This is a genomic window from Roseburia sp. AM59-24XD (genome assembly GCF_003478445.1).
Lineage (GTDB): Bacteria > Bacillota > Clostridia > Lachnospirales > Lachnospiraceae > Jutongia.
Window position 1 is genome coordinate 57,672 of the sequence record NZ_QUET01000002.1, and the last position, 57,671, is coordinate 115,342.

Here is a 57,671-nt window from a genome sequence, read left to right on the forward strand (position 1 = left end):
CCGGAGCAGCTTTTCCAGATTCTTTGACGACATCCATGATTTTCTACTGTTGTAGTAGAAATTGACAAGTTTCCAATATTTCTCCGGATACAGCAGCATCGCGTACAATACGCGCCGCTCCGTCTCCTCCAGCTTACGCTCACGGTCATATGCATCGATCAGGCTTTTGCCAAACTCCGCCTGCCAGCCGTTTTTCTCCATGACTTTTCGCAGAAAATCATACAGATCACGCACCTGTATCCCGATCTCCGCACGGTCGAAGTTGGTGATTGCCAGATCTTTCCCGACGAAAAGCACATTGTGGTAGCTGTAGCTGCCATGCCGCACTTTTCCCTGCTCTAACGTTTCCTGCCATAGTGCTTCGTAACCGCTTTCCTGCAGGAGCGTCTGTGCGAGACATGCCTGATCATAGAACAGATCATACGAACCAAGCAGGCAGATCTCCATCTCATTTTTCTGCTTCTTGCTGCGGATATAGCTGCGGACACGCTTTAACTCCTTATTATGCCGTTCCATCTCCTGCTGCACGCTCTCCTTCCGGATGTAGCTTTCGCCTTCCTCGTTTCCAAGCTGCATCAATGCATGCAGTCTGCCAAGATAAGACGCACAACGCAGCACACAGCGCTGATCCCTGATATCGCACTCATTTCCGGCATACCACCGGCGCATGACCCAGTTGTTCCGGTAATTATCCTTTGTAAAATATTCTTCCCGGTTATTTTTATATGTATGATCCACCAGCAGACCGCCCTGCTGCCCCAGAAGCTGCTTGATCCTCTCCTCAAATTCAATCCTCGCCTGACTGACGGAGTATTCCTTCAAAAGCCGCAGTCCCTGATCGGTCTCCAGCAAAAAAGCCCCTCTTGTGCGCCGTCTCGTGCGAACCTCACAAGGATACTGTTTTAACACTTCTTCCAGCTTATCTTCCATCGATCTATCCCCCATTCGTAGTTGTCTCTTCTATCATATGAAAGATAAATGAAAGTTATACCACCGGATCGGCAATCCTCCCGCAAAGATATGACTCCGGCTCACCCGCCGATCCGGTTGATCAGCTCAAGCTTCGCACACCGGTAATTTAACTGCGCCCATACTATTTCTTATGTCTCAGGAAAATGAATATAGATTTTTGCCTCAGGATATCTGAAAAAACCGCGAAGCTGTGACCCCCAAATTGACGCAGATCAGTAGGATTTCTGAAAAGTCTTTGCTTTGCAATGTTTCGATGAATACGTGTCTGGACGACTGAGCCTTCGGGAAGACACGTTTATCGAACATCGAAACAGCAAAGCAATTAGACTTTTTGAAATCCGTAAGTGACAAGACAATTTGGGTGTCAGAGCTTCGCGGTTATTCAAAAAACTGTGGCAAAAATCATATTTACACTACGGACATAAGAAATAGTATGGGCGCAGTAATATATTCCATATGCGAAGCCTGAGTGATCAGATCATCGGAAGCGTCAGCCGGATCTGAAAAACATTTCCCTCTAAGGAGGCGGTGATCGTTCCGTTCATGTACCCGGTCAGTTCCTTTGCGATCGCCATCCCAAGCCCGGTTGAATTTCTGCTCCGGGCAGGATCCGCCTTATAAAAGCGTTCAAAAATCCGGTCCACGTCGATCTCCTCCGGCCGCTCCACCTCATTGGCGATCACCGCAGACGCATTCCCCTCCTGCGCAGACAGCGTGACCGACACGCGGCTGCCGCCATGATCCAGAACATTTTTGATGATATTTTGCAGAATGCGGCGGATCGCCTGCTCGTTTCCCTTCACCACCATCTGTCCCTCCGGCAGATCGACCGCCGGACAGATGCCATTTCGTTCCCATTCGTCATAATAGGAAAACATCGTCTCTGCCATAATGGCATTAAAATCACATTTCTCCAGCTTCAGATCATACGTCCGGCTTTCGAGACGTGTAAATGCGAAAAGCTCCTCCAAAATATCACGGAGCGCATGGATCCTTTCCTGAATAATGCGCAGATATCGCACCTGCGTTTCCGGCTCCTGTGTCTGTGTCAGAAGCTGGAAATAGCCATCCAGAGAGGTAAGAGGCGTGCGGATATCATGGGACAGATTCGTATAGGTCTGGGCGATGCGGTTTTCATTGCGGATCCACTGCTGCCGCTTTGTTTTCTGCTGTGCGAACACCTGATTTAAAGTGTCCGTCAGCTTCCCGATTCCTCCAAAGCGGACATCGCAGACGAGATCCCCGTTGCTCTGCTTCTCTTCCAGAAAACGGATCTGCCTCTCCAGCTCGCGGATCTGCCGGATCAACTTAAAAAGCAGCAGCCCCAGAATAACCGCCAAAATTCCAAATCCACATGCCAGACCTGTCACCATCCTGTTCTCACCTTCCTCTCAGGCACCGCAGAGTCCTTTCCCCGTAGGCACTGCGGTCAAAATCTCATATTTTCCATATAGTCATAACTGCTTTGTGCCGTATAAACACTGTTTCTACAGCATTTTCATACGACCGGCCATTTGCTATGCAAGATCTCTTTTCTCGACATTTATAATGCTAAGCACTGTCATCACAGCCAGATAGCATACCGCCAGGATCACCGCATTCCGGATCTGTGTGTCAGCAACACCCGGTACAATCAGATTTATCTTTGTTGTGATCAGATAATTCTCCAGCTGCAGATTCTCGATATGCAGAAAACGCCTGCTTGCCACATTGATCAGCATGCACAAAAGAGACGCCATTCCCATGCTTAAGCAGACACCTGCCGTCATACCGAGTGCGCGGCTGCGGATCACCATCGTAAGCGTCATGCACGCAACCAGAAAAGCATACTGCAGAAGCATCTGAATACCAATGCACGGCAGATATGTCTGTGCGGATCCCCAATGGAGATATCCCTGCGTCGCTACAAGTGCCACTACCTGTGTCGCAAGCATGATCGCATCAAATACCAGCACATAAACCGCCGCAGCCACCCATTTCGCCACAATAAGACGATATCTTCTTTTTACCTGACCGCCGATATTTTTAATATATCCATTTTTCTGATCCGCCGTCACGAAAATAATCAGGAAAATAACATTAAACAACGCAAACATCCCGGAGGACAAATGTGCCATAAAAACCTGCAGGACCTGAAGATTATTCGCATCCATGCCCTCGCTGCTTTCATTAATACCAAACTGAAGCGATGTTGCATCATCACTTTCCTCATCAGCCTGCGATGAGGATGGACCATCAACAAGAGTTACCTCTGATGTTGTATTTTCCTCAATATCCGACACCAGAAAGGATGCCGACACTGCAACCATCAAAATTGTGATCAGAGTGATCACCCAGAATGCCTGCATCCGAAACATTTTATATAATTCCATTCGTATTGTATTACACATAAGCTTTCCATTCCTTTCCCAGCCCACTGACACCGGGCTGCAGCACAAATTTCACGGATCAGTCCGAAGTCAGATTTAAGAAATAGCTCTCTAACTCTTCCTGATTCACCTTCATCTCGCGTGGCAGCACGCCTGCGTTTACAAGCTCCCGGTTGATAAGCATGCTGTCCTCCAGCCGCTCATACACATGCAAATGTGTCGGATCCACTGCCTCGTAATCATGGATATTCATGCTGTCCAGTACCGTCATGGCCTTCTGCGGCTCATCCACAACGAGCTCCAGCCGCTTCTCACACTGCTGCATAAGCTGCTCCTGCGAAAGCTCCTTGATCAGACTTCCCTTGTGAATGATCCCGAAATCGGTACAGAGCTTGGAAAGCTCCTCTAAAATATGACTGGAAATCAGAATCGTAATATCTCTCTCCTGCGCCAGCGCCCGCAGCATATCGCGCACCTCCGCAATTCCCTGCGGATCCAGTCCGTTGATCGGCTCATCCAATACCAAAAGATCCGGATTTCCGACAAGTGCCAGCGCAATGCCAAGCCTCTGCTTCATTCCCAGCGAAAAATGACCTGCCTTTTTCCTGCCGACATCCCCAAGACCAACCATGTCTAAAAGCTCATCCGCATATTTGCGGTCATGAATGCCAAACAGCTGCGCCTTGATCATCAGATTATCTTTCGCCGTCATATTTGGATAAATGCCCGGTGCCTCGATCAGACAGCCGACACGCGAGCGAACCTGTGCAAGCTCCTTTCCGCTGTATCCAAAAATAGAATATTCTCCTGCCGTTGGGTTGGACAGACCACAGATCATTTTCAAAAAGGTCGTTTTGCCGGCTCCGTTCCTGCCGATAAATCCATACACCGCTCCCCTTCGTATATGCATGTCCAGCCGGTTCACTGCCTTATAACGCCCAAACTGCTTTGTTAAACCATGGGTTTCCAATAAGATCTCACTCATATTATGTTACATCCTTTCCTTATGATGAGTACCAGTATAAAGAGCATCCTCTAAAATAACGCTAAGAAAAGGTAAAGAAAAAGTAAATGATGCAATATAGCAATTCGTCGGAGCAAAAAAGCTTTACCTCCAACATCATTAAAATTATTGATTCAGCCGGTATCCGATCCCCCAGACTGTCTGAATATATTCCTTGTCCGTCACTGCCTTGAGCTTCTTGCGGATGTTGCTGATATGCACATCCAGTGTTTTGGTCTCGCCCATGTATTCCTCCTCCCAGGCATAGGTAAAGATCGCCTCCTTACGGAAAACCTGCTTCGGATGGCGGATCAGAAGCTCTAAGATCGCATACTCCTGTCTGGTCAGATGCAAAATTTCCTGTCCGTCCACCCAGATCTGGTGTGTCTTATCATCCAACGTGATCCCGCCACACTCGATCCGGTCCGGCTCCGCCTCCTGCCCGGCATGGCGAAGCTGTATCTGCACGCGCGCGATCACCTCATTAATGTCAAATGGCTTCGTAATATAATCATCGGCTCCGCTTGTCAGCAGATCAAGCTTCTCCTCCATGGCATCCTTTGCCGTCAGAACGATCACCGGTGTGTCCCCCTGTCTGCGGATCAGCTGCAAAACCTCCTCACCGGTCATCCCCGGAAGCATCAGATCAAGCAGCACAAGCATCCATGACTCCTTCTCCAGCCACAGCGCCGCTTCCGTACCGGAAAATGCCTGTCCACATGTGTACCCTTTTTGGGACAGTGCTTCCTTCAGTAGATTGTTGATATTTACATCATCCTCCACGATCAGTATTTTTTTCATTCCATTCTGCCTTTCTCTTAGAACATCTCTTAATTTCTTCTTATCTCATTACTTTCTCACAATATCTCATAATTATCATCTGCGATATTACTTTCTCACAATATCCTGTATCAACCTCAATGCACTTTCGTTCCACCTTAAGATCTTAGCCCCTCTGCTCTTCTTCCGGCAGCCGCTTTACCACGCCCGTACCGATCATTCCGACTACCGCTCCGGCGATCATTCCGCTAAACCACAGCACGCCAAGATAATACGCCACGCCCGTTGATTCCAGCACGACCATCGCAACGAGGATCTGTCCGATATTATGGACAATACCTCCCGCCACGCTGACAACCGGAAGACGGAACCGCCCGCTTCGTTTCAGCAAAAGCATCACAATAGTGCTCAGCATTCCTCCGGCAAAGCTGTACAGCAGCGAAAACATATTTCCAAAGGTAAACGCCACCAGAAGGATGCGGATGCCGTTGATCACAAGCGCATCCATTGTGCTTAACCGGTAGATTGCCACCAGCACTACCAGATTTGTAAGTCCCAGCTTTACGCCCGGAACCATTGCAAGCGGTGGAAGCTGCGCCTCCAGCCAGGACAGCACAAATGCCACCGCGATCAACATTCCCCTTAATGCTGTCTTTTGTGTCCGAGTCATTTCTTCTGCTCCTCAATCCATTGATCCAGGCGGTCCTCCAGCACCACAAACGGCACTGCCCCCGTTCCCAGATAATATTTATGAAACTTCTTCAGAGAAAACTTCTCCCCCAGAGCATTCTCCGCTTTCGTACGCAGCTCATTGATCTCCAGATATCCCAATGTATACTGCATATAGCTCACCGGCTCCGCCACAACAGAATCATAGACAACGGATGCCTGTGAAGTGTCAAAGCCGTAATCCTTCAGAAATGCGGTCAGCTTCTTTCTGCTCCAGTCATAATAATTCACATTGATGTCCGCTTTTGCGTACAGACAGAGCGTGGCGATCAGATTCTCCCCGTTTAGCTGCGCCGTCTCGTCGCTCATTCCGGCAAGCTGATAGCTGTACTTCTCTGCATAGGTTCCCCAGCCCTCCGAATAACCACCGACGCTGACCACTCTCCGAAACAGTGCCGGATCCTGCGACAGAAAATATGCATTCTGATACAGATGTCCCGGATACGCTTCGTGTGCGATCGTCGAAAAGCATTCGGTGAGATCATAATCATCACTCTGATTAAGATATACTACATTTTGCTTGTAATCGTCAATAGGCGAGGTCATATAAAGTGCCGGACTTAAGCTGTCCTCCAGCGATTCATCGACATATTTCACTTGACAGGTCACATCATCCGGCAGCGGTTCAAAATCGTTGCTGATCTGTTCCCGCAGATAATCCACGGTTTCCGCCGGATCGGTACAGGGATATGTAAAATCCTCCGCATCGTAATAGGCATCCGGCGTCTTCGTCATGATGCGCGACATTTTCTTCTCTGCGGATCGAAGTGCCTTATCCACAAGACGATCGATCTCCGAAATGCTTCGGTAGGAGCCTGTCATGGACTCCATCTGATACTCATAATACTGCTTTCCCCCGGTAAGCTTGCACAGTCCCCCCGCATTATTGCCGGTTCCCTTGAGCTGCTCCAGGGCACTGATCAGGCTCTGGTACGCCGGGATCACGCACTCCGACACTGCCGCTTCATTCTGTCTGATATATTCTGCTCGTTCCTCCTCTGAAACACCTTTGACAGATGCGATCCCCTTCGAAAAGGAGTCCAGCAGATAATTCTCCTTTGGTTCCGCAATAAAATCCTTACACTGCTTTATGATCGCCTGACAGGTCACATCACTCATAAACAGCTTCTTCTCAGATTTCATCTTTTCAAAATCAATGATCTGTGCAAAATAATCCGGAATCTGACGGAGAAGTGCAAGATAATCTTCGATATCCTGTCTGTCCCAAAAATGGTACTCTGCGAGGATCAGAGGAAGCTGTGCCTGAATCCCGGTTGTCGGTCCCAGACATTCGGAATATTCCAATACCTCCGAGCTTTTCAACTCTGTCTTAAGCAGACTGCGCAGCGTATCATATTCTAACTTCTGTTCCTCCGTCAGTGCCTCATACGGAAACCTTTCCAGAGAGGACAACCAGTTTTCATCCGTCATAATGCCGTCCCGTAAATCGGACAATGTATATGCTCCAAGGGTCGGCTTTTCCATGCTCACGCCATATTTCTCCGGCTCCTTTAAGGTGTAATTTAAGGTCAGCGTATCCTCTGTGACCATCGCCTTAAACACCTGCAGCATAAATTCATCAAACCGTTTCTGCGTTGTCTCCTTACTCTCGGTTGTCTTTACCTTCGGCCGCTGCATCAGAGAAGTCAGGTTTGTCCGCGAACCCACCTCGTACCAGCAAAAAACGACCGCCCACAGCGCACAGGCGATAAACAGAAATTTAAGCTTTCTGTTCCTTCTCCTTTTCTCCTTCATTGCCACCCTCCAATTCTTTTCATCGACAAAGATGCAGGAGGATTTCCCCCTGCATCATTCTATGCCTGTCTATTTTAATTTATTCCTGCCGGTTTGTCTATCCCTGATACTGTGACATATACAGATTATAGTACAGACCCTTCTGCTTCAAAAGCTCCTCATGACTACCGGACTCAATAATCTTTCCATCGTCCACATACATAATGCGGTCTGCCCCCTGAATCGTAGAAAGACGGTGCGCAATGATGAAGGACGTTCTTCCCTTCAAAAGTTCATCCAGACCCTTCTGCAATGCGATCTCGGTCTCTGTGTCAATGCTTGAGGTTGCCTCGTCAAGGATCAGCACGGACGGATCGTTTAAGAGTGCTCTCGCAAAGGAGATCAGCTGTCTCTGTCCAACCGACAGACGGCTTCCTCTCTCGTTGACCTGTGTATTGTAGCCGTCCTCCATCTGCATGATAAAGTCATGCGCACAGACGGTTTTCGCCGCACGGATCACCTCTTCGTCCGTTGCCGTTTTGTTGCCGTAGCGGATATTGTCCATGATCGTTCCTGAGAAAATAAAGCTATCCTGCATCATCACACCCATCTGGCTGCGCAGCGAATGAAGCTTCACCTTCGAAATGTCCTGTCCGTCAATTCGGACACATCCGCTGTCGGTATTGTAGAATCGGCTCAACAGATTGACGATTGTTGTCTTACCGGCACCGGTCGGTCCCACGATCGCGATCGTCTGTCCCTGATCTACATGAAAGCTGACATCCTTCAGGATCGGAATACCATCCTCATAGCTGAAGGTTACATGCTCAAAGTCAACAACTCCCTTAATCTCCGGCATCTCGATGGCATCCGGCTCGTCTGTGACCTCCACCGGTTCGTCGATTGTCTCGAAGATACGCTCCAGATAGGAGATTGCCGTCAGCACGCTGTTATAAAATCCGGCAATCGTGTTGATCGGCTGCCAGAATCTGGAAATATAGGCGGTAAACATAACAAGCACACCAACCGTAACGCCGGAGGTTCCGCCGCCCATAATGCAGGAAACACCGACCACATACACAAAGGAGGTCGTGATCACGGAGATCAGATCTACCATCGGGCTCATCATAAAGTTATAATAAACAGCTTTGAGCCACGCCTTCTGATAACTCATGCTTAACGAGTTGAAGATCTCAATGTTCTCCTTTTCACGGACAAACGCCTGCGTCACACGAATGCCGTTAATACTCTCCGCAATATATGCATTGAGGTTGGACTGCTTATTGCTCTGAAGCTGCCAGCTCGCCCGCTGCTTTCTCTTCAGCACGACCACATAAATGATCAGCACCGGCAAACCACACAGGCAGATCCAGGTCAGCTTCGGACTGGTCCAGAACATAAAGATCAGAATGAAGATCAGGTTGCACAGATCGGTGATCGTATTTAAGATACCGTTTGACAAAAGATCACTTAGGTTATTTACATAATTTACCACACGCACCTGAATCTTGCCGTGTGGTCTCTCATCATAGTAGGAAAACGGCAGCTCCTGCAGATGTGCAAACAGATCCTCACGGATCTCATAAATGATATCCTGTCCGACCTTCGTCATCTGATCGATCTTGAGCCACATACAGACGATCGAATAGATCACGATCAGAAGTGTGTAGATCACAAGCCGGATGATCCCGTTCATATCCTTCTGTGGAATATAACGGTCCATCTCAAGCTGTACAAACTTAGGGATCAGCATTGTCAGTGCTGAAGAGCTCAGCATCAGCAGCATGATAATAAACATTTTGCCAAAGTACGGCTTCACATATCCGCCCAGTCGTTTCAACTGTTTTATGTCAAAGTGGTCTTCTAAGGCTTCATCCACATCATAACGATTTCTAGCCATCTATTTTCACACTCCTTTCTGAATTATACCGCCATCTCCGGATACTGGTGATGGTAAACGGTCGCATAATATCCGTTCTTTGCCAGAAGCTCCTCATGCGTTCCCTGCTCGATGATCTGTCCGTTATCCAGGACAAGGATCTTGTCGGCATTGCGGATGGAGGAGATGCGATAAGCAATGATAAACGTCGTACAGCTGTGATTGATATTATCAAGCTGCTTCTGAATATAGCTCTCTGTCTCCATATCCACCGCCGAGGTGGTATCGTCAAGCACAAGGATCGCCGGATCCTTCAGAAGTGCTCTCGCCAGAGAAATACGCTGCTTCTGTCCACCGGACAGACCAACGCCGCGCTCACCGACGATGGTATCATAGCCGTCCGGAAGCTCCTTAATAAACAGATTAGCATCTGCCATCTTTGCCACTTCCTTGACGCGTTCAAAGCTGCAGTCCGGCTGACCATATGCGATATTGCCCTCGATGGTGTCCGAAAAAAGAAACACATCCTGCATCGCAATACCGATATTATCACGCAGCTCATACATGTCGTAATCCTTTACATTAATGCCATCGACAAGTACCTCGCCGTCAGTTGCATCAAAGAAACGGCACAGAAGATTGATCACTGTTGACTTTCCGGCACCGGTCGTACCAATGATACCGACCGTCTGTCCTTTATCAACCGTAAAGCTGACATCCTGAAGAATATCTTCATCGTCCGCACGATAAGAAACATCCTTAAACTCCACGGTTCCGTCCAGCTTTCTGTGATGCATCGGATGCGCCGGTTTCTTAACATCCGGCTCTGCCATGTATGTATGGTAAATCTTCTCTACTGATGTAGTAAATCTCTGTACGTCGTTGATCCACCAGCCTGCCATACGAAGAGGCTGTGTCAGCATCCACAGATATCCGTTGATCGTAACGAAATTACCCATCGTGATCTCGCCCCGGATCACCATCCAGCCACCGACAAGCATCAGCACGATCGTCAGCAGATTGGACCAGAACTCAAATAACGGTACATAACGGCGCCAGATCTTTGCCGCACCAAGCTCGGCATCACGGTATCCGTCGTTCTCAACCGCAAACTTCTCCATCTCGTAGTCTTCCTTGGCAAACGCCTTCACGACACGATTGCCACTGATATTTTCCTGTACATAGGTATTGAGGCTGGAGAATGCCTGACGGCAGCGCCCGAACGCCGGATGCACATTTTTCGACTGGTTCATCGTTGTCAGTGCCGTCAGCGGAATTGCCGGAAGCATACACAGCGCCAGCTTCCAGTCGGTCTTGAAGATCATCAGAAGCGCAAATACAAAATAAAGGATATTCTCATATACAATATAGATGACATACGCCACAAAATGACGGATTGCATCCATATCGCCGGTCTGACGGCTCATCAGATCTCCGGTGCGGTTCTTATTATAGAAAGCAAAATCCTCCTGCAACAGCTTGCGATACACCTTGTCGCGCATACTGTACAGGACGCCCTGAGAGCTCACCTCAAAAAGAACCTGCGAAAAGAAACGGCAAAGTCCCTTCACAATGATCGTTCCGAGCAAAAAGGCGATCAGATACGGCAGCATCCCGGTCTTTCCTCCATTGATGACATCATCGACGATCATACCGGAAATATACGGGTTGACCAGAGATGCTATGGCGAGGATCGTCACAAGCACAAGCCCCCAGAACATCTTCCACTTATATTGCCGCAAAAAGCTGTAAAACCATTGTATTGGGGTCATTTTAAGCTACCTCCTTTTTCTTTTCATTATCTTTTTTTGCAGTGAAAATTAGTGTAGCATGGAGGCTCAAGGTATGCTATAATGAATCTTGAAAAAAACTGAAAAAATCTATCATATTATTCATGATCATTTGTAACATTTTTATGAACAGACACCGATAAACATTGCACTTACATATTATAAGGAGTCAAATTCATGGAACCAATAAATAAAAAAAATGTATTTTTTCAATACATTGACCGGCTGAACACTCCCCTGGAAGTATTTATTCTGCAGGAAAGTGATACGAGTACCGGTGTCGGACCCCACTGGCATTATTATCTGGAAATGCTTTATGTCCTCCACGGCGAGCTTAAGGCACAGTGTGATAATGATTTTTATATCCTGCATCCCGGGGATCTGATCCTGTTTTATCCGCAGGCAGTCCATTCGATGCACCGCGCACCGGATTATACGGGAGAGGTTCACTATTTTGTGATCATGATCGATCTGAACTTCTTAAATATTACAAACGAGTACCGCACCCGTTTCTCCAAGCTGTTCCGGATCGCCTACCAGCAGAATCCCGATTATATTCACTTCCGCCGCCACGAACTGCAGGAGCTGCCGATCTTACAGCTTCTCACGCACAGTCTCGAGGAGAAGCGCCGGCACGACTACGGCTATGACGTAATGATCTGTTCGGATATTGCTTCGATCCTGACCTACCTGATGCGCTGTCTCAAGCAGAAGGGCGTCGATACCGACACGATCATTACTGCGCCGGATGACTACGATGCCTCAATCTATTCCATTTCCAAATATATTGAGCAGCACTGCGGAGAGCCGCTTCGTGTACATGAGCTTGCGCAGATGTGCGGTATGAGTTACTCGTATTTTGCGAAGCTTTTCCGGGAAACCTACAATCAGTCCTGCAAGGAATATATTGAATTTACCCGCATTAACAAAGCGGCGGATCTGTTGCTTTTCACAAACCAGGATCTGACGTATATCAGCCAGGAGACCGGCTTTGCCGACTGCAGTCACCTGATCCGCACCTTCAAAAAGTGGAAGGGAATGACACCAAAGCAGTGGAAGAAATCGCTGAAATAGGCATTTTTTCATCCGGAAACAGGCATTTTGCTGCTTAATAGAAATATAAGAAACTTTTTAGTTTCTTTCATGAGGTTTTATGGTACAATCTATGGAAAGGAAATGAAATGAACTACTGGAATAATTTTATTGGTCATCTGCGGACGATCCTTCATCACAAGAAGCTTGTCCGCCACTACTGCTTTAAAGCCGGGCTTTACAAACAGGGTATCATGCATGACTGGTCCAAATATTCCCCAACCGAGTTTATTCAGGGAGTAAAGTATTATCAGGGTGGAAAACGAAGTCCCAATTACGGCGAGAAAATAGCAAAGGGCTATTCCTCCGCCTGGCTTCATCACAAGGGACGGAACCGTCATCATTTTGAATACTGGATCGATATGGCGATCGATCCGCGCGAAGGACTTCAGGGCATGCCGATGCCAACCCGCTATATTATAGAGATGTTCTGCGACCGCATCGCCGCCAGTCAGAATTATAACCGTGACAATTACGATGACTCTTTCCCCCTTGCTTATTATGAAAAAAACAAAGACCACTACCCGCTGCATCCGGATGCGAGAGCATTGCTGGAGAAACTGCTGCATATGCTGGCAGAGGAGGGCGAGGAGACAACTTTCGCCTATATCCGCAGGGAAGTGGATTGGAAGCATTCGCCTAAGCATTAGCTTCCATAGAAAGGATTGTTATGAACAAAATCATCACCACATTTTTACGAAAGTACAAATACATGATCCTTGTATTGTATTTTCCGATTTATATGCTTTGGTTCTCCTGGCTCGAACGACGTGACCTTTCACATTTTACAATAATTCATTGTAAGCTGGATGATATGATCCCGTTCTGCGAGCTGTTTGCCATCCCGTATTTTCTGTGGTTTTTATATGTGGCTGTTTCGTTGCTCTTTCTGTTTTTACAGTCAGAGCACATGTCCGACTTTTATCGGTGCAGCGCGGTGCTGATGCTTGGCATGACAACATGTCTGATCATTTACACGATCTTTCCGAATGCACAGCCGCTTCGCCCGGAAAGCTTTCCGCGAGACAATTTTCTGACAGGGATCGTTGCCGGCTTGTATCAGGCGACACTCCGACGAACGTCTGCCCGAGCATTCACGTGTACAACTCCATTGCGATCCACATGGCACTGTCACAGAGCCACGCACTGCGGGAACACAAGGGCATCCGCACCGGTTCGCTTGTGCTGTGCATCCTGATCTGCCTGTCCACCATGTTCTTAAAGCAGCATTCGATCATTGATGTGGGCTGTGCGATCCTGTTATATATCTTTTATTATATGATCGTGTACCGTTCTGAATTTTTCGCATTAAAGCGTCAGGTTCCGGCACGCACACCGTCCAAAACAAACTGTTAAAGAAAAACCGACATCGCATTCTGCATTTTAATCGATCGGTGCACAGGCATCCATCAGCCATTCTGCCTCGTTGCGGTCAAGATACGGTGAGATCGTATCGTAGACCTTCTCATGATATTCGTTCAAAAGCTGCTTGTCCTGCTGTGTCATCTGCGACGGATCGATCGCATCACGCTCAAACGGTGCCAGAGTCAACGCCTCAAAGCCGAGGAACTGTCCAAATTCATTCTGCTCCTTCTCCACGCAGAGGAGCAGATTCTCCAGACGGATACCAAACTTCCCCTCCAGATAAACTCCCGGTTCATCCGAGGTGATCATGCCCGGCTGCAGCTCAACATTGCCGTCCGGCTGAGCCACGATCCGGTAACGGATCGCATTCGGTCCCTCATGAACGTTTAACAAACAGCCCACTCCGTGTCCGGTTCCATGATTGAAATCGCAGCCCATATCCCACAACGGCTGTCTTGCAAGAATATCGAGCGCTACACCGCTGCAACCCTTTTTGAACTTGGCTGCGGCAAGACGAAGATTACCGCAGAGCACTGCCGTATAATATTTCTTCTCCTCCGGCGTTGCTCCTGTCCAAGAAGGATCGTCCGTGTCACATCTGTAGTTCCCTGCAGATAATGTCCACCGGTGTCTAACAGCAAAAATCCCTCTGTCAGAATTCTGGCATCCGTCTCCTCCGTTGCGCTGTAATGCACGATCGCTCCATGCGGACCATACGCCGCGATCGGGTCAAAGCTTGGTCCCATATAATCGCCGACACTGCCACGGAATGCCTCAAGTTGTGCCGCGGCAAGGCGCTCCGTGAGCGGAATCTTCTGGATGTTCTGTTTCAACCAGTACATAAACCGCACAAGTGCAACACCGTCCTTGATATGTGCGATCTTCTCCCCGGCGATCTCCGCCGGATTCTTCACTGCCTTCATCATCTTTGTCGGGCATACAGCATTGACGATCTTGGAATTTTGTGGCACGGAATTGACAAGCTGGTAATTCGCCACATGCATGTCCATCACCACACGGCTTCCCGCCGGTACAGCGGCAAGATAATCATAGATCTCATCATACTCCCGCAGCAACACACTGTCCCTTGCAAGCTCCTGACGAAGCCTTGTACTGAAAGCACTCTTGTTTGCAAAAAGGATCCTCTCTAACGGCTTGATCACCAGATAACTAAGCACAACCGGGCAACAGTGGATGTCCTCACCGCGGATATTGAGTGCCCATGCGATATCGTCTAATGATGTGATCACGAGCATATCTGCCTTGCGCGTATCCAGCCATTTACAAATGGCATCCAGCTTCTCTCCACGTTCTACACCTGTATACTGCGTACTCAGGCTGTACGCCGGCTTTGCCTCCAGCCACGGACGGTTATACCAGACAGCACCCACCAGATCAAACTCCGTCACAAGGCGTGCTCCCTTGCTCTCCACAATCTTTTTGAGTTGCAGCGCATAAAACGCATCCACCATACGTCCGTCAAAACCAAGACACTGCCCCGGCTGAATATGCTGCGCAATGTATTCAAAGATCTTCGGCACACCCGGCTCACCCATGCGGTACAGCGTGATCCCGCTTCCGGCAAGCTGTGCTTCCGCCTGCAGAAAATATCTGCCGTCCGTCCAGAGCCCCGCCTCTGTTGCGCTCACAAGCAGACTTCCCGCAGATCCGGTAAAGCCGGACATATATTCTCTGCACTTAAAATAATCTGCCACATACTCCGAGCCATGAAAATCATTGGTCGGGATATAATAATAATCAATTCCATCCTGCTGCATCAGATTTCGTAATACAGCGATTTTTTCAGTTACCTTCATCGTTTCTCCACCTTTCTATACGATTAACAAATTCTTAAAGCGCAATGCGCAACAGATGCAAAGCATCCGGATATCAGAATGATTATATTGCTTCTATCCTTTTAGTATATTACTAAGCTCTGCAAACTGCTCCAGTGACAGTGCCTCTCCGCGGATCGTCCCGGAAAGTCCCATCTTTTCCAGTGCTTCCGCTGTCTGCTGCTTTGTGACCGGCAGACCGGCATCGTTTCCAAGTCCGTTCTGCAGTGTCTTGCGCCTCTGATTAAACGAAGCACGGATCACACGGAAGAAGAACTTCTCGTCCACAACATTCACCGGCGGCTGCTCATGACAGGTCAGCCGGATCACCGCAGATCCCACCTTCGGACGCGGCATAAAACAGTTCGGCGGCACATTTGCCGTAATCTCTGCCCTTGAGTAATACTGCACGGCAAGCGACAGGGCACCGTAATCCTTTGTCCCCGGACCTGCCTGCATCCGTTCGGCAACCTCTTTCTGCACCATGACCGTCACACTCGCAAGCGGAACATGGCTCTCAAATAACGCCATAATGATCGGTGTTGTTATATAGTATGGCAGATTTGCCACCACCTTAATCGGTTTGCCGTCATTATATTCCTCGGCAATCTTTCCGATATCAAGCTTTAAAATATCCTCATTGACCACCGTCACATTATCATATTCCTTCAGGGTATCTGCGAGGATCGGCAGAAGATTCTTGTCGATCTCCACCGCCATCACTCTGCCTGCATGCTCGCACAGATACTGCGTCATCGTGCCGATACCCGGTCCGATCTCCAGTACAAAATCATCCTTTGTAATATTGGAGGATTCCACGATGCGCTCCAGCACATGGGTATCGATCAGAAAGTTCTGTCCAAATTTCTTTTGAAAATGGAAATCATATTTTTGTAAAACTTCGATGGTATTCTGCGGATTACCTAATGTTGCCATAACTACCCCCTTATTCTGTACATTCTGCGCGCGTTCTGTTCCGTCACACGGATGACTTCCTCTCTGCTGATCCCTTTGATCTGCGCAATGGCATCCACCACATGTGTCAGCTGTCTCGAATCATTTCGTTTGCCGCGGTTCGGCACCGGCGTCAGATACGGTGAATCCGTCTCAAGCACAAGCTGCTCCAGAGGTGCTTCCTTCACAACCTCCACCAGCTTTCTGCCGTTTTTAAATGTAACAACGCCGCCGATTCCCAAGTAGAAGCCCTTCTTCAGATAAATGCGTGCCAATTCGACCGAATACGAAAAGCAGTGGATCACACCGCCCTGTGACCAGTCGCAGTGCTCCTCCATGATCTCCAGCGTGTCCTGCGCCGCATCACGGCTGTGAATGATCACCGGCATCTTCATTTCCTTTGCTGCCTCAAGCTGTCTGATGAACCACTCCTTCTGTACCTGCCTTGTCGGGTCCTCGTAATAATAGTCGAGTCCGATCTCACCGACCGCCACGATCTTCGGCTCTTTTGTCAGCTCCTTTAACCACTCCACCGTCTCCGGCGTCATATGCTCCACATCCTCCGGATGCACGCCCACAGCACCGTACACGAAATCATATTGTCTGCTGAGTGCCACGGCATCCTTCGTGGACGAAATGCTCGCACCAACCTCCACGATCGTGCCGACACCGGCATCCTTCATGGATGCAAGCAACTCGTCCCGGTCCTGCGCAAAGGCTTCATCCATATAATGTGCATGTGTATCAAAAATCATCACTTTCACCATACCTTTTCCTGATTGTCCATCGGGGAACATAAATACAAATGTTAATTACTCAGGCTTCGCGCACCGATTATTCGATTGCGCCCATAATATTTCTTATGTCCGTAGTGTATATATGATTTTTGCCTTAGTTTTTTGAATAACCGTGAACTGGTGACACCCAAATTGTCTTGTCACTTACGGATTTCGGAAAGTCTAAATGCTTTGCTGTTTCGATGTTTGATAAACGTGTCTTCCCGTATTCGCCTCCGGGTGGAATTCAGGTGTTTCGTAAGGCACTTGCGCTCGCCACTACTTGCATCCTGTTTTGTGGGATGCTATGTAGTGCTGCGTAGCGCATTGTAGCGAGAGCGTGCCGGTCGAAATAACTGATTCCACCCGGAGACTCAGTCGTCCAGACACGCATTCATCGAAACATTGCAAAGCAAAGACTTTCCGGAAATCCTACTGATCTGCGTCAATTTGGGTGTCACAGTTTCACGGTTTCATCAAGTATCCTGAGGCAAAAATCTATATTCATCTCTCTGAGACATAAAAAATATTATGGGCGCAGTTATATGTTCCATGCGCGAAGCCTGAGTGATTAACAGAAATATCCCCGATGTCTGCAATATATCATACCACAGATTATCGGGGACGTCATTGTCAAACTCCGTTCTTATTTAGAAAAACAGGAAAAATACCAATGTATCAATAATAAATACCGGAATCAGGCAGCTTACAGACCATGCCATATATCCAAAGAAGGAAGGCATCTTGATTCCGTTTTCCTCGGCGATGGAACGAACCATGAAGTTCGGTGCATTACCAATGTATGTGTTCGCTCCCATGAATACAGCACCACAGGAGATCGCCATCAGGAAGATCTTCGGGATCGTTCCGTCTAATACCTTTACCATACTTCCACCGGTCAGTGCAGAATGTACTGCCGTTGTGAAGAATACCAGATAGGTCGGTGTATTGTCCAAAAAGCTGGACAGGAAACCGGTCATCCAGAAGAACTGCCAAGGCTCCTTGATACCAAGATCTGCGCCTCTCGCCTTCAGGATCAGAAGTGCCGGGATCATCGTAATGAAGATACCGATGAAAAGTACGGCAACCTCCTGGATCGCATCCCATGTGAAATGATTCTCTTCGCGGACTTCCTTCTTCGTTGTGCGGAGGGAAAGGAAAGCGGCGATCAATATCATTGCCATCTCAAGAATGGATGCATAGCCAAGCTCAACCTCACCATAGAAATGAATGCCCTTCGCAAAGAAAGGTACCTTCTGTGGAAGTACACCACTCAGAATAACGGCTGCCACGATCACGATCATAAAGAAAATGTTGTGTGCACCTGCAAGATGAAGCTTTTTCTTTTCTTTTGATGTCTCCGGCTTCAGACCGTCAGCCAGATCCTTCTTATAGGCATTATTATCGATGATGAAAAACAGTATCAATAAAATTGCGACATTCAAAAGCATAACCGGCAGCAGATTCAGACTCCAGAAGAATCCAACGCCATTATTAAATCCCATCAACAGTGGCGGATCACCGACAGGAGTCAGACATCCACCGATATTGGATACCAGGAAAATGAAGAATATCACGATCTGTGCCTTGCGCTGACGCCACTTGTTGGCACGGATCAGCGGACGGATCATAACCATACTGGCACCCGTTGTACCGATCCATCCTGCAAGTACAGTACCAATCAGCAGTAACAGTACATTTAGCTTCGGTGTGCGACCAGATCTCCCTCGAGTACAATATTACCTGCCACACAGAACAGACCAAATAACAAAACGATAAATCCAAGATAATCACCGATAATGGATTCTAACACCTGCTCCCATGCTGTTCCTGCACCGATAAAGGTTGCAAAAGGAACAATAAATACAAGTGACCAGAAGATAACCACTGCCGGTTTCCATTTCTCCCACCATTCGCCTACAATAAGAGGACAAATTGCAATACACAAAAGCATTCCAACAAATGGGATGCAATATGTAAGTGACAAAGTTTTTCCAACGTTCTCGGCTCCCGACTCCGCAGCAAATGCTACCGAAGAGTTTGCCAGCATAGCACATAATACCAGTGCAACACCCCATACCGCAGATTTCAGTTTTTTCATAATCTACGCCTCCGTTTTCATCATATAATTTTGCGTAAAGAAACACGGCAGAAAACAAACTGCTTCATTTTCCACCGCGCACATTTTAACATATTATCTCTCAAAATATCTACTATTTTTAATAAGAAATCATATTTTCTTTTGTGCAAATAGTCTATAATTAGTTCTTTTTAGAACCTTGTCGATTTAACTTTTCGTTTTCACTCAGACTGACACGAAAAAACCGCTTCATTAGCTGTGCTCCGTCAAACGGGATCAGCGGATATAAATAGTTTCGTCCGTTGATCGTTCGCGTACAGAGTGGTGTCACGATCAGGATGACTGTCCCTGCGAGAAAGCCCCAGCCACCGAAGATTCCGGTCAGGATCAGAAGCTGGATACGCATAAATTTGATTGCATAGCCAAGCTCCATGTTGCTCTGGCTGTAATTGGCAATCGCCACAAACGCCATATAAAGCATGATCTCGGAATTAAACCAGCCGGACTTAACCGTATAATCACCAAAAACGATACCTGCAATGATACTGAGCGGCGTGTTTAACATATTCGGCGTATTGACCGCCGCCATCCTCAGTCCATCGATCGCCACCTCCAGGATCAGAAGCTGCGTCACCGGCGGAATATACATCGGATCCTGTATCTTGATAAACTCGAACGAGTGCGGCACCCAGTCCGGATGCTGCATCAGCAGGATAAAAAACGGTGTCAGGAAAATAGACACAACATTGATGATAAACCGGCTGAAACGCAGATAGGTACCGGTTAACGGCGGAAAATAATAATCATTGGCATCCTCAATAATCTCAAACAGAGATGTCGGAAGGATCATCGCTGCCGATGAATTATCACAGAGTATGACAATGCTGCCCTCGAGCAGACAGGCCGCTGTCGTATCCGGTCTCTCGGTAAACTTAAACTTCGGAAATGGATTGATCCAGCCCTTTTTGAAAATACATTCGCCAAGACTTTCCTGATTCATCGTCAGCGAATCCACATCAATTCCCTTAAGCCGCTTTTGCACCTCCCTGAGTACGCCGGGATTCACTCTGTTTTGCATATAACAGATCGCAACGTCCGTTTTAGAGCTTCGCCCGACATCAACCAGTTCAAAGGACAGATCCGTATCACGGATCCGCCGTCTTATCAATGCCATATTCGGGATCAGCGATTCAATAAAGCCGTCTCTTGATCCACGCAGCACCTTATCCTTGTCCGGCTCGTCCACACTGCGGCTCGGATATTCCCTGAAATCGAGCGCCAGAATAATGTCGTAGCCCTCCACCATCAGGCAGCTCATTCCGGAAAGCACCGACTTCACAAACATTTCCTGATCTGCGACCTTCATCAGATCCAGATACGGAATCTGCTGCTGCAGAAATCCCGCAAAATCCTCCGGCATCTGTTCCTCGGTGATCTTGTAGAAAAACTCCATCACCTTCTCGGAAACCTCACCCTTTAAAAATCCGTCGACCGTATAAAATGCCGCCTGTTTTCCGCCGATCATGAAGCGGCGCCGGATCAGGTCAAAGCTGTCCTCGATCCGAAGAAGCTGCTTTGCTGCCTCATCCCGCTGTTCAAACGTTCCCTGAAATATGTCTGTCATACGAACCCTCATTTCTAAACTACTCGTTATTATTGAAAAATACCGTCTATTCGATTCACTGTTATTTCCGTTACAAACAAATATTTTGCACACAATTTCGTTTCTTTCCAAAATAGTATGTTCATTTTTCCGGAAATTAACACAGTGCTTTTCAGAATACTTGCGGATCCGATTTGAAATACATATAATAGAGAAAAGAACTTCGGAAAAGGAGGCTGCGCCCATGTCCATCTGCGATAACGACATCATTCTTTTTCATCAGGCATGCCGCGAGATCATCAACCGGGAACGCGCGTCCATGGGCATCGGCACACTGTCCGAAAAAACGGTCCATGCCGTTCTGAAGAGATTCTACGAGCCTGACCCGGAGCATCAGGAAATCCCTGTCGAAAATTTCGTTGCCGACATCCTGCGTGACGGCGAGATCATTGAGATCCAGACGCGTGGTTTTAACAAGCTGCGCCGTAAGCTGGACACCTTCTTAAAGTATTATCCGGTCACGATCGTTTATCCGATCATACATACCAAATGGCTCTACTGGATCAATGAAGAAACAGGGGAACTCTCCCCGAAGAGAAAGTCCCCCAAAACAGGAACATTTTACGATGCTGTTCCCGAACTGTATAAAATTAAAATGTATCTGGACAATCCAAATCTGCACCTGTGTCTGGTGCTGATCGACGCCGATGAATACCTCCTGCTCAACGGCTGGAGCCGTGACCGCAAGAAGGGATCCTCCCGTTTTGACCGCATTCCGGTAGAGCTTGTGGACGAATTATATATCGGCGGTCCTGCCGATTATCGTCTCTTTGTCCCTGAGGGACTTCCCGAAAATTACACCTCGAAAGATTTTGCAAAAGCCGCACACATTCCGGTCGGATACGCACAGACACTGCTCGGGATCCTTTACTTTCTACATGTCGTGGAACGCACCGGCAAGAGCGGGCACTCCTACACTTATAGAAATACATTCAAAACCCCTGAGTAATATAATCTCCGGATACGCTGCACGGCAGGTCACTCCACCGGCCATGCATTTTCGCAGTCTTACACATTGGCAGACATGTCTACTGCTTAGCGCACAGTTTCAATTCCATAGCCCGGGCTTTCAGTTGCTGCGCTGCCTGACGTGGATCAGCAGCCTTCATGATCGCAGAAACCACACAGATCCCGGCAATCGGAATCCCCTCCAGAACATCGATGTTATCCTTATTCAACCCACCAATCGCATTGACTGCGATCGGCACTGCCTCACAGATTTCCCGGAGTGTATCCGTAGAAGTCAGTATTGTCTTAACCTTTGTTGTGGTCGGATAGATCGCTCCAACGCCGAGATAATCTGCGCCCTGCTCATACGCCTCCAATGCCTGCGGAACCGTCTTTGTGGTCGCTCCGACAATCTTATCCGGTCCCATCAGCCTTCTCGCATCCGCTACCGGCAGATCGCTCTGTCCCACATGAACACCTTCCGCCCCAACTGCCAGCGCAACATCAACACGGTCATCAATGATCAACGGCACCTGATATTTCAAAGCAATCTCATGAACCCTTGCAGCAAGCTGCAGATATTCTCTGGTCGTTCTTTCCTTTTCGCGCAACTGCAGAAGCGTTGCCCCTCCGGCAAGCGCCTCCTCCACACGATGCAGAAATTCTTCCTCCGAATATGGAGTGCTGTCTGTTATAAAATATAAACTCGAATTAAATTTACTCATCTCATTTCCTCTCTCATATCACACATAAAGATAATCGTTTAGCACCGGCTGCAGACCACTTCCCGTGATGTCCCGATACATCTTGTCAAGACTCCGGTTATCGTCGATTTCAAACTGCTCATCGCCCTGTGTTCCCTCCGACTCCGTTCCGTTGTATTTGCTTTCGTGATCGCCAATTCCGGTGGAAACGCCGGCAGAAACCTTTGTTGCGGCAATCTTGACAATGCCATTGCGGAATGCGGCGCTCTCTCTGGATGAAACAGTGATTCCCACAAACGGCAGAAAAATACGGTATGCACAAATGATCTGACAAAGCTGCTTTTCATGAACATCCAGCGGATTGATCTTATCATTATTGATGATCGGACGAAGTCTTGGACATGATAACGACATTTCCGCATGAGGATATTTTCGCTGCAGGAAATACACATGCAATGCACTCGCCAACGCATCCTTACGGAAATCCGACAGTCCGAGAAGTGCCGAAAAAGCTACGCCTCGCATGCCTCCGCGAAGCGCTCGCTCCTGTGCATCAAAACGATACGGCCAGACGCGTTTGTGCCCTAACAAATGCAGTGTTTCGTACTTATCCGCATCGTAGGTTTCCTGAAATACCGTCACATAATCGGCACCGCATTCATGAAGATAACGGTATTCGTCTGTGTTGACCGGATATATCTCCAGTCCGACCATGCGGAAATATTTCCGTGCCAGCCGGCATGCCTCGCCAATATATTTGACATCACTCTGTCCACGGCTCTCGCCGGTCAGAATCAGAATTTCTTCCATTCCGGAGTCAGCGATCACCTTCATTTCCTTTTCGATCTGCTCCATTGAAAGCTTCATGCGGTGAATATCATTGTAGCAGTTAAATCCGCAGTATACACAGTAGTTTTCGCAGTAATTGGCAATATAAAGCGGCGTAAAAAGATAGACTGTATTGCCAAAATGTTTGCTTGTCTCCCGGCGCGCACGCTGTGCCATCTGCTCCAGAAACGGCTCTGCTGCCGGCGATAAAAGAGCCTTGAAATCCTCGATCGAACATGTCTCATGCTCAAGCGCTGTTTTCACATCCTTCGCCGTGTAACCACTGTAATCAAATGCATTTACCTGCGACATTACCTTGTCACGCACGTCCGACTCGATAACCTCCATTCCCGGAAGGTATTCCATATGATCCTTTCTGGAAGAAGGATCATTTTCCAATTGATGTTTTTTGGCAAGCGCTGACTCTGAAAGACTTTCTGCGTCAATAAAAAATTGATTTTCCATGATCGACCTCCTAATCCCGTAAAAATCCGGTCAACGGATCGGATGCAGATGCACCTCGGGTCAGCACACGTCCAACACCGGCCAGATACGCCCTGCGGCCGGCTTCGATCGCGCTCTTAAATGCAGATGCCATCATTGGAAGATCACCGGCGGTGGCAAGTGCTGTGTTCGCCATGATCGCAGCCGCTCCCATCTCCATTGCTTCGCACGCCTGGGATGGCCGCCCGATACCGGCATCCACAATGATCGGAAGATCGATCTCATCGATCAGGATCTGAATAAATTCTTTGGTTGCCAATCCTTTATTGGAACCGATCGGTGACGCCAGCGGCATGATTGATGCAGCTCCGGCATTGACAAGATCCCGGGCCACATTCAGATCCGGATACATATACGGCATAACAACAAAACCTTCCTTTGCCAGAATCTCTGTTGCCTTGATCGTCTCCTCATTGTCAGGAAGAAGATATTTAGAATCACGCATGATCTCAATCTTAACAAAATCCCCACAGCCAAGTTCTCTTGCAAGACGTGCGATCCTGACTGCCTCCTCCGCATTTCTGGCACCACTTGTGTTCGGAAGAAGCGTTACATTTTCCGGAATATAATCGAGTATATTTTCCTGCTCCTTCGTATTCGCACGGCGAACCGCCAACGTAATGATCTGTGCTCCGGCATCCTTCACTGCAGCTTCGATCAGCTTCATGGAATACTTTCCGGAACCGAGAATAAAACGCGATTCAAATTCATGACCTCCAATGATCAGTTTATCGTTATTCATAATTATCTCCATTTCTCTCCGCCTGCCGGCTTTGAACCGCAGGCTCTCATTATTGTTTCTTTTATTCAATTTCATTTGCTAAAAGCCGCAGGATCGTGTGCGCTTCATGTGCCGCACAGACCATGACCCTGGCGCAGACAAGACCGATACCGTCATTCACATCGCTGACCGTATCCCCGCACAGATAAAACCGGCCGGTGATCCGGCGTGTCTGAATCGTATTGGGACTTCCAAAACCAGCCATTCCGGATCCTGCGACAAGATATTTCTCCGGCATGTTCTCCAACACAAAATTGACGAGCATCGCCTTCGCTTCCGGAACATCAAATGCTTCGCAGACAACATCCGCTTCCTGCAAAAGCTCCTGTGCGTTCTCCTCCGAAATGCGGACGGCATGCGTCTCCAACCGGATAAACGGATTGATCTCCCGCAGATTTTGCGCAAGTGCCTCCGTCTTATTCATACCAAGCTGGGAAGCTTTATACTGCTGCCGGTTCAGATTCGTCACATCTACCCGGTCAAAATCGATCAGGATCAGCTTTCCGATGCCGGCGCGGGCAAGAGCAATGGCAACATTCGAGCCAAGTCCACCCAGACCGCATACCGCAACCACGGCACGACTAAATTTCTCCTGCCGCTCTTTTCCATGACGCGCATTCAGCGCCCCCATCCATTCTTCCTGTGTAAGCATTGATCAGCCCCCTCCCACGAAGCTGACAACCTCTACCGTGTCGCCATCCTCTAATGTCGTCTCATCATACTGTGCCTTAAATACGATCTCGCCGTTGCGCTCTACCGCAACTCTTTTGGGATTATAATCAGTCGATGCCAGATATTCTGTTACCGTCATACCTGCCACATCCCGGTCTTCCCCGTTGATCTTTACCATGTATTCACCTCCAAAAATAAGTACAAAGCAGCCGCCTTTTCTGCCACGATAACTTCCACGAAAACAAAAAGAAAGCCACCGATTTGGCAGCTTTCTGTGCATACTTTGCTATAAATGTATCAAGCATTCCTACGTTGGCATTATCCAAATCAGGTTCCCGGTCGAAGGTCACACCTTCCTCTCAGCCTGTCCTACAAGCTCCCGTATGATATATAATAACTCCGCCATGCGCCAAAAACGCACACGGATATATGAAAGTGCAAGGATCAGTTGCGAGCTGCTCCTGATCCTCACATTTTTATTATACGTCTTTCCATGTCTGTTTGCAACCACAGATTATCATCCCCGGTCCGGCAGGCTTCTCATCCCCACCCGGACACACTCTGATGCCGGTATATGCTCACCATCAGACCGTACATAAACAATGCTTCCACCACACGTCCGTAATCCATATAGCCCAGAGTTTCCAGCAATGGGATCAAGAGCACCTGATGGTTGCCCGGTGTCAGTGTAAACAGCTCCGCCAGCGCATAAAGCATCTGGCAGACATATAAAAGACCAATTCCTGCTCCCATCAGCTTTCCTGCCGGGTTCGTCTGTCTCCACGCCTTTTTCATCAGCCAGATCGTGAACGCGATCAAAGCAGCCAGCATAAGCAGCGCCGGAAGGATTCCCACATAGCCGATCAGACTTCCCAGATCACCCGCTGCCAGATAAGTAAACAGCGGACTGCTTTCGGTCATCTTTCCTCCCTGCATGGTGCCCTGAAGCCCCTGACGCATTCCCTCGCTCATGCCGATCCATTTCGCACCACGGATCGCCCGTATCGGATACATGATATCTTCCCCCAGAGAAGCGCTTCCTCCAACCTCTTTCCACAATGCAACATACGCTTTTCTCCGTTTTTCCGAAAATAAGAGAAACATTCTGTTCCATCCGGCACTCGTATAATAGGTACTCCATTTGCCCTGGCAGACCACATAAAGATAAAAAGCATGGTATGCCAGTTTGGCTGCCACAAAACACCCTGCCGCTGCCAGAGTCGTTTTCTTCTTCGGAAGCGGAATAACGTTCGCCCAGACCGCCATCACAAACATACTAAAAAGGATAACAGCTAACAGCCAGAAGCCAAAGTTGCTCCAGGCATAGACCCCCGTCTGGGTGTATTCCCAGTCAAATACCAGAAGAAGTGGCAGGATCAAGCCCCCCAAAGACAATGCAAGCTGATGCTTTTTCCCCTTCAGCCAGCTTAAGAGAAGTCCGTAAATTGGGACATATAACCAGTAATAATACCCTGTGTTCCAGCGATTGATCTGTGGCAGCACCCGCATAACCGCTGTCTGAACCGACTCCGGCACAATCCCCCCGGACACTCTTTGTACGATCGGCAGTGCTAAAAATACAACTGCGATCCATCCCGCCGCTTTCTGCAGCTTCATGTACGGAAAATGGGACACTACCACCAAAATTCCTACACTGACGATCAGATTCCCCCAAAATAATATCGTCACTGCAGATTTCGGCTCACCGATCAGCTCACTGAGCACTTCATAATAGTCCTTCTGCATGAAATAACTGAACACCGCACAGACTGCCACAATGAAAATGATTCCGGACAACGGGATCCGGATATTCTTCGGACGATGGATCTCATCCAGCTGTTTCCCCACTTCAACCGGATCGCCCATCTGTTCCACCGCATAACTCTCTGCCTCGTCCGGATCCATCCCCTTTGAGATCTGATACTCCGTCTCATCTTCAATATGATCAATATATTCCTGACTGACCACTTTGCGCACCGGCGCATAATGAAGCTGTTTTGTCAGTTCTTTTAAATATTCTTCCTTTTTCATCCCCATCTGTATCCCCCCTTGCCATGTTCTTCCCTCATTCAAGCGTAAGCTCCATCACATGCATGACTGCAGATGCATACTCTGACCACTCCTCCGTTTTCTTTTTCAACTGCTTTCGCCCCTCGGGGGTGATCCGGTAATAAATCCTCTTCTTCCCGGCAGCTTCCCCCTCATAAGAGGTGAGACATCCGCTTTTCTCCAGCGAATGCAGCAGCGGATACAACGTACCCACCTTAAGTTCAAACACATTGTCTGACTTCTGACGCAATTGATCGATCATCTCATATCCATACATATCTTTCTCCTCCAAAAGCCGTAACAAAAGCATCGCGTTGCTCCCTGATAACAAACTTTTCTCCATACAGATTCTCTCCTTTCTGAAATGTTTTCTGTCACGATCGTTACAAATTATAAACCTTTCCAAATAGTAATATCGACTATCGATATATAGATTATATATCGATAGTCGATATTAGTCAAGCATCTTTTTTATTTCCCTTTTATCTGCATTCCGTTATGCGCAAAAATGCATTGCAAGCCCAAAGCACGCCACTGACGGTCACTGCTTTACCTCACGTCTAAGATGTCCTCTGCCCGCAAACAGACACAAGCCATATACCAGAACCGCGGCAAGCAGGATCTGCCACCATGGCCAGATAAACAGGATTCCTCCGGTACCATCAAAGGCTCCTCCGTCCTGATTCATAATCCTTTCGACCATAAGCCAGCTCGCACCGTAACCTGCCAGCGCACCAATGATAATTCCTAGCAGACAACTGATCCCTTTCTCCAGATAGACCATTTTCTGCATCTGTTTCAGGGACATTCCCGCTGCCCGCAGAAGCCAGAACTCTTTCCGGCGCATCGTAATATTTGCGGCAGTAATATTGAATATCTGCAGCAGGCAGACAGCAAGAATAAATCCTCCGACAGCGAGTCCCGTTTTCCGGACAAGCTCCAGAGAGTGGTTTAAAACAACGTTGTCGTCCCCAAACTCCATATCCGCATAGCCGGTATCCCCCACCATCTGTCCAAGCTCATAGGAATTATTCTCCGATTCCTCGTTCCATTTCTTCACATAATCTGCAACATCCTTTTTCGATTTGCGGATGTCCCGGACAAATCCGATCCCCTTGCTGCACTTGCCGTACGGAAGCGTATCCAGCATGCTCATTCCATATGGCATGCCCCATTTCATCATCGTCTGATCCGCCATGATCAGTCCGGCACCGATGCTGGAGCAGCCATCGATCAGAGCCGAATTATAAGGATCCTCCTTCACGATCGCCAGAATCGGAAAACGAATGACCTTGCCCGCATCAATCGCACATTGCTGCATGGCATATTTCATATTAAAAATGCTGTATCCGCCCCCAAACACAGATGTATTCTCGTATTTTTCAACCGGATATCCCCTTGTATCCAGGTAGGCAGCCGCCTTTTTCCAATATGCCTTCGCCTTCTTAGTGTCGCCGCTGTCCGGCTCCTTCCCCACTGTTTTCTCCAGCTTTGTAAGCATTTTATCGAAATCCTTTGTCACTTTACGCTCCGCCTCCGGGCTGATCATTTCGATCGTGTCTCCCACTTTATAGTCCGTGACTCGGGTGTCCTCTGTCGTGGTATTTCCTTCGTCATCCTTCTTGTTATACTGATAATCACACAGGATCACACCGTTTTGCTGAACCATTTTGCGGTAATCCAGTGTTCCATCCACAAGCCGGCTTTTCATCCCCTTCAGATGCTTTTCGTCATATCCGACATCCGAAAAGAAGATAAAAGATCCTTCTTCACGTTCGGGTATATGCGCCGCCACATCATTGTTCATCGTAAACATGGAACCTGCCAGGAAGAGTCCCGATTTTTGGACACCACTGCAGCCTGCAATCGTCTTGTTGATCTCCTCTATTTTCTTTGTTGAACAGTCCCCATAGATCTGAACAACCTCCGAGTATTCCTGATGTGTTCCCTGTGTGCTGTTCTCCACCGTCGCATAAGTGCTCTCTATTCCGGAAAAAACCACCGAGAACAAAAACAGACTGACCGCCACGCCAATGCAAAGATAAATCTGACTGCCCGGATTCCGGGACATATTGCGCACGGCATACTCCCATTCTATGCCAAGAAGACGACCAAGCCCGTGGCTTGTTCTGTGTTTCTTCGGCTTTATTTTCTTTCCACTCCCTTTACGAATACCGTATTCTCCCCCTCGCAGGATTTCCTGAATCGAACTTCCCGCTGCCTGTCTCGCCGGCTCTAACAGTGCAAATAACGTCACACCGATACACAGCAGACAACTGTATACAACCGCAGAAGCATAGAAATGAAATTCCACCGGAACATCCAGCATCAGGCAGTCATTGATCCAGCCCTGACACGCCTTCAAAAGTCCAAAACCAACACCTGTCCCTAAAATGGTACTGACCAGTGTCAGCAAAATTCCTTCCGTTCCAAGCATACAGTACAGCTGTCCCTTCGACATGCCGACACAGCGAAGCACTCCGTATTCCTTCATCCGCTCCAGCACCGGAAGCATCATGGTATTGCGGATCACAAGCATGGCAAAGGAAGCAAACAAGGCTCCGATCAGGGCGATCAGGGCATTCCCCGCTGCCTGATTCATGGAATCAATATCATCACCCTGCCCCAGGTGTGCCGCGATCTCTGCATCAATATAAACCCGATACCCGGTCGCTTCTTCCACCTTTTCCTTACAGCTCTTCAGATCACTCCGGTCTGCTGCCGCAAAGTAAAGCTCCATCGAAACTGTTTTATTCTTCCCCTGATATCCCCACTCATCACCGTCTGCACTGTCACTGTCCACATATATCTTGTCCAGGTATGTCTTGCGGACCTCCGGCAGTGCCTCGAGCTTTTTCTGCATTGACTTGTACTGCTCCGGCGTCCATTCTTCATCACCGTCAATGCTGTCTTTGTTCAGCGGCATCTCCGTGATCCAGAGCTCACAGCCATGATTATGCTTCATGGCAGTTTCATAACCGTAATTCATGATCGTCATACCCACTGTGATACTGCAAAAGCACAGGATGACAGCAATCGTGATCGCCATGATCGAATACAGTGTCTGCAGCCGGTGCTTATTGCGGTAACGTAAGGAAAGCGTGACATAATACCCCAGCCTATTCATGCGCATCCCTCCCATCCATTGCGGAAACATCAGCGGACAGCGCATGCTTCACCTTCGCATCAGAGATCACTACGCCATCCGATAATGTGATGACACGGTCTGCCATCGAAGCGATCGCCGGATCATGTGTGACAACGATCAATGTCAGGCAAAACTCCTCCACGGACCTTTTTAATAATGACATCACTTCCAGCCCGTTCTGGTGATCCAGATTACCGGTCGGCTCATCCGCCAGCAGCAGACTCGGACGGTTGGCAAGCGCTCTTCCGATCGCCACTCTCTGCTTCTGTCCTCCGGAAAGCTCCTCCGGCAGATGATACCGTCTGTCTGTAAGACCGAGAATTTTCAAGAGCTGTTCCAGATACTGCGGATCCATCCGCTTACCATCCAGTCTCACCGGCATCTGTATATTCTCCTCCACATTGAGCACCGGCACCAGATTGTACTCCTGAAATACAAAGCCGATCTTCCTGCGCCGGAACACGGAGCGCTTTGCTTCCCGCTGTCCCAGAACGCTCTCCTCCTCCTCCAGAAAAACGCTTCCCTCCTGCGGCTCATCCATCGTGCCAAGCAGATGAAGCAGCGTGGATTTGCCGGAGCCGCTGGCTCCTGTGATCGCAACAAATTCCCCCTTCTCGACCGAAAAGCTCACATGATCCAGTGCGGTCAGTGTATTATCCTTTTTCCCGTAGATCCTTGTCAGATCCTTAACCTCCAAAAATGCCATACAATCCCCCTCCTCGAATACAATGCAAAAGCCTTGCATTCTGATTTTTCGTGCGCACAATATTTCTTACTCTCCCATCATAACATGACATTCTTACAATCCGGTGAATGTCTGTCTTACAATTTTGTCATTTTTCTCAGAAATGTGAGCTTCTTGAAAAACTAGAATTTTTAAAGGAACTACCTCCAAAAAAACTCTATTATTTTTTTTGCAAATATTATAGAATAGAAATGTACCAAAAAAATATATATTATAGTTTAGTTTATAGTACATTCTTGCAGAGTGCAATTGCATACTTTTTTAGTTTATAGTACATTCTTGCAGAGTGCAATTGCATACTTTTTTATGTAAAATACAATTTATCATCAATTACCAGCATTATGAAATGAAAAGGAATGAATCGGAATGGAAACAATACAGATCAAAGCACCTCAAAACCCGGATGATGACTCGTTTACCTGGACTCGCTGCATCGAGACACCAAGCCCAACCGCCAAGAGTACATTTTTTTATGTGCAGGAGGCCGGCATGCTCAAAATGTCCGCAGAACAAGTCTCTGAACGTCAGAACATGCACTCCTATCTTATTGTATGTGTCCTGTCCGGAGAGGGTTATTTTACGTTTCGCGGGAAGCGTACCCATGCCTCTGCCGGTGCCTGTTTCTTCATTGACTGCATGGAACCCTACTCGCACGAAAGCTCCAGAGACTTCCCATGGCAGCTTATATGGGTGCATTTTAACGGAGCTACCTCAAAGCAATATTATCAATATTTCACAAAGAATTTTCCGAATTTATTCTATCCGGTCAGCATTGACAGGGTCGGAGATTTTCTTCGCAAGATCATATTAAACACGCAGCTTAAGACCTCTTACTACGAGGCTTCCAACTCCGGACTGATCGCATCGCTCCTCACCGAGATGATCACGATTCCGAAGACTTCACGGCGCAAGCGTGCTTCCCGCACCTCCATGGATGAGAAGCTGGACGAGATCCTGCATTATCTGCAGACCCACTTCACTGAGAACATCACGCTGGAAGATCTATCGGAGATGTTCTACATATCGAAGTATTATTTGAGCCGCGAGTTCAAGAAAAAGTACGGCGAGGGCATCAACTCCTGCATTAACCTGTTCCGGATCAACCGGGGCAAGGAGCTGCTCCGCTTCACAGACAAGTCCATTCATGAGATCAGCGAAATGTGCGGGATCCCGGATACCAATTACTTTATCAAGCTGTTCAAATCGGCGGAGAATATGACACCGTCCGAATACAGACAGAAATGGAAAGGATAATATTATACCGGGGGCTGTCAATCATTCCCGGGTATAGAAACGAGCTTGTGAAATAAATCCCAATTAAAAACACCCGAACCGGCAACTTATCGGTTCAGGTGTTTTTTTAACTTTTTTTCAAAACGCTGCTTTACTGATACTGCACTGCGATCACCGTATCTGCTTTATCCGGTTTCTTTTCCGGCATCTTAATGATCACTTTCTTACCGGTCGCATTATATTTTAATTTCTTTCCATTCTGTAATAAATATACTTTTTTGACCTTTTTTCCTGCATATTTCTTTGTCACAAGCTTCTGATCCTTCGGCCATTTCATCACATGTGCATAGATCACATTATCCTTTCGGGTGTATCTTCCCCAGGACGGCTTCTTTGCAAATGGCGTTCCGGAGGTTCCGTAAATACTGTCACCATATCGATTCATCCAGTTACCAATGCCCTTCAGGATCTTCCTGCTGCCGGCGGTCATGGTTCCATCTCCCTTAGGACCTATATTGAGCAGATAATTGCCGTCCTTGGATGCCACCTCGACCAGATCCTGAATCATATAGCGCACATTGTAATAGGATTTTTCACAGTCCTTTTTGTATCCCCAGGCGTTGTTCATCGTCTGGCAGGTTTCCCACGGTCTGGACAGTGCCTTTTCCGGAATGCTCTGCTCCGGACATTCAAAATCTCCAAGTCCAAAGCTTCTGCACACGCGTTCATTCACGATAATGTCCGATTTAAGGGACTTCATATACTGATACAGATCCTGTCCGTCCTGCTTTGTCCACCATTTCTTCAGGGTCGGATTGTCCTTCTTATAGGTCCAGTCTCCATCAAACCACATGATTTCCGGATCATAGGTATCAACCAGCTCCTTTAGCTGTGCTTTCATATCAGCAATATATGCGGTACGCGCCTCCCAGGATGCCATCTTCGTAAAATCTCCCTCCACCGTCTGGGAAGAATGATTCCAGTCAATGATCGAATAATACAGGCCAAAATGGATCCCCGCCTGCTGACACGCATTTTTCAGTTCCATAATGATATCCCTGTTTGTTTTTCCAAACGGCGTATACTGCTGCAGGCTGTATATTTTCTGTCCGGTCGTATCGGTAAAGCTTGCAACCTTTGTATCCCACATCGCAAGACCTTCATGATGCTTCGCCGTAAATACCAGATACTTCATCCCCGCCTTTTTGGCATAGGATACGATCTCCTGCGCATCAAACTTCTCCGGATCAAACTTTGCAGAAATCGTCTTCTGATATGTTTCCTTGGAAATTCCTTCCGTCTGCATCGCCCATTCGCCGTGTCCGAAATAGGAGTACGATCCGAAATGGATAAACATTCCAAACTTGTCATCCGCCCACCACTTCATATTGTCCGGCACATTATAAGCATGAGCCATCGTGCCGCTCCCTGCCAGTCCTGTCAGGAGACAGAAAAGCAACAATAAGCTGAGCAATTTTCTTTTCCAATTAAATCCTGTTTTCATCGTATATTTCCTTCCTTTCATACCCTGCAACCGGGTGCAAACGATGTTTTGATTCCGATATTTTCCGCAGACTGCTTCATTACCATCTGCCTTTACTCTTTTACTATTGCATCATACCATATCAACCGGGCGCAATGTAACGTATTCTCTTGCGCAAAATCCGGCTGCCGAGAATTTCTCTCAGATTTCCGTTCTCCGCAATGATGCATTTCGATTTTTTCCCACACACGAAAAAAATCGTCAGTGTATCCACAAACCAGGATACACCGACGATTTTATTATTTTCAATAATCTGATTTAATTCTTATATTTAAAAATTACGTCGAGACCGTTATCCGGATGATATGACCAGCTGACATCATAATACTCGTAAGATTCCGTCTGTCTTCCCATTAAAGCATTGGTTTCACACATTTCATCATATAGGGAATCCGGAAGTCCAAGTGTTTTAATAATCACTAAAACATCACTTACCGCATCGTAGTCATATTCATTCTGGGCATCAGCAATAATAGAGGCTTTATCCGAAGAAAGAGAAGTGCCGGACCTTATCCCCTTTCTTATCTTGCGTTATCCATCGCCTTTTGATATTCCTCCTGCTTGCGCTGAAAATCCTCCAGTTCTTTCTGCTGACGTTCCAAATTATCAATTGTCGCCTGATATCCATCAACAGCATTTTGATACATTTCCTGCTCCTCTTCCAATTCCTGCGTTTTTTCATCCTCTTGTGTGCTGCTTCCGCATCCGGCGAAACAGCCAATGCACAACACAAGAAGCATTCCAAATATCATTTTCTTAAATGTCTTTTTCATTTCCAACCTCCTCTCTGCGGGGAGCCACTGTCGGATTCGGAAGCTTTGTTGCATATTCCGAAGAGCTTACCTCCTGATCAGAAGATGTCTCCGTCGCCACTCCAGCCGCCCGGACAATATCCTCTGTAAAATAATCCGCAAGCAACTTGATCAGATTTGTCACAAAATAACAGATCAGCGCCAGACCGATCACAAAAAGCAACAAACTGAAGCTATCCCTCACAATTTCACTCAAGTCACATACATTATGTGATACCTGCGCAGATGCATTTTGAATGCCGGTATAAGCATCACCCCCATATGTTTCATAAGAAGCTCCACTTCCCGTACCCATCCCTTTAATTTCAGATGAATATTGCATTGCAACCGCACCGCTGACGATTCCCGCCGCATTTCCCAGCACCTGAAGTGCCGTAAACACTTTCTTTTTCACTATAATTACCTCCCTTTGTGTATTTGATGGTCTCATTATATACTACGGTTGTCCAATAATGTCTTATTTTTTAATCATTCGTCGATTCCCGGAAATCAACGCAAAAAAATGGCTAACCCAAAGCTAAGCCTCGGATCAGCCACCATAAAACTTTCCATTCTACAACGTCAGGAACCAATCCACGATCAGACGGATCGGCATATTTATTGTCTTCTTTGTTGTCGGTAAGGACAAAAACAATGCCCGATATTGAAAAACCGTTTAATTTTTTTCTTTAAGACATTCCACAGTATTCTTTTGGATCCTCTTTAAAAATACATATCCCACCAGGCATGCGGCAAACTCTGTGATGGGAAATGCCCACCAGATCAATGAAATACCTGCCTGACCATTTCTGACACAAATCGAGAATATTCCCGCCAGCGGTAAAATGATCACAAGCTGTCTGAGCAGAGAGATAACAAGTGATTCAATACCGCCGTCCAATGCCTGATAAATTCCCTGATATGCGACATTGATCCCTGCAAAAATAAAGCTGATCGAAATAATTCTCATTGCACTGATAAAGTGTTCCCTTGACTGCCCTGCGTTAAACAGTGCTGCAAATGCATCCGGGAATATTTCAGTAACCAAAATTCCAAACAACATCAATGCGATCGTGTAGATGAGACCATACCTGATTCCGGCTTTTATTCTCTTTTTATTTCTCATTCCGTATGCAAAAGCAATAATCGGGGTAATGGCATCCCTGAGTCCAAAGGCAAGGAATAACACAAACTGCTGCACCTTATAAAACAATCCGTATGCCGTCTGCGCCGAAGGGTTGAATTTCAATATCAGATTCATCACATACACCATAATAGACATTAACGCCTGCGCAATGATCGCCGGGAGACCGATTGCATAAATTTGCTTTATGATTCCGACATTTGGTTTCATATATTTCAAATCATGTTCAAATTCTTTGTTTAATTTCATATGAAAAATAAAGAGTAATACCGCGGACGCAACCTGACCGATTACCGTCGCATATGCAGCACCATTCACTCCCATTTCCGGGACAGGTCCAATTCCATAGATCATAATTGGATCAAGAATAATATTTACGACCGCTCCTACAACCTGACCAATGGTTGAATACAGAGAACGTCCGGTTGCCTGTAACAGTTTTTCAAACAACGAAAAGAAAATGATACCAAAAGAAATCACACAGCAGATTCTAAGATAACTTGTTCCCATAGAAATCACTTCCGGATCCACTGTCTGTGATGAGATATATGTTTTCACACCAAAAGTTCCAAATAATAAGCATACCGCATAAATGATCACTCCCAGAGACAAACTGTTTCCGGCAACTTTTGCAGCCTTTTTGCTGTCTCCCTGTCCAAGTGTTCTTGCGAGAAGTGCATTGGTTCCCACGCCGGTTCCAATGCCAACTGCTACCATAAGCATCTGCACCGGGAACACCAGAGTAAGTGCATTCAATGCAGCTTCGCTCCCCACCTTCATATTTCCGACAAAAGCACTGTCCACAATATTGTACACTGCCTGCAGTGCCATCGACAAGATCATCGGTATGCCCATCTGCACCATCAGTTTATTCACCGGCATTTCCTTCATTTTGTTGCTTTCTTTCATTTTGATCCAATCCTCCTGTTTGTTCCACAAAAAAAAACGTGTACTTATCGATAAGCTGGACTTACGCAGATAAGCGGCACGCCTGTTAATGGTATTATAAAAAAAACGAGCAGCAAAACCGGATTTACGCTCGTTTGCTACTCGTTCAATAAATTATTATATTTCTTATTTTTGAAAAAGTCAACCGTTTTTTAATTGGGGCTACAATAATGTGCCCACGAAAATAGCAATTGTTAACAGCCAGTTTCGTTCAGATGCCATTTCCCTCTTTACAAGATCAAACTCCACACTTTTTTCAAAATATTAGCCATCACTATGCTTCCAAAATCTCTGTTCTTTTTTCTATCAGTTGAATCAAATTCTCCTGTAAATGCTCTGGCAGTCTGGATTGCCGACACAACTTAATTAATTTTACTTTCTGAGACACCAGCCTTTTTATCATTTTTTCAGCCGCTATCTTCGGCAGTCCACATGTTTGTGCAAATATCAAAAAATCCTTTCGGCGTACATTCATTTTTTTGCCATTCATAGGAAGCGCCAGCTGTTCTTTGTCCTCTGGCATAATTATATTAACCGGCAAAAGATCATACGCAGGAGACAATACATATTCTCCATTTCCTTCATCTGTTTCAATCAGAGAAAAATTTTTCAAATGCATATCTGAATTTCCAACCACAAACGAAAACAATATCCTCAAATAAAATTCCGTCATGTCCAACCCCTTCCGGCTGGAATATTTCTTAATTATTTTAGCACACCTTTCGTAGGAACCACGGTATTTATCCTGTGTTAATCGAAGATCTAACTGACAAAAATCTTCCATTGCATACATTTTAATTGTGTCCTTTTCAAACTTTCGATCTACACGCTTTGTAATATACGCAAATTGTCCATTCTGTTCCATCAAAGCATGAGGTACCGTAAATATTCCGACAGCATCCGCCATGCTCATTACAAGCTGTTCCGCTTCCGGCAATGCTTCAAATTCTGTAACTTGCGGCTTCAATATATAGCCGGTAGGATAATTCACCAAAGTAAGTCTGGAATGTCCCGATTCCGAAAAAAGATGTAACGAAAGCTTTTTCTGAACCCCTGGCACTGTATATCCCTTCATCGTACTTTCCAAAGCCAATTGATTTAATGAGTTTTCATCAATTTCCAATTTAGGAAGCTCTGTTGTTGTAAAAAAACGCTCAATGCATCTTTTATGCCAGCCTTGATATCCTTTATCCTGAAGAGATTTTCCACAACATAAACAATTCATATCTTCTCCTCCTGTATGCTGACATTACCGATCGCATCCTTGCACGCAACAAGCAGTAAACCAAACCGATCATTTCGATCGATTTTCCAATTTCGTCTAACCACATCTAACAACCATCCCTCAGGAATCAATCCGTCAAAAAACGAAAAAAGGGTTTTGGAATAATAAGTCTGCTGGGTCAATGGTAATGTCAAAGAAACCACAGATGCTCCATCTGTCTGCATATATTTTTCATCATAAGAAAAAGAGTACCCTTCATCCGTTTCACAAAGCGTTCCGGCAAAAATATTCCTCACATAAACATAGGCTGTTCGCATTGTATTCATTCGTCATTCTCCCTTCTTCCCGGCACCGCTTCCATATCAAACATAGCCAATGCTGTATTTACCTTATCCATACGTACGGTTTCTTTCCCCTGTTCCAAATCCCGTACAAAACGAAGTCCTAATCCTGAACGAACCGAAAATTCCTCCTGCGTTAATCCCGCCTCTTTTCGTTTTCTTTTCACAAACTCTGCTATCTTATTCATACTTATAAATGTTCCTTTCTCAGACTGCAAACCTTGGATACAACAACAAAGCTGCAATATTTTACATACTATCCCCCATTTCCATGATTAATATTCTTATATTTTATACCTTATCGGGTATAAAGTCAAGATACAGCGGCATAATTATACCCGAAAAGGTATAATCGTACCATGTTCAATAGATATTATACCTTATCGGGTATAAATCAAAACAATTTCTTTGTTTTTACCCTATCACCATTTACAATCCTCCATTTTACAGCCCTTTCTGAAACACTCCATCTTTATTCGTCAACCTTTCCGTTCTACAGGTTGACAATTCATTTTTTCCTGTGCTACAGTAGAAATCAGAATAACATGAGAAAGGAATATCAATTACTTATGACTACAACATATGATAAAGAAACGGATCCCGTTCTTTCCAGAGAGGATGCCATTGCAATTTTAAACACACCCGATGATCAGCTTCAGGATCTGGTTGACCGTGCCGCTGCGTTACGTTATAAATACAAAGGCAACCGTGTCAGCATCCACATTCTGACCAATGCACGAAGCGGAAACTGCTCTCAGGATTGCGCTTACTGCGCCCAGTCCTGCCGTTCCACCGCAGATATTGAAAAATACAAATGGGTCGATGAAGATAAGTTATATCACAACAATGACTTCGTCAATGAGCATCACCTGTCAAGACATTGCATCGGATTAAGCGGTATGAAATTTACCGATCAGGAGATTGAAGAGCTCGCACGCCGCATCCGCAAGATGAAGGAACACGGAACACACCTCTGCTGCTCCATCGGATTTCTGACTGAAAAGCAGGCGAAAATGCTGAAGGATGCCGGTCTGGACCGCATCAACCACAATCTGAACAGCAGCCGCTCTTTTTATCATAATATTTGCTCCACGCATACCTTCGAGCAGCGTGTCGACAACATTCATATGCTGCAGCGGCTTGGCTTTGAGATCTGCAGCGGTGGCATTGTCGGTATGGGAGAAAGTAAAGAAGATATTGCTGATATGCTTTTGGAATTGCGGGAGATCCAGCCGGAGGCACTTCCGATCAACTTCCTGCTGCCGATCAAGGGAACTCCCCTCGGCGACGCTGACACCTCCGGTCTGACCACGGAATATTGCCTGAAGGTTCTCTGTCTTGCCCGACTTATGGTGCCGCAATCCGATATCCGCTGTGCTGCCGGACGCGAGGTATACTTTAAAGGACAGGAGAAGAAGCTTTTAAGTGTTGTCGATTCCATTTTTGCTTCCGGCTATCTGACAGAGGGCGGACAGAGCATTCAGGGTACCCTCCGGACCATTACAGACGCCGGATTTACCTATGAAATCGAATCTGCTTAATATTGTTAAGACTGCGGGGAAGAATAATACTCTTCCCCTGTATCCAGGCATATCGCGGCAAGTCTGCCACCCGGATAATGTGCACCGCAGTCAATGACGATATGATTGTTCTTCTTATAGATAACCCCCGGATTCGGATTATCCTTGATCTGCTGTGTCGGTGTGTGCCCCGTCACCACAATAACATCATCAAAATATCTGACATTATAATCCGCTCTCATCCACATCAGCTCTTCCAGAGAATAATCTTCTATCTCCTTCTCCGGAGAATAATTTCCAAGACCCGCATGAACAAGCAGATAATCCCTGCCGCCTGCGGACACTTCTTCGTACACCAAAAAATCACTCATGAACTCAATGATTTCCTGCTGTTCTTCTGCATCCAGTTCTCTAAACTCTTCAAACGTTGACAGCCCTCCGTTGTATTGCCACATCCAAAGATCCTTCCTATCTTCTTCATCGAGTCCAAAAACAGATTGTGCATCTGCTGTCATAAGCAATTTCAGACATCGCAATGCCATCAGCTCATGGTTGCCGACCATACAAATTACATTTGGCATTTCCTTTAGCTTCTGAAGCGTTTTGATCGGATGCGGGCCTCTGTCGACCACATCTCCTAAAATATAAAGGGTATCCGAATCCTTTAGCGGAATCTTTTCAAGCAGTTCCATAAACATATCATATTGTCCATGAATATCTGAAATTACATATGTCGCCATTTAAATCTCCTCATTCAATGATGCAAAGGGTAAAAGCAGATAGCAATGTACGTTTCCATACAAATCATTAGTATCCCCATTATAGCGGGATTTTTGCGCCGGCACAAGCATTTTCCTATAATGTCAAAAAGAGAAATGAAAGTCTCTTTTCGATTCTTCCATTTCCCTTTTATTCTATAAGGATATCGTGATTTATTCCCCCTGATAATAACGTATCCTTCTCAGATAATTGATTACTTTTATTTACTTACCTTTTTCACGGTTACGGTTCCTAACACTTCCTTCGTCATGCAGTTACGAACCAGGAAGGTCAGTGTATCGGAAAGCTCGGCTGTTCTGTACTGATCATGTTCTGTCAGCGCACCGCCTTTGCCCATGGAATCGTCTCCATAACCACCCTCACTGTCCATTTCATTGCCCTTCTCATCGAGAAGATAAAAATTAACGTCAGAGTCATCTGTTTTGATCCATTTATTCCAGTTCTGTGCATTCGGATCGGTTGTATGATACTTGATCGTACAATTCATATTGAGTGCACTCTTCTCAAACTCAACCTCGTCAAGAACCAGCTTTGTTCCCTTTATAGTCTGTATCTTCTCCGGCTCGTAGCGAACTATTTCTGATTTTCCGGACTGGTCATTTAAGGTAAATGCAATGGAACTTTTAAGTTCCTGATCCTCCTGTCCCGGTACATAAACAATCGTATCACAAGTGTAATCTAACTTCTGTGTCTTGGCGTTGTTTTCAAAGGTGATCGTATAAACAAGCGTACCATCCGCCTCTGTCTGATAATCCATAGATTGTGTGGCTACATCTGCACCAACCCAGGCACTGACCTCAACACAGGTCTTATTCTTGCGCTTTGCATACTGCGCGATCGTTTCCTTGCCGGTATCCTCTCCGGCAATTTTAAGCTCCGTTGCCCAGAATTTATCTCTTTCTGACCAGCACTCAGAAGGTACCAGCAAATACTTATCGCTGGCAGGCTTTGCAACCGCCTCTACATAAACCTGATTCTTGTCACAAAGAGCCTCTCTCACAGAAAAGTCCGCATATGCCGACTGCTTTACATTACTGCCTGCCTCCTGCTTTACATTGATCTCCCTGAGATTTTTCGCCTGATCTTTAATCTCCTTTGTTTCCCCCGAAAAAAGAGATAAGATACTGGTGTGATTGATTGCTGCATACGCTGCTCCCACGCCCTGTGTTACTACCAAACATGACAATACTGCCGCCACGGCAATCCTTTTATAATTCCAGAATTTTCTCATATCATTCGTCTCCTTCATCTGCATTCTTCGAAGGGTTTTCTGATTAAGAATTTTATCCGGTTTAACCTCCTGTTGATAAACATCTTTTAACAACTGATCCATTTCATATTTCATAACCTCTTCCCTCCAAATATGATCTGATATTTTGTCTTGCTTTGGCCAGGCGGCTCAGCACTGTTCCCCTTGGTATGTGTAGTATTCCTGCAATCTCCCCGGTGGAATAGTCCTGCGTATAATGAAGAAGAACGACCACTCTCTGTTTGTCCGGTAACTGCTTAACGGCTGTCATCACATCACGCCCCACTTCCTGCTCCAAAATATTGCCAAGCGGATCGTTCTGCGCTGTGATCACCCATTCTGCGCTCTCATAACTAACCTCCGGTACCAATTCTCTTCGCCGCTTGTCCTTTTTCCTCCGGTTCTTCCATAGATTCACAGAAATACCCATCAGGAAGCTCCTGATATTGCCACCGCGATCCAGTCTGTGGCCGATCTGAATCGCTTTCACAAAAGTATCCTGATAAAGATCATCCGCCTCTTCACGACTCCTGGTCAGATGAAAGCAAAAGCGGTAAACGTCATCCCCATATTCCTGTATGATCTGTTCCATTTCCTGTGATGACATCCGCTTTCACCTCCCGTCCGATTTGTCCGTGTTTTGATCTTCACTTATATATTGTCGTGGAAATTCTGTTGATTCATTTGAAACGATACATTTTTTAATTTTCTTTCTGCTGCATATAAAAATCCCCTGCAGACCGCTGTCTACAAGGGATTGTCTCTACTGGGCTAACCAGATTCGAACTGGTGAATGCAGGAGTCAAAGTCCTGTGCCTTACCGCTTGGCGATAGCCCACTACTATATTGTGCTTCCCGTCATAATAAGTAAGAAAAGCACCATTGTCGCTGTATCGTAAGTCAAAAGTTTCCTATACAGTAACAAAAATCCCTGCTATAGTACTATAACAAGGATTCTAAGGTGGATACTGGGATTCGAACCCAGGGCCTCCAGAGCCACAATCTGGCGCGCTAACCAGCTGCGCTATACCCACCATAAATATAATGTGGCGAGTTCTCCGTTGATACGAAAAACTGCTGACTTTATAAAATCAGAGTTACGAAAAACTCTGATCAACGTGCCAGAAGGGATTCGAACCCCCGACAAACGGCTTAGAAGGCCGTTGCTCTATCCAACTGAGCTACTAGCACAAAGAGCGGTGATGGGAATCGAACCCACGTATCCAGCTTGGAAGGCTGGTGTTCTACCATTGAACTACACCCGCATAAATTGGAAAGCTCAAAATCAACTTCCCTATATAAAATTTATAATTGCGTCACAATCGGGGTGACAGGATTCGAACCTGCGACCCCCTGATCCCAAATCAGGTACACTAGCCAAACTGTGCCACACCCCGAAAAGTTTTAAGTCATTTCCGTGACGCAAGTAAGAGTATATTATAGTTCGACAGAATTGTCAACACTTTTTTTCAAATTTTTTAAATTTTTTCTTTATTTCTTTCGAGAAAGCCGCGAAAACCCTTTTCTACCTGCTTTCTCGGCAGCATCACACGATGACCGCACCCGAGACATTCCATCTTAATATCCATTCCGACACGCACCAGCTTCCAGCGGTTCTCTCCGCAGGGATGCTGCTTCTTCATTTTAATCACGTCGCCTACCTGAAGTTCCATCTCCATCTCCTGCCTTTCCAGTCTGCATTTTACTCATCATACCATTTCCTTGGCTTCGTTGCAATTACTTGTATTCTTTTTCTTAGCATAACGCCAAAGTATACACAACCGTAACAAGTCCACTGATCACGCATGGTGCTGCCCGGATTCTACCAGAATATAATTCAGAATCACGCCCAATGCTCCGCTCAGACCGATAGAAGCCCGGATGTTCTATGACCTGTGTCGCAGCCTGTTTGACAGACGGTTAATTGCCTTTCCTATTTCTTTTTATTTCCAATTTATTTTAAATAGATACTTGCATAAAATCGCAAAAAGATGTATATTATACTACACAACATAGTTATCAATACTACATATATTTATTTTCGTTACCACATATCATGAAATATCCGCTGTATGATACTCCTGTACAATGCTCGTCAGGCAAATACAATCGTCAGAAGCCGACTTGTTGTACCGGTATAAACCAGCCTGGAAAGGAGAGATTTCTATGACAACCATGACAAATTCACAAACATACTCCGGGAAACCGGTAATTTCACATTCCACGGCAGTTACGCACACCGCTTTCCGTTTGAAGGATCCGGCAAGTGCGATCACGCATTTTATCGGAATGATCGCTGCAATCTCTGCGGCTCCTTTCTTATTAGAAAAGGCGGTTTTCACCGGAAATGCCAAAGCAGTGATCGCCAGCTCGCTTTTTATTTTGAGCATGATCCTTTTGTACGGTGCCAGCACCTTTTACCATGCGATCATCACAAATGACAAGGCAACTCTTCTGCTCAAGAAGCTGGATCACATCATGATTTATTTTCTCATTGCCGGAAGCTATACTCCGGTCTGCATGCTTGTGCTTCCTGCACGCACCGGCACTCCTCTGTGTGCTGTCGTCTGGTGTCTTGCATTTGCCGGACTGTTTCTGACGATCTGCTGGGTAGATTCCCCGAAATGGCTCAATTCCACCATCTACATTGCCATGGGCTGGCTCTGCATCTTCGCGATCCGCAGCATTTATCATTTCATGAGTCCGCAGGCATTTACCTGGCTTTTTGCCGGTGGTGTCATCTACACGATCGGCGGCGTGATCTACGCCCTGAAGCTCCCGGTATTCAATAAGCTTCATCCGGGCTTCGGCGGACATGAGATCTTCCATCTGTTCGTGATGGGCGGAAGTCTGTGCCACTTCATTATGGTTTACGGCTATCTGCTTTCATGAGCCATAAGATTGTGGTTTACGGCTATCTGCTTTCGTAGACTGCAAAATTACGGTTTACGGCTATCTGCTTTCATAAGCCGCAAAATTATATTTTCTTAGAACTGCAAAATCGCCGGCTCCGGTAAATACCGAAACTGGCGATTTTAATTTTGCTTTTGTATTAAAATGATTATTTCATCTCCACAATCTGAATATCCTGCGTCCAGTCATAATATGGTGTGATGTTCTGATCGACCGTTTCCAGATTCACTCTGGCTGTGCTAAACACCGTCAGATTGCGCTCCTGATATACCGGAACAACCACTGCCCAATCCAAAATCTTATTATAGCTCTGCGCATATAGATCAATGCTTTTCTTCAGCGGAACAGTATCCATCCCTTCCTCAATATACTCATCCAGATCACTGTCCTTAATATGCAAATAATTGCGGCTTCCTGCCGTTTTATTCTTCTTTTGACGACTGTGATACATGCGGTACATGTCTCCGGAAACAGATGTCTCCTCCTTTCCGCACCATATCTGCGCTTTCCCCTGCTTCAGATGCTTTGTCAGCCTTGCAAGACTGCAGTGTTCCTTTAATACCAGCTTAATGCCGATCTGTTTGAACAGCTTCTGTGCATTTCTTGCAATCGTGAGCATGCCTTGTTCCTGCGTGTCATCCGGAATATAGATCGTATATTTCTTTCCTGTGTTCTCCGGAAATGCAGTAATCTTTCCGCTTTTCGTCTTAAACCCGGCTTTCCTGAGATAGCCGAGTGCCGCTTTGCAAGCTGCAGCTTCCCGCTCTTCCACGCTCATATTACTGTTGTAGATGCCATTGCCATCCACATCCTCACTGTATGCCTGTTTATATTCCTCATCCTCCGGCTGCGGCACGGACCAGGAGATCTGAGAGGCAGGATAATCAATCTGCGCTGCTCCCTTCTGACTCAACTCGATCATATTGCTTCTGTTACAGCTAAACAAAATAGAAAAGGCTTTTCTCATATTCTTGGAACGGGTGCTGTCCGGCTTGTTATCCACACAAACCTGATCCGCATTCATACCAATATAATGATAATAATCGCCGTCCAACAACTTGCCTCCATAAATACGCCCTGTCAGCTTCCCGCTGGAGTTTGCGTCAGTGATCAGATCCATCGCCTGATTCGTTGCCTGCATGGTCACGACGTCAAAATCCCCGTTCTCCAATGCTTCCAGCTTACGCACATCGGACATGTTCCCAATCTCCTTAAGCTGGATAAATGCAGTCTGCGGACATCCACGGTAATATTTCTCGTTGGCTTCGTAATACACGATTCCCTTCTCGTACTTGATAAACCGATAAGCACCGGCTCCAAACGGTGCATTTTTCTTCTTGGTCAGACCGGACAGATCACCCTTCTTAAACCCAAAACTGCCTGCCAGAACATTAAAAATGTGTCTGTCTCCATAGAAATTCAGGGAGCATATCGGGATATTCAACGCCTGATATGCGTCTCTGTCGTAGCCCCTGACCGTCACCTTTACTTTGTAATCGGTCATCTTCTCAATACCGGAAATATCAAGTGCAGAAGCCGACTTGCGATACTTCTGTAAACCGAGGATCGGCAGGCTTCCAAAGGTCTCCTCTCCCTGATAGCTGCTGTCCGCAAAAGCGTACATAGAAAAGATGACATCATCAATTGTAACCGGTGTTTCATCGCTGAAGGTCAGATCCTTTCGCAGCTTTATAATATAAGAGGTTGTATCCTTCTCTCGATCCCGCTTCACCTTAAGATTAGCAGGTCCCTCATAACTGAAGGTCTCGCCATTGAAGCGACGTTTCTCTCCCTTGATCGCATGCTTTACAACAGCACCCTCCCGGTCAAATGTCAGCAGACGAAGCTGTGTCATATCAACGGCTGTCCTGTCGTCATCTGTCTCCGCGGTAAATGGATTAAATTTCTTATCAAGCTTATTGCAGGCAACCACAAGAGGAACATCCGACTTGTCCTTTCCCTTGCCTCCCGCTTCCACCTTTGGCACCGGCGTTGCCTTCTCCGAAGTTGCATCCTCCGTCGCTGCCGGCTTGTCCTTTTGATCCTTTTTATTCCCGGAGCATCCAACACCACTAACCGATACGCATAAAATCAGAGCCAGTGCCAGTCCCTTTCTCCAAATATGTCTCATAATTACCTCCAATTACTGTTATCATGTCTTCTCCAATGACCGGCTTCCCCTTTTGTGCCAGCCACATACTCTTGTTTAGAATACCACACAACTTATTTTTGAGCAACCCAAAAGGGCTGCCCGGCAGGTTTCCCTGTCAGACAGCCCCATATACAATGAGAAAGAGAGGATCATTGTACGATTAGGTCCTGCCGGGTATCGCTACCCGAGGCAAAGAGGGCATCAGCCCTTTACGCTTCCCAATGCAACACCCTGTACAATATGTTTTGAAAGTATCAGATATACGATGATAACCGGGAATATAGAAAACGCGATCATCATGTAAACCTGACCCATATCAAACTTCAAAAAGTCTGCACTACGCAAGTTCGCGATCAAAACCGGAAGTGTCTTTTTCTTGTCATCCGTCAAGATCAATGACGGAATGAAGTAGTTATTCCAGCTTGTTACAAATGCGAAGATTGCCTGTACTGCAATTGCCGGCTTCATAATAGGAAGGATCATCTGATTGAAGGTACGGAACTCTCCGGCACCATCAATACGGGATGCCTCAATGATCTCAATCGGCAGTGAAGATTCCATATACTGCTTCATGTAGAAATAAGTTACCGGTGAAGCCACAGCCGGTACGATCAATGGAATAAAGCTGTTCATCAACCCCATCTTTGTCACTAACTGCAGGAAACCAAGAGCGGTAACCTGAGTAGGGATCATCATGATCATCAGGATGAAGGTATGCATAAACTTCTTTAACTTAAAGGTATACACATGAAGTGCATACGCTGTCATTGTCGAAAAATATGTAGTCAATAAGGCACTGAATGCAGCGATAACCACACTGTTGATCAAACCGTTCCAAACCGGCTGGGAACCATGAATAATCGTGTTATCAAAGTTCTTCAGGAAGTTTGTTCCCGGCAGAGCATGGAATCCTAACTGAATCTCACTATGTGTTCTGGTCGCATTTACAAAAAGTACATAGAACCAAAATAAACAAAGGATCGTAATAAGAATCAGAAAGATGTATGCGATCGCACGACGCGCATGAATGCCAAATCCCTCTTTTGTAATCTCATCACTTGGTGTTCTTGAATTCGCCATCGTTACGCCTCCTTTTTCTGTGCAAATGCCTTAAACACGATCAAGCTCAGGATACCCGTGATAATAAACATTACAACGGACAACGCACCACCCATACCGTAGTTCTTACTGAACAGGTGTTTATTCAAGTACATGATCAGTGTCATTGTGGTCTGTGTTGGCTGACCGGTTCCGTTTGTCAAGATCTGCGGAACATCGAACATCTGCAAACCACCAATCAAGGAAGTAACTAAAACGTAAACCATAATCGGTCTTAACAGTGGCATGGTAATCTGCCAGAATACCTGGGTAGATGTTGCTCCATCCACCTCGCAGCCTCAAACAGTGATGGATCGATACCCATCATACCTGCCATCAACAGGATTGTTGTATTACCAAACCACATCAGGAAGTTCATTAATGCAACAAGTCCTCTTGCGCTCCATTTGTGTGACAAGAAGCTGTATGCTTCGCTGATCACACCGACATGTGTAAGCATTGCATTTACCGGACCGGTATCTGCAAACAATGCGAAGAACAGCATTGAGAATGCGGATGCCATGATCAGGTTTGGCAGATAGATAACTGTCTTAAAGAAGCGGGAGCATTTCAGGTTCAGTCGCATATCGGAGAACCATGCACCCAGAATCAATGATACGATGATCTGTGGAACAAATCCGAGTACCCACATGATCAGGGTATTTCTTAAATACAACCAGAAGTATCCTCCAGCAAATAATTCCTTGTAGTTATCCAATCCCACGAAGTTCGGTCCGACCTGAATCAGTCCGGAACGGTAGTTCTCATAAAAACTGTTATAGATGGTACTGATCAAAGGAATCAACTGGAAAATAACATAAACAACAACGAATGGAATTAAGAAAATATATCCCCATTTATTGTGTTTTTCAACTTTTCCTCGTCTCTTTGGAGATGTGCTCATTTCTTTTTCTCCCCTTTTTTAGGTATAAAATGTGCCTGCCTACATCCGTAAGCAGGCACATCCAGATTCATGTTACACTATGTACGCCTGTGTGATTAGTGTGTCAACTCAGGGTACTTAGTCTCAACTGCCTGATAGAACTGCTCCAGAGCTGAATCGTAGTCAGCATTGCCATCGAAGTAATCCTTCATAGCGTTCTGGAACTCCTCGTTACATCCCTGATCATAAGATGACAGGTTGCTGAGGTCGATGCTCTCAATACCATCACAGAAGATTGGAAGTGGATTCTGTCCGCCAAGGATAGAATTCTTGAAGCTCTTATCCTTAGAAAGCTTATCCATTGCAGCCTTGTTGTTAGCGAAATCATTATCCTTCTTAACGATATCAGTCATGATAGACTCATCTGTTGTCATCTTCTCAATGATGTCCTTAACAAGTGATGAATTATCTGTGCCATTAGCACCACAGATCCATGTACCACCCCAATAGAAGCTCTGAGGTCCCTTGCAGAGAGCCCAGCCGCCGTCCTTACCAACGGAACCGTCCTTAGCAGCGTTCATAGAGAAGTTGAAGAACCAAGCTGGTCCGAAGTAAGCGAATACGTTACCGTTCTTCATGAAGCCCTTGCTCCAGTCAGAAGACCACAGCTCATATGTAGATGTCTCTTTGTTATCAACCATTTCCTTAGACATGTCAACCCATGTCTTGATGTTCTCATCGATGTTGATCTTGCCATCCTCTACCCACTTAGATGTTACGTTGTTAGAGAATACACGGTATGCATCGTTTACAGATGCTGTTGCAAGATATCCTTTGTCTTTCAGCTTAGCTGCTGCATCCTTGAATGCATCCCAGTCAGAGAAGATCTCCTGAATCTTATCAGGATCGTCTGTACCGAATACCTTCTTAGCGATGTCACGACGGTAGATCATACCAGCCGGGCAAGCCTGCCATGAAGATCCCTTAAGAGCTCCCTTAGAATCTCTTACGATATCCTGTGTGTACTTGTACTGATTTGAAAGTGAATCCTCAGAAACACCAAGATCATTAACAACGTCTACAGTGTAATCAGAGTTAACATACTTCAGTGCGTAATCAGCCTCAACGAGGAACATATCAACCTTGTCATCTGCCTTAGCATCTGCCTGGTTCAGAAGTGCCTGATCCAGTGCCTGCTGATAAGCGTTGTCATCGTTAGCTACCTGAGTCCATTTAACCTTAACATCGCCGATCTGACCTGTCCACTTACCAGTCTTCTTGTATCCCGGATAGTGAGCAATGACACGATCTCTGAACTCCTCGTTCCAAACACGGATGTTAAGAACCTTACCACCGTCAGAAACTTCAGCCTTAGAAGCCTTCTCAGATGTTGCTCCGCTTGTTGCACCACTTGTTGCTTTGTCCTTTGTTGTGTCATCTGATGATCCGCCACAACCTGTTAACATTGTTGCAGCCATTGCTGTACACAGAAGTACACTCAATACTTTCTTTCTCATAAAAAGCCTCCTCTAAATTAAATTGTTTGCTTTATATTTATGCTGCACCCACAGCAGAAATATCATGGTATCACCATTTTGAAATGTAACCATCTTTACGAAAATGATTACGTTGTTTAGGAACGTTCCTTCAACTTTTTTCCGTAAGACCAATATAACACATGTTGGCAAATTATACAAGTATTTTTTTGATTTTTTTATTTTGTTTGTCATATTTGACTACATTTTGTGATGGAAGTATGTCCAACACCACATTATATGGACATTTTTTGTAAAAAAGAATAGGAAAAGACGAAAAAATATTTTTTTCTCGTCTTTTCCTACAAAATCCCGACGTCACTTTGCCGCTGTTGTTTATTTTCGGCATGAAATCAGTAAAATATCATAAAATCCCGGTTTTAGTAAACATTTTCGTACAGCAAATCCACGATACGTTTCTATATTATATATGTAAAAACGCGAACGGATCCTCCGGGCTGCTGTTTAAAAACATCATAAACAGGTACGCGGCACGCAGAGACACCAGCTCCTCCCTGAGAATCCGCCTTATCTCGTCTTTGTCTGCCAGAAAGACCTCGATATCCTCAGTCGCCTCCTGCGCTCCCGGGTTCAGAACACCATCCGCATATCCAAACACCGTCACATCGCACTCGTCAGACATTCCCTGGCTCTGTACAAACGGACGCATCAGAGCATCGCTTCCCTCCCGGTAAAGCGTAAAGTCCAGTCCGGTCTCTTCCTTCATCTCACGGACAGCCGCCTCCGCAGGATCCTCTCCCGCATCCACAAGCCCCGCCGGAACTTCATATATATAGCCGTTGACCGGGTAGCGGAACTGACGGATCACCACCAGCTTGCCCGGATCCGGACGGTATACCGGATAAATAACGACACCGTCCGCCCGAAGCGTTCCGGTCTCATACATCAGATCTCCGGACTCCCGCCTGGTGGCAATATAATACGGAAAATGAACCCCGTCCCTGCGGACCGCATCGATCTCGTACATATTGAGAAATTTATTGTCTGTCTGGCGTTTCAGCCTTCCGCATGTGCTTTTCCCATGGTGATCTTACTTTCCTTTCTCTTAAGCTTTCTTGAACCACGCCATAGCGATTACATGCAATACAGATTGATCACACCGAATGTGATCAGCTTATTGCCGGTGTTGTAAGCAAAGCCGCAGTCAATATTAAAGGAGACTGCCTCTCCGTTGGCATCCTGATCCTTGATCATATACTGATAGATTGTAGAGGTGGAACCGGATGAGATATTCTTTGTGGTATCCGCAGCATATACCGCAAAGCTGAATGCATCGACACAGCTGTCTGCCACAAATTCCGTTGCCATATAATAATCACCGTAATCCTGTTTGAAACGATCCTTCCAGGTTGTTCCGTCAGAGCTGCTCTGCTGGGTTTTACCTGTGGATGCCATTTCCAGCGCATGGCGCTGTGCACTGCCGGAGGTACTGTCCGTCATTGCCTCCTTGCCTTTGAAAACACGGAAGACGTTGACAAAATCACGCATTTCAAACTGCATGGCTGTCATGACCGCGTCATCATAGCTGCAGTTCTTCGGTATGATCAGGTTATCGAGCTTGGAGTTGAGCGTCTTGTCGAAGATCTGAACGCCGTAAACACCGCCCTTTCCCTGATGGTCGACAAATGCATTGACGTAAGCACTGCCTTTATCATACTGATAGCCGGCTTCGTAATCGAAACGGGACATATCGCTGAAGCCGCGTCCCTTCAGAACATCAGCACTGTCCTGCGAAGAAACAAGATCTGCATAGCAGAAATATGCGGAGATCGTAGTCATTCCCACAACCTTATCGGACCGGAACTGTATTTCCACATAGTTGGTATAATCGCCGGACGGGTTATAAATATAGGTGCTGTTTCCCTGCGGGGACTTTCCTGTCTTATCCGGTGCTGCGCCCATTACCTTTTCAACCTCTGCACTCGTCATTCCGAGTGTAATGTTGAATTTGCCAATAGCAAGCGTATTCTCGGCTGCCGTTGTCGGCTTTACATGGTTCGATGTGGTGGTTGCGTTCTGTCCCGGCTTTGCACTCGGGGAAACGGACGGCTTGCTGCTTGGCTTTGCGGACGCTCCCGGTGCCTGTGTGCTGCCCGGTCTGGCAGTTTCATAAATACTTTCCTGATACTCACCACGCGCTTTGACCGTCACCTTGCAGACATATCTCTTCTTACCGCACTTTGCCGTGATCTTTGCCGTTCCCTTTTTCTTACCTTTTACGACACCCTTTTTCGTCACGGAAGCCACTTTCTTCTTAGAGGACTTCCAGGTTACTTTCTTCTTTTTTGTGTTTTTGAGCTTCAGCTTTACCTTCTGCCCGACCTTAATAGTCACCTTTTTCTTATTAAGTTTAATTTTGCCTTTGGCGCTGGCACCTCCCGGAACCATCGTTCCTGTAATGAGCAGCGAGATTGCTGCCAACACTGCAACGCCCTGTTTCCATTTTATTTTTCTCATAATCTGTTCCTTTCTTACCCCGTTCAAAGCAGCACGACTTCTACTTTTCGCGATACTGTCTTGAAGCCTAATATGCATAAAAATCAAATGCCGAAAATGTCAGCTTGCTTCCGCTTGCCGTATTGGCGAATCCACACTCGATGCAGAAATCAACCGCTTCATCCTCATATTCTTCCATCAATATATACTTATAGAAATTGGTGGTAGAATCCCGCTCCGCAATCGCATAGGTGACTGCAGAAAACGCATCCGGACTGCCGTATGAAACATACTCGGTCTTCAGGAAGAGCTTCTCTCCATCGTTGTAATTCTGATCAAACCGCGTCTTCCAACTTACGGAACCTTCGTCCATCACATCACTGTTCTTGCTTGCCATATATTCGCTGTGAGCCTGTGCCACACCATTGTCTGTGATCTGCATCAGCCCTGCACCGTGGTATGCACGATATGCATTCAGATACAGTGCCGTAAGACGCGCCTGATACTTGTTAATGTCATCGGAATATTTGCAGTTTTTCGGATAAAGAAGCGTGTCCATCGATCCCAGACTCTTATCAAAGATCTGTACACCGTATACTGCACCACCTCTCTGGGCATCCGTCATGACATTGATATATTCCTGATCGCTTGTCTTTGAATATATCGTGTACTTGTAGGTTTCTACCGCTGTAAAACCGTTCGCTTTCAGTGTAGCAATGCTGTTGCCGGCTGCAGCGATGTCTCCGTAGTTAAAATTCTTCGAGATCGTGGATAACTCGACGAGCTTTCCATCCTTGACCTGAAGTTCCACGAGACAGGAGTAATCATTGCCCGGATTGTATATATACGAAGCGTATCCCTGTGGTGAAATGCCTTCATCCACACATTTGCTCCCCAGAATATTCTGCGCATCCTGAAATGACATTCCGATCGAAAGAGAGTACTTACCAATCGTTAATGTATTGCCGGAAGGAGCTGCCGTTGGGGCTGTCGTTGGTTCCTTTGTCGGGTTGACCGGTGCCTTTGTCGGATTTACCGGTGCCTCACTTGCCGGTGCTTTTGTCGGGTTACTTGTCGGATTTACCGGTGTCTTCGTTGGTTCGCCCGTCGGCTTTGCAGTCGGCACTGTTGTTCCCGGCATTTCTGTTTCATCCGGTTCTACAAAGCTATCCCGCTTCTCCTTCACGATCACCGTACAGGTATAGCTCTTTTTATTAGACTTTGCCGTGATCTTCGCAGTTCCTGCACTCTTTCCACGGACAATTCCCTTTGCCGATACGGATGCCACCTTCTTTTTGGAGGATTTCCAGATGACTTTTTTCTTTGCGTTCTTAAGCTTAAGTGTCACCTTTCCTCCGACCTTGATCGTTACTTTCTTCTTATTCAGCCTGATCTTCGCTTTCGCTCCGGCACTGCCCGGAACGGTAATTCCTGTCAATACCAATGCTGCTGCCGTTAAAACGGCAATGCCCTGTTTCCATTTACGTTTTCTCATCCTTTTCCCCTTTCTGTATACGTTTTAATCCTGCTCTTTGCGAATGATATCGGCAAATTTTCCTCCGGTCACCTTCAGAAGATCCTCCGGCTTCAGAATAATCTGTTCTCCCAGTCTGCCACCGCTGACGATCATTTCCGGCAGATCTGCCGCACTCTCATCAATCACAGTAGGAAACTGCTTCTTCATGCCGATCGGTGTACAGCCGCCGCGGATGTAACCGGTCACCTTGTTGATATCTTTAACCGGCAGCATTTCCACGCTTTTCTCGCCTACGGCTTTTGCCGCTTTCTTCATATCAACTTCTTTATCCACGGGAAGAGCAAACACATAATACTGCCTGCTCTTCCCGATCATTACTAATGTTTTAAAGGACATGTCATAGCTCTGTCCAAGCTGGTCCGCAATTGTGACTCCGTCAATAAACTCCCCGCATTCGTAGGTATTTAACTGATACGGAATCTTCTGGCGGTCCAGTATGCGCATTGCGTTTGTTTTTACTTCTTTTCCCATAGATGCCTCCTGATATCTGTCATTCTGTGATCACGGCGTCAGCCGCTCATTTAAAATTGACTGGGGAATTGCTCCCCCAGTCAAATAATAATCCTATAATCCGTAAAAATCAAATGCTGTAAATGTCAGCTTGCTTCCACTTGTCGTGTTGGCAAAACCACAGGAGATATACAACTCATAATCATCCGGAATATAGAAGGTGTCTCCATTTTTATTTGTCACTTCTTCCATCAATATATACTGATAGAACTTCGTTGTGGATCCCTGTTCGGAGACCGCATAGGTGACTGCCGAAAATGCATCCGGCTGCCATAGGATACATACTCTGATTTGCACAATGGATCACCATATGCGTCATTAAAACGATCCTTCCAGCTTTCAGAGCCCTCATCCATCACATCGCTGTTGACCTTTGCCATATACTCGCTGTGTGACTGAGCAGTCGCATTATCTCCTAAATTCAGAAGACTTTCGATTCCATGATAAGCACGGTATGCATTCAGATACAGTGCGGAAAGTCGTGCCTGATATTTATTAACTGCATCAGAATAGGTACAATTCTTTGGATACAAAAGTGAATCCATCGAACCAAGTCCCTTATCAAAGATCTGAACACCGTATGCCTTCTTATCTCTCTGTTTATCTGTCATTACATTGACATATGCATCATCTGTTGTCTGGCTGTAGATCGTGTACTGATAAGTACTCATCGACCGGAAACCATTCGATGTCAATGTACTAAAACTGTCGCCGGATGTCAGGATATCTCCGTAACTAAAATTCTTGGAGATCGTGGACATTTCAACCACCTTACCATCACGGATCTGTACTTCAATCAGGCAGGAATAATCTCCGCCCGGATTGTAAACATAGGACTGGTTGCCCTGTGGAGATAAGCCCTCATCAACTGTTCCAACTACCATCACTTCATTGACCTGTGCAAGTGTCATTCCAAGATACAGAGAATACTTACCAACCTTGAGAATTGGTGATTTTACAGGTGCCGGTGTGACAGTCGGTGTGACCATCGGAGTCACGGTTGGTGCAACAGTTGGAGTTATTCCACCTGCCATGTCGTAATATTTTTTGCGTACGAGCATGCAGGTATCCGATACTGCTGACACATTATGCATGTAATAAAAATTCCCCCAAAAACCGGAATGGTCATCATTGAGAAGATAAAAATTACAACTTCCCAGATTATAATATCCTACCCCTAAGGTGATACCGGCATCCCGGATCACGCCCTTCGGATAACTGACAACCGCACCAACAGCACCTACTTCCTCACGCTGCGCCACGCCCAAAAGCTCCTCAAGCCAGGACTCCTGCGTGCAGATACAGTCACTGTCCAGAAACAACAGATATTCCCCCTTTGCCTTTGCTGCCGTCTCATTCCATGTCATTTCTGCCCGGCGTATCAAAATCTCATAATTGGAATATGTGGTCTTTTCTCGTATGCTCTGTTCACACTTCGCACTATCGGCATTCGCATGATCCTCCGACAGAATAATCGAAACAAGCGGGCTCCCCTGAACCTGATATTTCACGCGGTAAATGACCGGATAAATCTCTGAACTTTCCACCGATCCGCTGATCCCCATGCGCTCTAAATGAGACTTCACCGCTTTCTTTCCTGCATCAATACAGTATGTCTTTGCCGAAATATCGGAAGCGACCGACAGTGCATGATTCCTCCAGAAATAAAGCACCTTCGGAATATGAACGATCTTATTCGCCTTTTCTGTCAGCCTCAGTACGAGATCAAAGTCCTGACTTCCGTCATATTCCGTCCGAAACAGTCCGTCAATCTCGTCCATCAGTTTCATGGCAAAGCATGTGATATGACAGATATAATTGTTGGATCTTAAATCATCCGGCGCAAAATCCGTTTTGAAATGATAGCTGTCCGGTTTATGGAAATCCTTGGAAAAGACTGCCTCATCCGTATAAATGAAATCTGTCCCCTGCTCGTCCACCGCCTTTTTCAATTCGTACAGTGCACATTCATGCAGCAGATCATCATGATCAAACAGCACGACATAATCGCCGGACGCCATCGCCAGACATGCATTGGTATTCTCGGAGATACCGCCGTTTTTCTCCAGCTGTTGATACCGGATACGCTTATCGTTCTGCTGATATTCCTTTACGATCGCTCCAACCTCTGTGTGCTCCTGATCGCTTCCATCCGCCAGGCAAAGCTCCCAGTCTCCATATGTCTGATTCTGTACAGACTCGATCATTTCCCGCAAAAACTTCTCCGGTGTGTTATATAACGGCACCAGAATACTGAGCAGGTTGCTGTTTCGTATTGCTGTTCCTTCTGCCTCTGACGCTCCTGTGGAGTGATCTGCAGGCATTTGTAATAGTTCTTCTGGGCAATCTTGTCACGGATTCTTCCATGCACCCATTTCATCTGTGCCTTTATTCCATGTTTGCGGATTCCCA

At 46.4% G+C, this 57,671-nt stretch carries 50 protein-coding genes, 5 tRNA genes, 2 pseudogenes and 1 riboswitch (1 of these 58 only partly in view); of the genes and pseudogenes, 7 read left to right on the forward strand and 50 right to left on the reverse strand.

Annotated features, from left to right (window positions below; genetic code table 11):
• From DXA20_RS01120 to DXA20_RS01160, 9 genes are all read right to left on the reverse strand, one after another.
• Positions 1 to 930, reverse strand: partial view of a CotS family spore coat protein gene (locus tag DXA20_RS01120; protein ID WP_158577087.1) — the 5' portion only. The gene continues 72 nt to the left of window position 1, outside the view; only the first 930 of its 1,002 coding nucleotides appear in the window; its start codon is at positions 928 to 930; its stop codon lies beyond the left edge, outside the window.
• Positions 931 to 1,445: 515 nt separating this feature from the next.
• Positions 1,446 to 2,345 carry a sensor histidine kinase gene (locus DXA20_RS01125; RefSeq protein ID WP_118558995.1) on the reverse strand — a complete coding sequence of 300 codons (900 nt, stop codon included), beginning with the start codon at positions 2,343 to 2,345 and terminating at the stop codon, positions 1,446 to 1,448.
• A 144-nt stretch (positions 2,346 to 2,489) separates the two neighbouring features.
• Positions 2,490 to 3,362 carry a hypothetical protein gene (locus DXA20_RS01130; RefSeq protein ID WP_147403663.1) on the reverse strand — a complete coding sequence of 291 codons (873 nt, stop codon included), beginning with the start codon at positions 3,360 to 3,362 and terminating at the stop codon, positions 2,490 to 2,492.
• Positions 3,363 to 3,420: 58 nt separating this feature from the next.
• Positions 3,421 to 4,326: an ABC transporter ATP-binding protein gene (locus DXA20_RS01135; RefSeq protein WP_118558997.1), complete on the reverse strand. Its 906-nt coding sequence runs from the start codon at positions 4,324 to 4,326 to the stop codon at positions 3,421 to 3,423.
• A 144-nt stretch (positions 4,327 to 4,470) separates the two neighbouring features.
• Complete coding sequence (locus tag DXA20_RS01140; RefSeq protein ID WP_022304860.1) at positions 4,471 to 5,145, reverse strand: response regulator transcription factor; 675 nt, start codon at positions 5,143 to 5,145, stop codon at positions 4,471 to 4,473.
• Positions 5,146 to 5,290: 145 nt separating this feature from the next.
• On the reverse strand, positions 5,291 to 5,794 hold the full coding sequence (locus DXA20_RS01145) for a Gx transporter family protein (RefSeq protein WP_022304861.1): 504 nt from the start codon (positions 5,792 to 5,794) through the stop codon (positions 5,291 to 5,293).
• Positions 5,791 to 7,608 (reverse strand): DUF885 domain-containing protein, encoded by a 1,818-nt coding sequence (locus DXA20_RS01150; RefSeq protein WP_022304862.1) that lies wholly within the window; start codon positions 7,606 to 7,608, stop codon positions 5,791 to 5,793. Before DXA20_RS01150 ends, DXA20_RS01145 begins: the two co-directional genes overlap by 4 nt.
• A 97-nt stretch (positions 7,609 to 7,705) precedes the next feature.
• Complete coding sequence (locus DXA20_RS01155) at positions 7,706 to 9,487, reverse strand: ABC transporter ATP-binding protein (protein WP_022304863.1); 1,782 nt, start codon at positions 9,485 to 9,487, stop codon at positions 7,706 to 7,708.
• Between the two features lie 23 nt (positions 9,488 to 9,510).
• Complete coding sequence (locus DXA20_RS01160; protein ID WP_118558998.1) at positions 9,511 to 11,238, reverse strand: ABC transporter ATP-binding protein; 1,728 nt, start codon at positions 11,236 to 11,238, stop codon at positions 9,511 to 9,513.
• 195 nt (positions 11,239 to 11,433) lie between these two features.
• Here DXA20_RS01160 and DXA20_RS01165 point away from each other — a divergent pair, with 195 nt between their 5' ends.
• From DXA20_RS01165 to DXA20_RS16545, 3 genes are all read left to right on the forward strand, one after another.
• Positions 11,434 to 12,330 carry a helix-turn-helix domain-containing protein gene (locus tag DXA20_RS01165; protein WP_022304865.1) on the forward strand — a complete coding sequence of 299 codons (897 nt, stop codon included), beginning with the start codon at positions 11,434 to 11,436 and terminating at the stop codon, positions 12,328 to 12,330.
• Positions 12,331 to 12,437: 107 nt separating this feature from the next.
• On the forward strand, positions 12,438 to 12,998 hold the full coding sequence (locus tag DXA20_RS01170) for a DUF5662 family protein (RefSeq protein ID WP_118558999.1): 561 nt from the start codon (positions 12,438 to 12,440) through the stop codon (positions 12,996 to 12,998).
• Positions 12,999 to 13,308: 310 nt separating this feature from the next.
• The gene (locus DXA20_RS16545; protein ID WP_243100481.1) at positions 13,309 to 13,704 is read left to right on the forward strand and encodes a phosphatase PAP2 family protein; all 396 of its coding nucleotides are present in this window, start codon (positions 13,309 to 13,311) and stop codon (positions 13,702 to 13,704) included.
• A gap of 27 nt (positions 13,705 to 13,731) precedes the next feature.
• Here the strand turns inward: DXA20_RS16545 and DXA20_RS18570 are convergent, their stop codons facing one another.
• The 6 genes and pseudogenes from DXA20_RS18570 to DXA20_RS01200 all read right to left on the reverse strand — a co-directional run bounded on the left by DXA20_RS18570 (position 13,732) and on the right by DXA20_RS01200 (position 20,982).
• Positions 13,732 to 14,247 (reverse strand): M24 family metallopeptidase C-terminal domain-containing protein, encoded by a 516-nt coding sequence (locus DXA20_RS18570; protein ID WP_243100482.1) that lies wholly within the window; start codon positions 14,245 to 14,247, stop codon positions 13,732 to 13,734.
• Positions 14,187 to 15,530 carry an aminopeptidase P family N-terminal domain-containing protein gene (locus tag DXA20_RS01180; protein ID WP_243100483.1) on the reverse strand — a complete coding sequence of 448 codons (1,344 nt, stop codon included), beginning with the start codon at positions 15,528 to 15,530 and terminating at the stop codon, positions 14,187 to 14,189. Before DXA20_RS01180 ends, DXA20_RS18570 begins: the two co-directional genes overlap by 61 nt.
• Before the next feature lie 93 nt (positions 15,531 to 15,623).
• Positions 15,624 to 16,484, reverse strand: a complete 861-nt coding sequence (gene rsmA, locus DXA20_RS01185) for a 16S rRNA (adenine(1518)-N(6)/adenine(1519)-N(6))-dimethyltransferase RsmA (protein WP_022304869.1) — start codon at positions 16,482 to 16,484, stop codon at positions 15,624 to 15,626.
• 2 nt (positions 16,485 to 16,486) lie between these two features.
• A complete protein-coding gene (locus DXA20_RS01190; protein WP_330420553.1) occupies positions 16,487 to 17,269 on the reverse strand; it encodes a TatD family hydrolase in 783 nt (260 codons plus the stop codon).
• A gap of 659 nt (positions 17,270 to 17,928) precedes the next feature.
• Positions 17,929 to 19,379, reverse strand: a pseudogene (locus DXA20_RS01195) (sodium:proton antiporter).
• Between the two features lie 160 nt (positions 19,380 to 19,539).
• Entirely contained in the window at positions 19,540 to 20,982 is a 1,443-nt protein-coding gene (locus DXA20_RS01200; RefSeq protein ID WP_022307130.1) for a spore germination protein, read from the reverse strand.
• Positions 20,983 to 21,205: 223 nt separating this feature from the next.
• On the opposite strand from DXA20_RS01200, the gene DXA20_RS01205 reads away from it, so the two are divergent.
• Complete coding sequence (locus tag DXA20_RS01205; RefSeq protein ID WP_118559000.1) at positions 21,206 to 21,970, forward strand: hypothetical protein; 765 nt, start codon at positions 21,206 to 21,208, stop codon at positions 21,968 to 21,970.
• A 79-nt stretch (positions 21,971 to 22,049) separates the two neighbouring features.
• Here DXA20_RS01205 and thiE read toward each other — a convergent pair whose 3' ends face one another.
• The 9 genes from thiE to DXA20_RS01250 all read right to left on the reverse strand — a co-directional run bounded on the left by thiE (position 22,050) and on the right by DXA20_RS01250 (position 31,361).
• The gene (gene thiE, locus DXA20_RS01210; RefSeq protein WP_118559001.1) at positions 22,050 to 22,694 is read right to left on the reverse strand and encodes a thiamine phosphate synthase; all 645 of its coding nucleotides are present in this window, start codon (positions 22,692 to 22,694) and stop codon (positions 22,050 to 22,052) included.
• Positions 22,695 to 22,712: 18 nt separating this feature from the next.
• Complete coding sequence (gene thiH / locus DXA20_RS01215; protein WP_022307133.1) at positions 22,713 to 23,966, reverse strand: 2-iminoacetate synthase ThiH; 1,254 nt, start codon at positions 23,964 to 23,966, stop codon at positions 22,713 to 22,715.
• A 10-nt stretch (positions 23,967 to 23,976) separates the two neighbouring features.
• Entirely contained in the window at positions 23,977 to 24,747 is a 771-nt protein-coding gene (locus DXA20_RS01220; protein ID WP_118559035.1) for a thiazole synthase, read from the reverse strand.
• A 61-nt stretch (positions 24,748 to 24,808) separates the two neighbouring features.
• Complete coding sequence (gene thiF, locus DXA20_RS01225) at positions 24,809 to 25,438, reverse strand: thiamine biosynthesis protein ThiF (protein WP_022307134.1); 630 nt, start codon at positions 25,436 to 25,438, stop codon at positions 24,809 to 24,811.
• A gap of 3 nt (positions 25,439 to 25,441) precedes the next feature.
• On the reverse strand, positions 25,442 to 25,636 hold the full coding sequence (thiS, locus tag DXA20_RS01230; RefSeq protein WP_118559002.1) for a sulfur carrier protein ThiS: 195 nt from the start codon (positions 25,634 to 25,636) through the stop codon (positions 25,442 to 25,444).
• A gap of 110 nt (positions 25,637 to 25,746) precedes the next feature.
• Positions 25,747 to 25,851: riboswitch (TPP riboswitch) on the reverse strand.
• A gap of 147 nt (positions 25,852 to 25,998) precedes the next feature.
• Positions 25,999 to 27,495, reverse strand: a complete 1,497-nt coding sequence (locus DXA20_RS01235; protein WP_022307136.1) for a permease prefix domain 1-containing protein — start codon at positions 27,493 to 27,495, stop codon at positions 25,999 to 26,001.
• Positions 27,496 to 27,523: 28 nt separating this feature from the next.
• Positions 27,524 to 27,856, reverse strand: a complete 333-nt coding sequence (locus DXA20_RS01240; RefSeq protein ID WP_118559036.1) for a PadR family transcriptional regulator — start codon at positions 27,854 to 27,856, stop codon at positions 27,524 to 27,526.
• 192 nt (positions 27,857 to 28,048) lie between these two features.
• A complete protein-coding gene (locus DXA20_RS01245; RefSeq protein ID WP_158577088.1) occupies positions 28,049 to 30,634 on the reverse strand; it encodes an ABC transporter permease in 2,586 nt (861 codons plus the stop codon).
• The gene (locus DXA20_RS01250) at positions 30,627 to 31,361 is read right to left on the reverse strand and encodes an ABC transporter ATP-binding protein (RefSeq protein WP_118559004.1); all 735 of its coding nucleotides are present in this window, start codon (positions 31,359 to 31,361) and stop codon (positions 30,627 to 30,629) included. Before DXA20_RS01250 ends, DXA20_RS01245 begins: the two co-directional genes overlap by 8 nt.
• Positions 31,362 to 31,766: 405 nt before the next feature.
• Between DXA20_RS01250 and DXA20_RS01255 the strand changes: the two genes are divergently transcribed.
• Positions 31,767 to 32,654, forward strand: a complete 888-nt coding sequence (locus tag DXA20_RS01255) for a helix-turn-helix transcriptional regulator (protein WP_022307139.1) — start codon at positions 31,767 to 31,769, stop codon at positions 32,652 to 32,654.
• A 130-nt stretch (positions 32,655 to 32,784) separates the two neighbouring features.
• On the opposite strand, the gene DXA20_RS01260 is transcribed toward DXA20_RS01255, so the two are convergent.
• From DXA20_RS01260 to DXA20_RS01290, 7 genes are all read right to left on the reverse strand, one after another.
• On the reverse strand, positions 32,785 to 34,137 hold the full coding sequence (locus DXA20_RS01260; RefSeq protein WP_022307140.1) for an alpha-L-fucosidase: 1,353 nt from the start codon (positions 34,135 to 34,137) through the stop codon (positions 32,785 to 32,787).
• A 560-nt stretch (positions 34,138 to 34,697) separates the two neighbouring features.
• Positions 34,698 to 34,949: a hypothetical protein gene (locus DXA20_RS01265; protein WP_022307141.1), complete on the reverse strand. Its 252-nt coding sequence runs from the start codon at positions 34,947 to 34,949 to the stop codon at positions 34,698 to 34,700.
• Entirely contained in the window at positions 34,933 to 35,382 is a 450-nt protein-coding gene (locus DXA20_RS01270) for a hypothetical protein (protein WP_118559006.1), read from the reverse strand. The genes DXA20_RS01265 and DXA20_RS01270 overlap by 17 nt, the downstream gene beginning before the upstream one ends.
• Before the next feature lie 261 nt (positions 35,383 to 35,643).
• Positions 35,644 to 37,020, reverse strand: a complete 1,377-nt coding sequence (locus DXA20_RS01275; RefSeq protein WP_118559007.1) for an MATE family efflux transporter — start codon at positions 37,018 to 37,020, stop codon at positions 35,644 to 35,646.
• Positions 37,021 to 37,333: 313 nt separating this feature from the next.
• Entirely contained in the window at positions 37,334 to 38,284 is a 951-nt protein-coding gene (locus DXA20_RS01280; protein ID WP_118559008.1) for a type II toxin-antitoxin system HipA family toxin, read from the reverse strand.
• Positions 38,281 to 38,610, reverse strand: a complete 330-nt coding sequence (locus DXA20_RS01285; protein WP_118559009.1) for a HipA N-terminal domain-containing protein — start codon at positions 38,608 to 38,610, stop codon at positions 38,281 to 38,283. Before DXA20_RS01285 ends, DXA20_RS01280 begins: the two co-directional genes overlap by 4 nt.
• The gene (locus tag DXA20_RS01290; RefSeq protein ID WP_022307147.1) at positions 38,607 to 38,813 is read right to left on the reverse strand and encodes a helix-turn-helix domain-containing protein; all 207 of its coding nucleotides are present in this window, start codon (positions 38,811 to 38,813) and stop codon (positions 38,607 to 38,609) included. The genes DXA20_RS01285 and DXA20_RS01290 overlap by 4 nt, the downstream gene beginning before the upstream one ends.
• 381 nt (positions 38,814 to 39,194) lie before the next feature.
• Between DXA20_RS01290 and bioB the strand changes: the two genes are divergently transcribed.
• Positions 39,195 to 40,166, forward strand: a complete 972-nt coding sequence (gene bioB, locus DXA20_RS01295) for a biotin synthase BioB (RefSeq protein WP_118559010.1) — start codon at positions 39,195 to 39,197, stop codon at positions 40,164 to 40,166.
• 5 nt (positions 40,167 to 40,171) lie between these two features.
• On the opposite strand, the gene DXA20_RS01300 is transcribed toward bioB, so the two are convergent.
• From DXA20_RS01300 to DXA20_RS01340, 9 genes are all read right to left on the reverse strand, one after another.
• On the reverse strand, positions 40,172 to 40,885 hold the full coding sequence (locus DXA20_RS01300) for a metallophosphoesterase family protein (RefSeq protein ID WP_118559011.1): 714 nt from the start codon (positions 40,883 to 40,885) through the stop codon (positions 40,172 to 40,174).
• A 239-nt stretch (positions 40,886 to 41,124) separates the two neighbouring features.
• On the reverse strand, positions 41,125 to 42,270 hold the full coding sequence (locus DXA20_RS01305; protein WP_118559012.1) for a DUF4179 domain-containing protein: 1,146 nt from the start codon (positions 42,268 to 42,270) through the stop codon (positions 41,125 to 41,127).
• Complete coding sequence (locus tag DXA20_RS01310) at positions 42,260 to 42,781, reverse strand: RNA polymerase sigma factor (protein ID WP_118559013.1); 522 nt, start codon at positions 42,779 to 42,781, stop codon at positions 42,260 to 42,262. The genes DXA20_RS01305 and DXA20_RS01310 overlap by 11 nt, the downstream gene beginning before the upstream one ends.
• 159 nt (positions 42,782 to 42,940) lie before the next feature.
• Positions 42,941 to 43,012, reverse strand: a tRNA-Gln gene (locus DXA20_RS01315).
• Between the two features lie 122 nt (positions 43,013 to 43,134).
• A tRNA-His gene (locus tag DXA20_RS01320) sits at positions 43,135 to 43,208 on the reverse strand.
• A gap of 83 nt (positions 43,209 to 43,291) precedes the next feature.
• Positions 43,292 to 43,365: transfer RNA gene (locus DXA20_RS01325), tRNA-Arg, on the reverse strand.
• Between the two features lie 4 nt (positions 43,366 to 43,369).
• A tRNA-Gly gene (locus tag DXA20_RS01330) sits at positions 43,370 to 43,439 on the reverse strand.
• Positions 43,440 to 43,496: 57 nt separating this feature from the next.
• Positions 43,497 to 43,571 (reverse strand) — tRNA-Pro (locus DXA20_RS01335).
• An 81-nt stretch (positions 43,572 to 43,652) separates the two neighbouring features.
• Positions 43,653 to 43,853, reverse strand: coding sequence for a DUF951 domain-containing protein (locus tag DXA20_RS01340; RefSeq protein WP_330420555.1), 201 nt, complete (start codon positions 43,851 to 43,853; stop codon positions 43,653 to 43,655).
• A gap of 487 nt (positions 43,854 to 44,340) precedes the next feature.
• Here DXA20_RS01340 and trhA point away from each other — a divergent pair, with 487 nt between their 5' ends.
• Positions 44,341 to 45,066 (forward strand): PAQR family membrane homeostasis protein TrhA, encoded by a 726-nt coding sequence (trhA, locus tag DXA20_RS01345; protein WP_022305081.1) that lies wholly within the window; start codon positions 44,341 to 44,343, stop codon positions 45,064 to 45,066.
• A 169-nt stretch (positions 45,067 to 45,235) separates the two neighbouring features.
• On the opposite strand, the gene DXA20_RS01350 is transcribed toward trhA, so the two are convergent.
• The 10 genes and pseudogenes from DXA20_RS01350 to DXA20_RS01395 form a co-directional block, all read right to left on the reverse strand.
• Positions 45,236 to 47,218: an ABC transporter substrate-binding protein gene (locus tag DXA20_RS01350; protein WP_118559014.1), complete on the reverse strand. Its 1,983-nt coding sequence runs from the start codon at positions 47,216 to 47,218 to the stop codon at positions 45,236 to 45,238.
• Positions 47,219 to 47,440: 222 nt separating this feature from the next.
• Positions 47,441 to 48,319: a carbohydrate ABC transporter permease gene (locus tag DXA20_RS01355; RefSeq protein WP_022305083.1), complete on the reverse strand. Its 879-nt coding sequence runs from the start codon at positions 48,317 to 48,319 to the stop codon at positions 47,441 to 47,443.
• A 2-nt stretch (positions 48,320 to 48,321) separates the two neighbouring features.
• Positions 48,322 to 49,241: pseudogene (locus tag DXA20_RS01360) on the reverse strand (carbohydrate ABC transporter permease).
• Between the two features lie 95 nt (positions 49,242 to 49,336).
• Positions 49,337 to 50,737 carry an ABC transporter substrate-binding protein gene (locus DXA20_RS01365; RefSeq protein WP_022305085.1) on the reverse strand — a complete coding sequence of 467 codons (1,401 nt, stop codon included), beginning with the start codon at positions 50,735 to 50,737 and terminating at the stop codon, positions 49,337 to 49,339.
• A 442-nt stretch (positions 50,738 to 51,179) separates the two neighbouring features.
• The gene (locus DXA20_RS01375; RefSeq protein ID WP_118559016.1) at positions 51,180 to 51,743 is read right to left on the reverse strand and encodes an NUDIX hydrolase; all 564 of its coding nucleotides are present in this window, start codon (positions 51,741 to 51,743) and stop codon (positions 51,180 to 51,182) included.
• 107 nt (positions 51,744 to 51,850) lie between these two features.
• Positions 51,851 to 53,233: an Ig-like domain-containing protein gene (locus tag DXA20_RS01380; protein ID WP_118559017.1), complete on the reverse strand. Its 1,383-nt coding sequence runs from the start codon at positions 53,231 to 53,233 to the stop codon at positions 51,851 to 51,853.
• Positions 53,234 to 53,300: 67 nt separating this feature from the next.
• On the reverse strand, positions 53,301 to 54,707 hold the full coding sequence (locus DXA20_RS01385) for an Ig-like domain-containing protein (protein WP_118559018.1): 1,407 nt from the start codon (positions 54,705 to 54,707) through the stop codon (positions 53,301 to 53,303).
• Between the two features lie 24 nt (positions 54,708 to 54,731).
• Entirely contained in the window at positions 54,732 to 55,220 is a 489-nt protein-coding gene (gene ybaK, locus DXA20_RS01390) for a Cys-tRNA(Pro) deacylase (RefSeq protein WP_022305089.1), read from the reverse strand.
• A 93-nt stretch (positions 55,221 to 55,313) separates the two neighbouring features.
• The gene (locus tag DXA20_RS16055) at positions 55,314 to 55,451 is read right to left on the reverse strand and encodes a hypothetical protein (protein WP_158577089.1); all 138 of its coding nucleotides are present in this window, start codon (positions 55,449 to 55,451) and stop codon (positions 55,314 to 55,316) included.
• A complete protein-coding gene (locus tag DXA20_RS01395) occupies positions 55,451 to 57,583 on the reverse strand; it encodes a glycosyltransferase (protein ID WP_118559019.1) in 2,133 nt (710 codons plus the stop codon). The genes DXA20_RS16055 and DXA20_RS01395 overlap by 1 nt, the downstream gene beginning before the upstream one ends.
• Between the last annotated feature and the right edge of the window lie 88 nt (positions 57,584 to 57,671).

Bases quoted from the DNA above. Each gene is read 5' to 3' on its own strand.
- DXA20_RS01365 (WP_022305085.1), bottom strand. From the start codon at position 50,737: ATGAGAAAGAAAGTATTGAGTGTACTTCTGTGTACAGCAATGGCTGCA.
- bioB (WP_118559010.1), top strand. From the start codon at position 39,195: ATGACTACAACATATGATAAAGAAACGGATCCCGTTCTTTCCAGAGAG.
- DXA20_RS01165 (WP_022304865.1), top strand. From the start codon at position 11,434: ATGGAACCAATAAATAAAAAAAATGTATTTTTTCAATACATTGACCGG.
- thiF (WP_022307134.1), bottom strand. From the start codon at position 25,438: ATGCTTACACAGGAAGAATGGATGGGGGCGCTGAATGCGCGTCATGGA.
- DXA20_RS01300 (WP_118559011.1), bottom strand. From the start codon at position 40,885: ATGGCGACATATGTAATTTCAGATATTCATGGACAATATGATATGTTT.
- DXA20_RS01340 (WP_330420555.1), bottom strand. From the start codon at position 43,853: ATGGAGATGGAACTTCAGGTAGGCGACGTGATTAAAATGAAGAAGCAG.
- DXA20_RS01245 (WP_158577088.1), bottom strand. From the start codon at position 30,634: ATGAATAGGCTGGGGTATTATGTCACGCTTTCCTTACGTTACCGCAAT.
- DXA20_RS01125 (WP_118558995.1), bottom strand. From the start codon at position 2,345: ATGGTGACAGGTCTGGCATGTGGATTTGGAATTTTGGCGGTTATTCTG.
- DXA20_RS01375 (WP_118559016.1), bottom strand. From the start codon at position 51,743: ATGTACGAGATCGATGCGGTCCGCAGGGACGGGGTTCATTTTCCGTAT.
- DXA20_RS01385 (WP_118559018.1), bottom strand. From the start codon at position 54,707: ATGAGAAAACGTAAATGGAAACAGGGCATTGCCGTTTTAACGGCAGCA.
- DXA20_RS01220 (WP_118559035.1), bottom strand. From the start codon at position 24,747: ATGAATAACGATAAACTGATCATTGGAGGTCATGAATTTGAATCGCGT.
- DXA20_RS01205 (WP_118559000.1), top strand. From the start codon at position 21,206: ATGTCCATCTGCGATAACGACATCATTCTTTTTCATCAGGCATGCCGC.
- DXA20_RS01180 (WP_243100483.1), bottom strand. From the start codon at position 15,530: ATGAAGGTAACTGAAAAAATCGCTGTATTACGAAATCTGATGCAGCAG.
- DXA20_RS01275 (WP_118559007.1), bottom strand. From the start codon at position 37,020: ATGAAAGAAAGCAACAAAATGAAGGAAATGCCGGTGAATAAACTGATG.
- DXA20_RS01170 (WP_118558999.1), top strand. From the start codon at position 12,438: ATGAACTACTGGAATAATTTTATTGGTCATCTGCGGACGATCCTTCAT.
- DXA20_RS01130 (WP_147403663.1), bottom strand. From the start codon at position 3,362: ATGTGTAATACAATACGAATGGAATTATATAAAATGTTTCGGATGCAG.
- DXA20_RS01190 (WP_330420553.1), bottom strand. From the start codon at position 17,269: ATGGTGAAAGTGATGATTTTTGATACACATGCACATTATATGGATGAA.
- DXA20_RS01290 (WP_022307147.1), bottom strand. From the start codon at position 38,813: ATGAATAAGATAGCAGAGTTTGTGAAAAGAAAACGAAAAGAGGCGGGA.
- DXA20_RS01155 (WP_022304863.1), bottom strand. From the start codon at position 9,487: ATGGCTAGAAATCGTTATGATGTGGATGAAGCCTTAGAAGACCACTTT.
- DXA20_RS01280 (WP_118559008.1), bottom strand. From the start codon at position 38,284: ATGAATTGTTTATGTTGTGGAAAATCTCTTCAGGATAAAGGATATCAA.
- DXA20_RS01285 (WP_118559009.1), bottom strand. From the start codon at position 38,610: ATGAATACAATGCGAACAGCCTATGTTTATGTGAGGAATATTTTTGCC.
- DXA20_RS01395 (WP_118559019.1), bottom strand. From the start codon at position 57,583: ATGCCTGCAGATCACTCCACAGGAGCGTCAGAGGCAGAAGGAACAGCA.
- DXA20_RS01140 (WP_022304860.1), bottom strand. From the start codon at position 5,145: ATGAAAAAAATACTGATCGTGGAGGATGATGTAAATATCAACAATCTA.
- DXA20_RS01265 (WP_022307141.1), bottom strand. From the start codon at position 34,949: ATGAAAAAGACATTTAAGAAAATGATATTTGGAATGCTTCTTGTGTTG.
- rsmA (WP_022304869.1), bottom strand. From the start codon at position 16,484: ATGGCAACATTAGGTAATCCGCAGAATACCATCGAAGTTTTACAAAAA.
- DXA20_RS01255 (WP_022307139.1), top strand. From the start codon at position 31,767: ATGGAAACAATACAGATCAAAGCACCTCAAAACCCGGATGATGACTCG.
- thiH (WP_022307133.1), bottom strand. From the start codon at position 23,966: ATGGAAAATCAATTTTTTATTGACGCAGAAAGTCTTTCAGAGTCAGCG.
- DXA20_RS01145 (WP_022304861.1), bottom strand. From the start codon at position 5,794: ATGACTCGGACACAAAAGACAGCATTAAGGGGAATGTTGATCGCGGTG.
- ybaK (WP_022305089.1), bottom strand. From the start codon at position 55,220: ATGGGAAAAGAAGTAAAAACAAACGCAATGCGCATACTGGACCGCCAG.
- DXA20_RS01250 (WP_118559004.1), bottom strand. From the start codon at position 31,361: ATGGCATTTTTGGAGGTTAAGGATCTGACAAGGATCTACGGGAAAAAG.
- thiS (WP_118559002.1), bottom strand. From the start codon at position 25,636: ATGGTAAAGATCAACGGGGAAGACCGGGATGTGGCAGGTATGACGGTA.
- DXA20_RS16545 (WP_243100481.1), top strand. From the start codon at position 13,309: ATGTCTGATCATTTACACGATCTTTCCGAATGCACAGCCGCTTCGCCC.
- DXA20_RS01235 (WP_022307136.1), bottom strand. From the start codon at position 27,495: ATGGGGATGAAAAAGGAAGAATATTTAAAAGAACTGACAAAACAGCTT.
- DXA20_RS01260 (WP_022307140.1), bottom strand. From the start codon at position 34,137: ATGAAAACAGGATTTAATTGGAAAAGAAAATTGCTCAGCTTATTGTTG.
- DXA20_RS01305 (WP_118559012.1), bottom strand. From the start codon at position 42,270: ATGAAATATGAAATGGATCAGTTGTTAAAAGATGTTTATCAACAGGAG.
- DXA20_RS01380 (WP_118559017.1), bottom strand. From the start codon at position 53,233: ATGAGAAAAATAAAATGGAAACAGGGCGTTGCAGTGTTGGCAGCAATC.
- DXA20_RS01350 (WP_118559014.1), bottom strand. From the start codon at position 47,218: ATGAGACATATTTGGAGAAAGGGACTGGCACTGGCTCTGATTTTATGC.
- DXA20_RS16055 (WP_158577089.1), bottom strand. From the start codon at position 55,451: ATGGAAGAAGTGACAAATAAAAATGGAGACACCTTCTATATTCCGGAT.
- DXA20_RS01310 (WP_118559013.1), bottom strand. From the start codon at position 42,781: ATGTCATCACAGGAAATGGAACAGATCATACAGGAATATGGGGATGAC.
- DXA20_RS01150 (WP_022304862.1), bottom strand. From the start codon at position 7,608: ATGAAGGAGAAAAGGAGAAGGAACAGAAAGCTTAAATTTCTGTTTATC.
- DXA20_RS01200 (WP_022307130.1), bottom strand. From the start codon at position 20,982: ATGACAGACATATTTCAGGGAACGTTTGAACAGCGGGATGAGGCAGCA.
- DXA20_RS01135 (WP_118558997.1), bottom strand. From the start codon at position 4,326: ATGAGTGAGATCTTATTGGAAACCCATGGTTTAACAAAGCAGTTTGGG.
- thiE (WP_118559001.1), bottom strand. From the start codon at position 22,694: ATGAGTAAATTTAATTCGAGTTTATATTTTATAACAGACAGCACTCCA.
- DXA20_RS01160 (WP_118558998.1), bottom strand. From the start codon at position 11,238: ATGACCCCAATACAATGGTTTTACAGCTTTTTGCGGCAATATAAGTGG.
- trhA (WP_022305081.1), top strand. From the start codon at position 44,341: ATGACAACCATGACAAATTCACAAACATACTCCGGGAAACCGGTAATT.
- DXA20_RS01355 (WP_022305083.1), bottom strand. From the start codon at position 48,319: ATGGCGAATTCAAGAACACCAAGTGATGAGATTACAAAAGAGGGATTT.